The sequence below is a fragment of the Dethiosulfovibrio peptidovorans genome (genome assembly GCA_002748665.1).
In the GTDB taxonomy this organism is placed as follows: domain Bacteria; phylum Synergistota; class Synergistia; order Synergistales; family Dethiosulfovibrionaceae; genus Dethiosulfovibrio; species Dethiosulfovibrio peptidovorans_A.
Window position 1 is genome coordinate 1 of sequence record PDTB01000029.1, and the last position, 50,798, is coordinate 50,798.

Annotated in this window: 46 protein-coding genes, 3 tRNA genes and 1 other annotated feature; of the genes, 6 read left to right on the plus strand and 43 right to left on the minus strand. The window is 57.5% G+C overall.

All coding sequences use genetic code 11. The features are described 5' to 3' along the window. Positions 1-8 precede the first annotated feature (8 nt). Positions 9-100, minus strand: a sequence feature (possible 16S ribosomal RNA but 16S or 23S rRNA prediction is too short). A gap of 208 nt (positions 101-308) precedes the next feature. Continuing rightward, positions 309-2,528: a penicillin-binding protein gene (locus tag CSA35_08495; protein ID PIE53923.1), complete on the plus strand. Its 2,220-nt coding sequence runs from the start codon at positions 309-311 to the stop codon at positions 2,526-2,528. A 159-nt stretch (positions 2,529-2,687) separates the two neighbouring features. On the opposite strand, the gene CSA35_08500 is transcribed toward CSA35_08495, so the two are convergent. The 8 genes from CSA35_08500 to CSA35_08535 all read right to left on the minus strand — a co-directional run bounded on the left by CSA35_08500 (position 2,688) and on the right by CSA35_08535 (position 7,357). Further along, positions 2,688-2,773: transfer RNA gene (locus CSA35_08500), tRNA-Leu, on the minus strand. Positions 2,774-2,836: 63 nt separating this feature from the next. Beyond that, positions 2,837-3,184 carry a 50S ribosomal protein L19 gene (locus tag CSA35_08505; protein ID PIE53962.1) on the minus strand — a complete coding sequence of 116 codons (348 nt, stop codon included), beginning with the start codon at positions 3,182-3,184 and terminating at the stop codon, positions 2,837-2,839. Positions 3,185-3,222: 38 nt separating this feature from the next. Beyond that, positions 3,223-4,380, minus strand: coding sequence for a tRNA (guanosine(37)-N1)-methyltransferase TrmD (locus CSA35_08510; GenBank protein PIE53924.1), 1,158 nt, complete (start codon positions 4,378-4,380; stop codon positions 3,223-3,225). After that, complete coding sequence (rimM, locus tag CSA35_08515; protein ID PIE53925.1) at positions 4,377-4,910, minus strand: 16S rRNA processing protein RimM; 534 nt, start codon at positions 4,908-4,910, stop codon at positions 4,377-4,379. Before rimM ends, CSA35_08510 begins: the two co-directional genes overlap by 4 nt. A 2-nt stretch (positions 4,911-4,912) precedes the next feature. Next, the gene (locus CSA35_08520; GenBank protein PIE53926.1) at positions 4,913-5,164 is read right to left on the minus strand and encodes an RNA-binding protein; all 252 of its coding nucleotides are present in this window, start codon (positions 5,162-5,164) and stop codon (positions 4,913-4,915) included. Positions 5,165-5,166: 2 nt separating this feature from the next. Beyond that, complete coding sequence (locus tag CSA35_08525; GenBank protein ID PIE53927.1) at positions 5,167-5,436, minus strand: 30S ribosomal protein S16; 270 nt, start codon at positions 5,434-5,436, stop codon at positions 5,167-5,169. Positions 5,437-5,537: 101 nt separating this feature from the next. Beyond that, the gene (locus tag CSA35_08530) at positions 5,538-6,890 is read right to left on the minus strand and encodes a signal recognition particle protein (GenBank protein ID PIE53928.1); all 1,353 of its coding nucleotides are present in this window, start codon (positions 6,888-6,890) and stop codon (positions 5,538-5,540) included. Next, complete coding sequence (locus CSA35_08535; protein PIE53963.1) at positions 6,875-7,357, minus strand: DNA-binding protein; 483 nt, start codon at positions 7,355-7,357, stop codon at positions 6,875-6,877. The genes CSA35_08530 and CSA35_08535 overlap by 16 nt, the downstream gene beginning before the upstream one ends. Before the next feature lie 40 nt (positions 7,358-7,397). On the opposite strand from CSA35_08535, the gene CSA35_08540 reads away from it, so the two are divergent. Next, on the plus strand, positions 7,398-9,092 hold the full coding sequence (locus CSA35_08540) for a hypothetical protein (GenBank protein ID PIE53929.1): 1,695 nt from the start codon (positions 7,398-7,400) through the stop codon (positions 9,090-9,092). Here the strand turns inward: CSA35_08540 and CSA35_08545 are convergent. The 7 genes from CSA35_08545 to CSA35_08575 all read right to left on the minus strand — a co-directional run bounded on the left by CSA35_08545 (position 9,016) and on the right by CSA35_08575 (position 18,789). Beyond that, positions 9,016-10,032, minus strand: coding sequence for a pseudouridine synthase (locus tag CSA35_08545; protein PIE53964.1), 1,017 nt, complete (start codon positions 10,030-10,032; stop codon positions 9,016-9,018). The two genes, CSA35_08540 and CSA35_08545, sit on opposite strands and share 77 nt — an antisense overlap. Next, positions 10,008-12,779, minus strand: coding sequence for an isoleucine--tRNA ligase (locus tag CSA35_08550; protein ID PIE53930.1), 2,772 nt, complete (start codon positions 12,777-12,779; stop codon positions 10,008-10,010). The genes CSA35_08545 and CSA35_08550 overlap by 25 nt, the downstream gene beginning before the upstream one ends. Before the next feature lie 112 nt (positions 12,780-12,891). Then, positions 12,892-14,691: a DNA helicase RecQ gene (gene recQ / locus CSA35_08555; protein PIE53931.1), complete on the minus strand. Its 1,800-nt coding sequence runs from the start codon at positions 14,689-14,691 to the stop codon at positions 12,892-12,894. A 69-nt stretch (positions 14,692-14,760) separates the two neighbouring features. Beyond that, positions 14,761-14,837, minus strand: a tRNA-Arg gene (locus tag CSA35_08560). A 13-nt stretch (positions 14,838-14,850) separates the two neighbouring features. Continuing rightward, positions 14,851-14,939 (minus strand) — tRNA-Ser (locus CSA35_08565). A gap of 70 nt (positions 14,940-15,009) precedes the next feature. Next, positions 15,010-16,140 carry a hypothetical protein gene (locus CSA35_08570; protein PIE53932.1) on the minus strand — a complete coding sequence of 377 codons (1,131 nt, stop codon included), beginning with the start codon at positions 16,138-16,140 and terminating at the stop codon, positions 15,010-15,012. A 96-nt stretch (positions 16,141-16,236) separates the two neighbouring features. After that, complete coding sequence (locus CSA35_08575; protein PIE53933.1) at positions 16,237-18,789, minus strand: DNA polymerase I; 2,553 nt, start codon at positions 18,787-18,789, stop codon at positions 16,237-16,239. 82 nt (positions 18,790-18,871) lie between these two features. Here CSA35_08575 and gltX point away from each other — a divergent pair, with 82 nt between their 5' ends. Then, the gene (gene gltX / locus CSA35_08580; protein ID PIE53934.1) at positions 18,872-20,206 is read left to right on the plus strand and encodes a glutamate--tRNA ligase; all 1,335 of its coding nucleotides are present in this window, start codon (positions 18,872-18,874) and stop codon (positions 20,204-20,206) included. Positions 20,207-20,348: 142 nt separating this feature from the next. Here gltX and CSA35_08585 read toward each other — a convergent pair whose 3' ends face one another. The 14 genes from CSA35_08585 to CSA35_08650 are packed head-to-tail and all read right to left on the minus strand — an operon-like array spanning position 20,349 to position 28,565. Continuing rightward, the gene (locus tag CSA35_08585) at positions 20,349-20,939 is read right to left on the minus strand and encodes a 4Fe-4S ferredoxin (GenBank protein ID PIE53935.1); all 591 of its coding nucleotides are present in this window, start codon (positions 20,937-20,939) and stop codon (positions 20,349-20,351) included. 11 nt (positions 20,940-20,950) lie between these two features. Then, the gene (locus CSA35_08590; GenBank protein ID PIE53936.1) at positions 20,951-21,949 is read right to left on the minus strand and encodes a formate hydrogenlyase subunit 4; all 999 of its coding nucleotides are present in this window, start codon (positions 21,947-21,949) and stop codon (positions 20,951-20,953) included. Further along, complete coding sequence (locus CSA35_08595) at positions 21,946-23,187, minus strand: NADH dehydrogenase subunit (protein ID PIE53937.1); 1,242 nt, start codon at positions 23,185-23,187, stop codon at positions 21,946-21,948. The genes CSA35_08590 and CSA35_08595 overlap by 4 nt, the downstream gene beginning before the upstream one ends. Before the next feature lie 9 nt (positions 23,188-23,196). Beyond that, entirely contained in the window at positions 23,197-23,745 is a 549-nt protein-coding gene (locus CSA35_08600; GenBank protein ID PIE53965.1) for an NADH-quinone oxidoreductase subunit L, read from the minus strand. A 4-nt stretch (positions 23,746-23,749) separates the two neighbouring features. After that, entirely contained in the window at positions 23,750-24,205 is a 456-nt protein-coding gene (locus tag CSA35_08605; protein PIE53938.1) for a hydrogenase, read from the minus strand. After that, positions 24,202-24,555, minus strand: a complete 354-nt coding sequence (locus tag CSA35_08610; protein PIE53939.1) for a hydrogenase — start codon at positions 24,553-24,555, stop codon at positions 24,202-24,204. Before CSA35_08610 ends, CSA35_08605 begins: the two co-directional genes overlap by 4 nt. Next, complete coding sequence (locus CSA35_08615; GenBank protein PIE53940.1) at positions 24,555-26,126, minus strand: NADH:ubiquinone oxidoreductase; 1,572 nt, start codon at positions 26,124-26,126, stop codon at positions 24,555-24,557. The genes CSA35_08610 and CSA35_08615 overlap by 1 nt, the downstream gene beginning before the upstream one ends. Beyond that, the gene (locus CSA35_08620; GenBank protein PIE53941.1) at positions 26,123-26,470 is read right to left on the minus strand and encodes a cation:proton antiporter; all 348 of its coding nucleotides are present in this window, start codon (positions 26,468-26,470) and stop codon (positions 26,123-26,125) included. The genes CSA35_08615 and CSA35_08620 overlap by 4 nt, the downstream gene beginning before the upstream one ends. After that, positions 26,460-26,945, minus strand: a complete 486-nt coding sequence (locus CSA35_08625) for a sodium:proton antiporter (GenBank protein ID PIE53942.1) — start codon at positions 26,943-26,945, stop codon at positions 26,460-26,462. Before CSA35_08625 ends, CSA35_08620 begins: the two co-directional genes overlap by 11 nt. 2 nt (positions 26,946-26,947) lie before the next feature. Next, on the minus strand, positions 26,948-27,217 hold the full coding sequence (locus CSA35_08630) for a hypothetical protein (protein ID PIE53943.1): 270 nt from the start codon (positions 27,215-27,217) through the stop codon (positions 26,948-26,950). After that, positions 27,214-27,468 carry a hydrogenase gene (locus CSA35_08635; GenBank protein ID PIE53944.1) on the minus strand — a complete coding sequence of 85 codons (255 nt, stop codon included), beginning with the start codon at positions 27,466-27,468 and terminating at the stop codon, positions 27,214-27,216. The genes CSA35_08630 and CSA35_08635 overlap by 4 nt, the downstream gene beginning before the upstream one ends. Beyond that, the gene (locus CSA35_08640) at positions 27,465-27,842 is read right to left on the minus strand and encodes a cation:proton antiporter (GenBank protein ID PIE53945.1); all 378 of its coding nucleotides are present in this window, start codon (positions 27,840-27,842) and stop codon (positions 27,465-27,467) included. The genes CSA35_08635 and CSA35_08640 overlap by 4 nt, the downstream gene beginning before the upstream one ends. Before the next feature lie 4 nt (positions 27,843-27,846). After that, entirely contained in the window at positions 27,847-28,101 is a 255-nt protein-coding gene (locus CSA35_08645; protein PIE53946.1) for a cation:proton antiporter, read from the minus strand. A 2-nt stretch (positions 28,102-28,103) separates the two neighbouring features. Next, a complete protein-coding gene (locus CSA35_08650) occupies positions 28,104-28,565 on the minus strand; it encodes a cation transporter (protein PIE53966.1) in 462 nt (153 codons plus the stop codon). Between the two features lie 448 nt (positions 28,566-29,013). Between CSA35_08650 and CSA35_08655 the strand changes: the two genes are divergently transcribed. Continuing rightward, entirely contained in the window at positions 29,014-30,288 is a 1,275-nt protein-coding gene (locus tag CSA35_08655; protein PIE53967.1) for an MFS transporter, read from the plus strand. A gap of 514 nt (positions 30,289-30,802) precedes the next feature. On the opposite strand, the gene fusA is transcribed toward CSA35_08655, so the two are convergent. The 14 genes from fusA to CSA35_08725 all read right to left on the minus strand — a co-directional run bounded on the left by fusA (position 30,803) and on the right by CSA35_08725 (position 47,915). Continuing rightward, a complete protein-coding gene (gene fusA / locus CSA35_08660) occupies positions 30,803-32,881 on the minus strand; it encodes an elongation factor G (protein ID PIE53947.1) in 2,079 nt (692 codons plus the stop codon). Positions 32,882-33,037: 156 nt separating this feature from the next. Then, positions 33,038-34,507, minus strand: coding sequence for an Asp-tRNA(Asn)/Glu-tRNA(Gln) amidotransferase GatCAB subunit B (locus tag CSA35_08665; protein ID PIE53948.1), 1,470 nt, complete (start codon positions 34,505-34,507; stop codon positions 33,038-33,040). Then, positions 34,504-35,979, minus strand: a complete 1,476-nt coding sequence (locus tag CSA35_08670; GenBank protein ID PIE53949.1) for an Asp-tRNA(Asn)/Glu-tRNA(Gln) amidotransferase GatCAB subunit A — start codon at positions 35,977-35,979, stop codon at positions 34,504-34,506. Before CSA35_08670 ends, CSA35_08665 begins: the two co-directional genes overlap by 4 nt. Further along, the gene (locus tag CSA35_08675) at positions 35,979-36,272 is read right to left on the minus strand and encodes an Asp-tRNA(Asn)/Glu-tRNA(Gln) amidotransferase GatCAB subunit C (protein ID PIE53950.1); all 294 of its coding nucleotides are present in this window, start codon (positions 36,270-36,272) and stop codon (positions 35,979-35,981) included. Before CSA35_08675 ends, CSA35_08670 begins: the two co-directional genes overlap by 1 nt. Continuing rightward, on the minus strand, positions 36,269-38,308 hold the full coding sequence (locus tag CSA35_08680; protein PIE53951.1) for a DNA ligase (NAD(+)) LigA: 2,040 nt from the start codon (positions 38,306-38,308) through the stop codon (positions 36,269-36,271). Before CSA35_08680 ends, CSA35_08675 begins: the two co-directional genes overlap by 4 nt. Further along, complete coding sequence (lysS, locus tag CSA35_08685; protein PIE53952.1) at positions 38,308-39,819, minus strand: lysine--tRNA ligase; 1,512 nt, start codon at positions 39,817-39,819, stop codon at positions 38,308-38,310. Before lysS ends, CSA35_08680 begins: the two co-directional genes overlap by 1 nt. Continuing rightward, the gene (locus CSA35_08690) at positions 39,812-40,771 is read right to left on the minus strand and encodes a dihydrouridine synthase (protein PIE53968.1); all 960 of its coding nucleotides are present in this window, start codon (positions 40,769-40,771) and stop codon (positions 39,812-39,814) included. Before CSA35_08690 ends, lysS begins: the two co-directional genes overlap by 8 nt. A 47-nt stretch (positions 40,772-40,818) precedes the next feature. After that, positions 40,819-41,595 (minus strand): pantothenate kinase, encoded by a 777-nt coding sequence (locus tag CSA35_08695; protein ID PIE53953.1) that lies wholly within the window; start codon positions 41,593-41,595, stop codon positions 40,819-40,821. Between the two features lie 40 nt (positions 41,596-41,635). Then, positions 41,636-43,045, minus strand: coding sequence for a hypothetical protein (locus tag CSA35_08700; protein PIE53954.1), 1,410 nt, complete (start codon positions 43,043-43,045; stop codon positions 41,636-41,638). A gap of 1 nt (position 43,046) precedes the next feature. Beyond that, positions 43,047-43,742 (minus strand): competence protein ComEA, encoded by a 696-nt coding sequence (locus tag CSA35_08705; GenBank protein PIE53955.1) that lies wholly within the window; start codon positions 43,740-43,742, stop codon positions 43,047-43,049. Between the two features lie 31 nt (positions 43,743-43,773). Continuing rightward, complete coding sequence (gene miaB, locus CSA35_08710) at positions 43,774-45,090, minus strand: tRNA (N6-isopentenyl adenosine(37)-C2)-methylthiotransferase MiaB (protein ID PIE53956.1); 1,317 nt, start codon at positions 45,088-45,090, stop codon at positions 43,774-43,776. A gap of 253 nt (positions 45,091-45,343) precedes the next feature. Continuing rightward, on the minus strand, positions 45,344-46,141 hold the full coding sequence (locus CSA35_08715) for a methionine ABC transporter substrate-binding protein (GenBank protein ID PIE53957.1): 798 nt from the start codon (positions 46,139-46,141) through the stop codon (positions 45,344-45,346). A 102-nt stretch (positions 46,142-46,243) separates the two neighbouring features. Next, positions 46,244-46,906 carry a methionine ABC transporter permease gene (locus CSA35_08720; protein PIE53958.1) on the minus strand — a complete coding sequence of 221 codons (663 nt, stop codon included), beginning with the start codon at positions 46,904-46,906 and terminating at the stop codon, positions 46,244-46,246. Then, positions 46,899-47,915: a methionine ABC transporter ATP-binding protein gene (locus tag CSA35_08725; GenBank protein PIE53959.1), complete on the minus strand. Its 1,017-nt coding sequence runs from the start codon at positions 47,913-47,915 to the stop codon at positions 46,899-46,901. The genes CSA35_08720 and CSA35_08725 overlap by 8 nt, the downstream gene beginning before the upstream one ends. Positions 47,916-48,270: 355 nt before the next feature. Here CSA35_08725 and CSA35_08730 point away from each other — a divergent pair, with 355 nt between their 5' ends. Continuing rightward, a complete protein-coding gene (locus CSA35_08730) occupies positions 48,271-49,683 on the plus strand; it encodes a C4-dicarboxylate ABC transporter (GenBank protein PIE53960.1) in 1,413 nt (470 codons plus the stop codon). An 18-nt stretch (positions 49,684-49,701) separates the two neighbouring features. Beyond that, a partial coding sequence (locus tag CSA35_08735) for an amidohydrolase (protein ID PIE53961.1) occupies positions 49,702-50,798 on the plus strand: 1,097 nt, incomplete at its 3' end.

Below are 50,798 nucleotides of genomic sequence, written 5' to 3' on the forward strand. Positions count from 1 at the left end.
CCAAGCATAAGCCTTTCTACAGATACCTTCGTACCACTTGCATGTGTTAAGCACGCCGCCAGCGTTCGTCCTGAGCCAGGATCAAACTCTCCATTAATTTTATGAGCCTTGCTCTCGTCATACGCTGTATTCTCTTTTCAAGGTGCATGTCGTCTCTCGACGACCAGGACACTATACCATCACCAGTGAGGTGCCGCAACCCCCCCTGAAGAGTCCTTCTTCCACATCCGTACCATGGGCCGCTTCAACAAGGTGTTATAATTCTGTGGACCGTCTCGATTGACATCGTTTGTAAGGGAGTGTGATCCATGTTTCGACGGGGAAAAAAATCACCTCGCCCCCGCTTCTCCAAGTGGTCTTTCCTGGGATTGTTTCTTTTTTTATTCATAGTGGTCGTTATCGCTCTCGGTTCCATCGCTACAGCCGTTATGGTCTCAAAGCTCGCTCGGGATCTTCCAACCGACGATGAGATCCTGACCTACCGGGCCAACGAAGCCAGCGTCGTCTACGACCGAAACGGAAAGCTGATCACCAAGCTGTACCTTGAGAATCGCCGTCCAGTAGAGCTCAAGGACATATCCCGATGGATGATTATGTCCACCCTGGCAGCGGAGGATTCGTCCTTTTACACTCACCACGGCGTTCGTCCCCTCGCTATCCTGCGGTCTCTCTTTACCGGCGCTGGAGGACACGGTGCCAGCACCATCACCCAACAACTGGCTCGAAACCTGTTTCTCTCAAGGGAACAAACTCTGCTGCGAAAGGGTAAGGAGGCTATCCTCGCTTTTCGTATCGAGCAGCTCTACAGCAAGGATAAGATCCTGGAGACGTACCTGAACGCTATCTACTTCGGTCACGGTGCCTGGGGGATCGGTGCCGCCGCTCAAGCGTATTTTCAAAAAACTCCTGCGGAGCTCTCTTTATCCGAGGCGTCCGTTTTGGCGGGGCTTGTCGCAGCACCTGAACGGTACTCACCCATCAGAAGCATGGCAAAGGCGAAGGCCCGCCAGGGCTATGTCCTTCAACGTCTGGCAACTCTCGGCTGGATCACGGACACACAGTTGAAAGAGGCCCAAAATAAAAAACTCTCTCTGAACACCACGACGGTGAAAAACGTTCTGAACGTGAACAGGGCTCCATATTTCGTGAGCCACATTCTCTTCAAACGCCTTCTGCCCCGATACGGTCGAGATCGGGTGTATTCGTCGGGACTCCGTATCTACACGACCTTGGATCTGAACCTTCAGGAGGCCGCCGAGCAGGCAATTCAAGAGCTTAAACCCGAAGGGGCTATCGTCGCATTGGACCCTGAGACCGGAGAAATTCTCGCTCTGGTCGGCGGAAAGGATTTTGACGTAAGCAAGTTTAACAGGGCAACGCAAGCCCACCGTCAACCGGGGTCGTCGTTCAAGCCCATCCTCTACACAGCGGCTCTGGAGTCGGGCTACATGCCGACGGATCACATCCTCGATAAACCTCTGACCTACGAGATAAAAAACAGTCCCACCCCGATCTGGTCTCCAGGGAACTACAGCGGGAAATACGTCGGCGAAGAGCCTTTGTTCATGGCTCTGACTCACTCCCACAACACGCCGGCGGTTCGACTGACCGAGTTGGTCGGCCCGGAAGGGGTGCTGAACATGGCCCGACGAATGGGCATCACGTCGCCTCATATCACCGCGACGCTGTCTATCGGACTGGGCGTCGCGAGCGTCACTCCTCTGGAGATGGCAACCGTCTATTCGGTTTTCGCGAACAACGGCCGAAGAGTGATACCGTTCTCCATTCGCAAGGTAGAGGAAAAATCAGGGAAGGTTCTCGAGAGCCACTCTCCACGGACCCAGCAGGCTATAGAGCCAGACATCGCTGTGGTCGTGAGGTCCATGCTGATAGACGTTGTTCGTGCGGGTACGGGGCGTCGAGCTGCTATGAAGGGATACGAGGTCTTCGGCAAGACGGGGACCACCAACGAGTACAGTGACGCCTGGTTCGCCGGAGGAATCCCCGGGCTGGTGGCGGTGGTATACGCCGGAAATGACGACCATAAACCCCTGGGGCGCTCCGCTACAGGCAGTCGAATCGCTCTGCCGATATGGAGTGCTTTTATGAAAAAGGCAATTGCCCTCAGGACGTATTCATCATCCTTTCAGATTCCTCAGGAAGTCGATCTCGTCTCGGTGCAGGTCTGTCGAAAGTCTGGCTTTCTCAAAACGGGGGGGTGTAGCTCAGCGGCGTTGTACCTTCCTAAGAACCGAGCACCGGCGACCACCTGTCCACTTCACGGTGGTTCAGCGACCCTGGCCATGGAGGATCCCAACTGCCCCAGACTCCTTCTCCTGCCACAGGACGAGCAGCTTGCCGCTGGACAGTTCACCCTGCCGGGAGTTCCTCCCGCTCAGCCGGACATCCCGGTAGCTCCGCCGATCACGGCACCACCAGTTAATCCGTACGCCCATGTGGAGGAGACTCCCGAGGTCATTGAGGAGCGATACCAACAGTTGTTGAAACAATACGGCCTGTCCGATTGACGAAGGAATGACACAATAAGATGAGGATCAGGAGGAGCCGCCCCGAGTCGGAACGGCTCCTTTCTTTCTTGATCTTATGTGGTTCTTCAGCGCCTCAGAAAAACCAGAAAACCCGCCTCTCGGCGGGTTTTCAAGTCGATACACAATATTTTTGCTTGATGGTGCGGAGGGGGAGACTCGAACTCCCACAGGCTATGCCCACAAGATCCTTAGTCTTGCGCGTCTACCAGTTCCGCCACCCCCGCATCAAGACAAGGGGTATTATACCGAGGCAATGATCACCAGTCAACCCCTTGAACGAGAGTGGATCAGCGACGGCGTTCCCTGATTCGGGCAGATTTGCCGCTTCTCTTTCTGAGGTAGTACAACTTGGCCCGGCGAACACGGCCATGACGGAGGACCTCAATTTTCTCCACGCTGGGACAGTGCAGAGGAAAGATTCGCTCCACACCGATACCACTGGAGACTTTACGAATTGTGAAGGTCTCGCTCAGGCCACCGTGTTTCCTGGCGATAACCACGCCCTCAAACATCTGGATACGCTCACGGGCACCCTCCCGAACTCGAACGTGGACCTTCACCGTGTCCCCAGAACGAAAAGCGGGGACGTCCTGTTTCATGTATTTCTGTTCTACTAAATTTACTCTGGGATCCATCATGATATACCCTCCCTGTCATGCAGGTTCTACGAATTTCATCGCCATCCAAAGAAGCGATCCAGTACGACCGAAACGGCGTTCTGTATCGGAAGAGCGGATCGATCACGATCATCTCCCGAGACAGGGCACATGGTCACATCACACGCATATTCTCCTCCGTCGCCAAAGGCAAAGACCGGCGGGCGACGGAGATGTAATACCTGTCTTTTTGCCTCGAGCCAGGAAATCCAACGGGATTCGTCCTGATCCTCGAGGCCAACGACAAACGGTCTCTGCCCCTCCCGGGAGGTTATCCACTGGGTCGCTCGATGAATCGACGGGAACAATTTGACGACGTCATCCATCCCGTTGGGACGAACGAGTGCTCGGAGCCGCTCCCTATCGTCCCGATCGGATACCGGCATCAGAAGCCGATCAACGCCGTATGCCCGACAGGCATCAACCACCACCGCAAGCTCACAGCCCCTGGGATTTTCCCTGGGATACCAGAGCACGTACGCTCCGGTATCCAGATATCGCATCAGGCTAGCTCGACTGAGCAGGTCGGGACGACGACTCAGGGTCCGCTCTACAGACCGGTGGCGTCGCCATTGTTCGATCGATCCGTCATCGCCCGAGAGAAGGACCGGCGGAACGTCCTGATCTCTCCACCTGGCCGGCCGGGTGAAATGAGGAGTGTCCAGCATCCCGTGATAAAAGGAATCCTCCACCACAGAGCGCTCCTTACCCACGACACCAGGGATAAGCCGAGAGACGGCGTCAATCACCACCATGGCCGGCAGCTCACCACCCGTCAGGACGTAGTCACCGATGGAAAGCTCCAGATCCACCCTCGAGTGGATCAATCGCTCGTCCACGCCCTCATAGTGCCCACAGATCATCACAAGATGCTCTCTCGTAGAGAGGGACTCGACGATCTCCTGGGTCATGGTGACACCCTGAGGACTGGGATACACTACGTACAGCCCTTCTCCCAGGTCATCCAGAGCTTTCGCCAGGGGCTCGGCCATGAGGACCATGCCACCGCCACCAAAGGCGTAGTCGTCGATCTTACGGTAGTCTCCCTCGCCGTAGTTCCGAAGGTCGATCACCGAGACCTGAAGCAGCTTATTTTTTACCGCCCGTCCCACGATGCTCGTATCAAGGAACGCCCGAAAGAAATCAGGAAAGGCGGTGATGACCGTTATCTTCATAGATCCATAAGTTCCCGAATCTGGCTGACCGTGATGGTTTTTTCGTTCAGGTCTACCGACGACACGTACCGACGAACCGCCGGGATACCGAAGTCCGCACCTTCGGGACGACGAACCATGTAGACATCGGAGGCACCTGTTGCCAAGACATCCACGAGCTCGCCCACGACCAGCCCAGTCTCCTCCTCGACCACCGAAAGCCCGACGAGATCGTCGATCCAATAATCACCCGGAGGCAGTTGAGGTCGATCAGCCTTGGAGACCTTGACGATCATGCCCCGAAGAGCCTGAGCCTGATCCCGATCGGAGATGTCGCCCGAAATTACGAGGACATCCCCCTTATCGGGCCGAAAACGAACCGATAAAACGGAAACCCGACGGCAGTAATCCCCCGAAGAGTCGTACAGATCAAGACTGTCCATCGTCTTGAATCGATCAGGAAAATCGGTAAGAGGAATAACTCGAAATGCCCCCCTCACCCCATGAGCAGAAGCTATCCGGCCTACATCCACCAGGCCGTCGAGATCCATGACTAGGCTCGATCCTCCCGAACGTCGACGACTACCCGATCTCCCGACTTGACAGCCGAGGCCCGAACGACCTGCCGGATAGCGTTGATGGTCGCTCCACGCCGTCCAATCATTCGTCCGATGTCTCCATCGGCGACGTCTATCAGGATCTTGACGATGCCCTCCTGGTCCTCGCTGGAGGAAATCTGAACGGCTTCCGGATCGTTCACCAGAGCCTTTGCGACGTATCGAACCAGCTCAACGTAATCAGCCACAGCTACTGGTCCTTGCCCTTACTCTCAACGAACCGCTCCCATACACCGTCTTTCTTGAGCAATCCTTTAGCCGTATCCGAGGGAAGAGCGCCCTGCATCAACCATTTCACCGTTTTGTCTCCGTCGATCTGCAACGCTTTAGACATTGGGTTGTAGGTCCCCAACTGCTCGATAAAACGGCCGTCCCTGGGAGAGCGGGAGTCGGCCACGACCAGACGATAGAAGGGAGCCTTTTTCCGCCCGTGACGAGCGAGACGAATGCGTACTGCCATGTTTCGAAACACCTCCTGAATATATGCATATCTTATACAACGCTCACAGCCGGACATCGCCGGCAGCTTGCCCTTTTTGAGTTCCGCCTCAAAGACACATCTCAACGGAACATGTTGCCGAGACCCTTGAACTTGGGCATCTGGAATTTCTTACGCCCTTTACCTTTTCCCATCCGTTTCCAGAGATCGTTCATCTGACTCTGCTGTTTCAATAGCTGGTTCACCATCTGAACGGTGGTACCAGATCCCTGGGCGATTCGTCGACGCCGGCTTCCCTTGATGACCGACGGATTGCGACGCTCCTCGGCAGTCATGGATTGGATAATCGCTTTCATACGAACCAGACGCCCCGTGTCCACCTGACCATCCTGGAGTTCCTTGACCTTATCGGCACCGGGGATCATCTCCATGACTTTCTCCAGAGGCCCCATGCGCTCAATTTGCTCAAACTGGGCCAGGAGATCGTTGAAATCAAGCCGGTTCTTTTTGAGAGATGAGGAAAGACGCTCTACGTCGGCCTCGCTTGTGGCCTGCTCTATTTTTTCGACGAGCCCGACCACGTCACCCATTCCCATGATGCGCTCGGCCATTCGCTTGGCGTCGAAGACCTCAAGTGCATCGATACCTTCCCCGACTCCCACGAACTTGATGGGGACACCTGTCGTCGCCAAAACGGCCAGGGCAGCCCCACCACGGGCATCGCCATCCACCTTGCTCAGGATAACCCCGGTAAGCCCAAGTCGCTCGTGGAAGGCCTGAGAGACCGAGACCGCCTCCTGACCGGTCATCGCATCGACGATCAGCAGTATCTCGTGAGGAGCCGTTCGCTCTTTTATCTGATCGAGTTCGGCCATGAGTTCCTGATCCAGGGCCAGCCGTCCGGCGGTGTCGAAGAGGATCACGTCCATGAGCCGCTCTCTGGCGAAGGTCTTGGCCTGATCGATCACGGAAAAGACGTCGGTCTCACCAGGTTCGGGACCGTAGAATCCCACTCCGGCAGAATCGGCCAGAACCCGAAGCTGGTCCACCGCCGCAGGCCGTCGAAGGTCGCAGGCCACGACCAGGGGCTTGTGGCTCCGGCTCAACCTTTTGGCGAGCTTGACCGTGCTGGTGGTTTTACCACCTCCCTGAAGCCCGACCATGAGGATGATCGTCGGCGGCTTGGGGGAGATAACGAGAGGCCGAGCCTCGGTACCCATGAGCTTCATGAGCTCCTCGTAGACCACGGCCACCACCTGCTGCCCCGGGGTGATGGAGTCCAGAACGGATCGATCCAACGCTTTGAGGCGGATTCGATCCACCAGGTCTTTGACGACCTTGTAGTTGACGTCGGCCTCCAGGAGAGCCCGACGAACCTCACGCAGAGCCTCCTGAACGTCGACTTCCGTCAGTTTTCCCTTGCCTTTCAGGTTGTTGAATACACTGTCAAGCCTTTTTTTCAGAGCGTCGAACACGACACATCACTCCCTTCGTCAGCGGGATCGTCCTCGGAGAGAAGAGCAAGAACCGCCTGACGAACGATCGCAGGTATGCGATCAGCTTCTCTCTCGATTACCCCAATGGCCCTATGAATCCGCCCTTCCATCTCGTCCAGTCGACGAGCGAACCCCAAAGAGCTCTCCAGCTCCTCCAGTCGATCTCGAGCTCGTCGAAGCTGATCCGAGACCCCCTGACGGCTTATGTCCAGCTCCTGGGCGATCTCGAAGAGGGACAGGTCCTCAAGATCGTGCATCTCATAGACCAGCCGTTGTTTCTCGGTGAGAACGGGACCGTAGAGATCGTATAACCTGGTGAGCTCCAGCCGTCGTTCCAGGGAATCTGAGGTCACGCTCGGTCCCTCCTTTGCAAGACGACATAGTATAGACCGCACGACAGATGGTGTCAAGAGAAAAACCTTGACACAGATCACTATGGCGTACATACTGTCCATCAGCCATGATACAAAAGGAGCGTGATGCCTCATGGGATATGGTCCGGAGTTTGTCTCGGCTCTGGCCGATGACCTGTTCGCCAGACTGGCCGGTGCGTCCGTGTCAAAGGTGGAGGGAGGCGCTGATTGGGTCGTCTGCCACACAAGACAAGGAGATCTCTTTCTCTCGTGGAGTGCCGACTCCTTTGGCGCGACGGTGCTCCACCCATCGGAGAAAACGATTCCCAGGATTCTGGGAGCTACCAGGGGTGGCATCGCTCTGGCGCTGGCAAAACACCTGAACGGAGCAAGCATTCAGGAGATTCGTCAGGAACGGAACGACCGTGTGCTGAGTTTTCGGTTTCGGCGATTCGTCGGGGCCGGGGTTCAATCGGAACACACGCTGATCCTCGAGCTCACGGGACGCCTGAGCAACGCCGTTCTGATTGATGAAGAGGGGATCATCGTCGAACCAGCCCGTCACGTCCACCCCGACGTGAACCGATACAGGACGATCCTTCCAGGCCTGGCATACACGGGACCGCCCCCCCTGGACGGCCACCCCTGGGACGAGATCTCCCCCGACACGGTGAGAAAGTACCTCAGTCGTCCGTTGGGAATCGGCCGCCCACTGAGAGCACACCTCATGGCGTTGTTGGACGAGGCGATCCTGGACGAAGCAGCGATTATTCGTGGGCTCTCGGCTATTCGAGATGGGCACTCTCTCACAGTGTACGGTCTGGACGGGTACCTGACGGTCTGGCCAGAAGATCTGCCCAAAGGCACTCCCCTTGCGGGAACCCCTCTGGATGGGGGGAGAACCCAGAGCCTGGATCGGAAGCTGGCTCGGATCCGGGACGAGCTCGTCTCGTCGGGGCAAAAGGCGCTGCGCAGAAGCCTCAAGGGCATCGATCGCCACAGAGACGGATTGCTCCGTCAGCTGGCCATGATCGACGAGGCCGAAGCCCTCAAGCGTAAGGGGCAAGCTATCCTGGCCAACGTCCACGCCATCGCTCCTCGATCAACCGAGGCTCGGCTTCCTTTCTGGGACGAAGAAGGGAAGGAAGTCGCCGTTCAGGTTCACCTGAATCCCGACCTGAATCCAGCGGGTAACGCTGAGAGATATTTCAAGAAGTACAGAAAATACAGCGCCGACGAGTTCCAGGTCCGACGTAACCTCACTCGGGTTCAGGAGCGACGGGACGAGCTGGAGACACAGAGGGATAATCTGGAACGGATTCAGGATCTGACCGTGCTTCGCAAACTCGTTCGAGAGCTCTCCGGCGCTTCGGACCGTGAGCGTCCCAAGGCCAAGGGGAAAAGGCAGGAAGACGAGCCACCCCACGTTCGGTATGACGTGGACAGATCGGTCATCCTGGTGGGGCTCAACGAACGAGGAAACCGTCACGTGACGTTTCGACTCGCCGGACCGGACGATCTGTGGTTCCATGTCCACGAACTGCCGGGCTCCCACGTGATCCTGAAGCCAGAACCGGGTCGAAAGCCCGAGCCCTGGCTGATCGATACGTGCGCCTCCCTGGCTCTCTATTACTCCAAGGGTGCGTCTCTGCCCCGATGTTCGGTGGACTACACGACGCGAAAACACGTCCGGCACATACCCGGTGCCGGACCAGCTCAGGTTACCTATAAAAACAGCCTGTCTCGAACCGTTACCCCCGATCTCTGGCGAGAAGGGATCGAAGGACCTCACGAAGTTTCTCGGGAAGACGACTCCGAAAGCTCATGATCTCCCCTGTCTCGGGATGAGGGAGCGACAGCTTCCACGCATGAAGGAAAATTCGATCACCTAAAAGCCGCTCTGGCCCCCCCGAGACGACTTTTCGAAACCCGTAGAGCCGATCACCCACCAAGGGTGCTCCCAGATGCCGGAGGTGAACCCGGATCTGATGAGTTCGGCCCGTATGAAGTCCGCAGGCCACAAAGGAATATTCGCCCCGAGTCCACAGAGGGGTCACGTCCGTGACGGCGGGACGACCGAGATCGCTCACCGCCATGCGATACCGGTTTTTTTCGTCTCTTCCGATGGGCTCATCGACTCGCAAGGGTGCTTTGATGGGACGTCCACGAGCCAGCGCCAGGTAGGTTTTCCCTACCAGTCGATTCCTGAAAGCTTCCTGAAGAACCGTCAAAGCGGAGGCCGTCCGCGCGACCACCAACAGCCCAGAGGTCGTTCCGTCCAGCCTGTGGACGATCCCGGGACGCATGACGTCGTTGATAGTCCCGATATCGGGAAAACGGTGGAGGAGGCCGTGGACCAAGGTTCCTCGCCAGTGGCCCGGAGCGGGATGGACCACCACCCCAGCGGGTTTGTCCACAACCACCATACAGGAATCCTCGTAGACCACCGAGAAAGGCACGGGCTCAGGGACGATGTCGAGCCATCGAGGCGGCGGGATTTGGAGAAAGCAGATCTCCCCTCCTTGAAGGAGCCGTGAGCCCTTGACCGAACCGGGACCGTCGAATTGGAGATTCCCCTCCCGAATCAGCCGCTGCACGAAGGATCGAGAGAGGCCCAGGCGATCAGCCAGATAGCGATCCAACCGACGTCCTCGGGCCTCCAACTCAACCAGCAACCGCTCCTGGCGACCGAGAGCCTGCCCTTCGGGCAGGCTCTCGGCATCGCAGGACTCTACAGGAGAACTCAGGCGTTCATCACGGTCTGACATCGAGGACACAGACCTTCCTCGTTCCGATTCTGACTGTACTTCCAACATCGAGGACACTTCTCCCCCGCAACGGGATCAACCCGAAGACTGTAGCCCGTCTCATCGTCCTGGACAAACCCCTCATCGCTCTGATCGACCCACTGGAAGGAGGAGACGATGGTGACAGTCTCCCATTCCTCGATGCTCAGGGCATCGGCCAGACCGTCATCAGGCCGCAGGACGGAGAGAGCAGCCTCAAGGGATTGCCCAAGCTCTCCCCTGTTTCTTGAGGCCTCGAGGAGCCGGCTGACCGCCCCCTTGAGAGCGACGATCCGATCCCACCGAGCCTCAAGTTCATCGTTCAACTCCGCCTCTATAACCTGAGGCCAATCACAGAGGAAGACGCTCTGCTCAAGGGAATCGTCCATCTCACGAAGATATTGCCAAATCTCCTCTGCCGTGAAACTCAACACCGGAGCCAGCATGGTCGTCAGGGTGGTAGCCAAGCGCCACAAAACGGTCTGGATCGCCCGCCGTCCCGGAGCGTCAGGGTCATCGGCATACAGAGAATCTTTAGCAGCGTCCAGATAGAGGGAACTCAGTTCGTTGACGCAGAACTGATGGATGGACACCGATGGGATGTGGAACTCGTAGGATTCATACCCCCTGGTGACCTTTTGAACCAGACGGTTGAGCCTGGAGAGTACCCACCGGTCAAAGGACGAGAGCTTGTCGTAAGAGACCGAATGACGCCGAGGATCGAAGTCGCTCAGGTTTCCAAGGAGAAACCGGGCCGTGTTGCGAATCCGTCGGTATTCCTCGCTCAGATTTTTTATGATGGTATTCGAGATCCGAATATCGTTTTTGTAGTCGGTGGAGGCCACCCAAAGCCGAAGGATATCCGCCCCGCTGGTGTCGATGATCTTCTGAGGCGCCATGACGTTCCCCAGGGACTTCGACATTTTCCGTCCCTCACCGTCCACGATAAACCCGTGGGTCAGAACCGACCGATAGGGAGCCTCTCCCCGAACGGCCACAGAGGTGAGGAGAGATGTCTGGAACCAGCCTCGATGCTGGTCGCTTCCCTCAAGGTACAGGTCCGCCGGCCAGCGGAGTTCCGGACGGGTTTCCAACACGGAAAAGTGGCTCACCCCCGAGTCGAACCATACGTCCAAGATATCCTTTTCCTTCCTGAGCTTCCGGGACCCACATGAGGGGCAGCACGCCAGGTCACCGATAAGCTCCTCTGGGGATGCCTGCCACCAGATATCGCATCCGTGCTCCCGGACTTTCTCCTGAACACGACGGATAGACCGAGCTTCCAGGAGCATCTCTCCACACCCGTCACAGTAGAACGCGGGGATGGGTACGCCCCATATTCTCTGGCGGCTGATGCACCAGTCCGACCGATCCCGAACCATGTTGTAGATTCGACCCCGCCCCCAGCCAGGGATCCACTGAACCTGGTCGATGACCTCAAGGGCCTGCTCTCGAAATTGGGCCACGTTGACGAACCACTGCTCGGTAGCCCGAAAGATAACCGGATCCTTGCAGCGCCAGCAATGGGGATAGGAGTGAACGATGGGCAATTGAGCCAGAAGCCGGCCATTATCGGTGAGGGTCTGGATGACCAGCTTCGCCCCGTCGTCCAGGGTCATGCCACCAACCATGGGGGTCTCGGGGTAGAATCGCCCTGTGGGATCCACCGGGTTATAGATATCGATACCGTATCGAACGCCCGTCTCGTAGTCCTCAACCCCGTGGCCCGGAGCGGTATGGACACACCCCGTCCCCGAGTCCATGGCCACGTAGTCCGCCAGGACCAGCGGAGTGATACGATCACTGTAAAAGGGATGAACGGCGACGGCACCCTCAAGCTCAGCACCCTTAACCGAGGCCAGAGGTGAACCGAAGGTCAGCCCCGTGGCCTGAGCGACCTCATCAAGCAAGGGACCGGCAACTAAATAGACCTTCTCACCCGCTGGGACGAAAACGTACTCTGACACCGGATGGAGCGCCACAGCCATGCTGGCAGGCATCGTCCACGGCGTTGTCGTCCAGACGATGACGCTCACGTCCTTGTCCTTCAGGACATCTATGGTCTCGCCTACCTCCGGCATGGAATAGGCCACATAAATTGAGGGTGAGGTCTCGTCACCATACTCGATCTCGGCAGCGGCCAGGGCGGTCTGACAGTCGGTACACCAGTAGACAGGCTTCTGTCCTTTGTAGACCAGGCCCTTCTCCACCATCTCGGCGAACGCCCCTAATTGAGCCGCCTCGTATTCGGGGCGAAGGGTTATATACGGGTTCTCCCAGTCACCAACGCCACCCAGACGACGGAATTCTGTACGCTGAACGTCCAGGAAGGAAAGAGCATACTGGGCACAGCGCCGACGAAGCTCGACCGGTTCCATCGACTCCACGTCCAGGTTTTGGTCTTTCAGCACCTTGAGCTCGATGGGCAGACCGTGTGTGTCCCAGCCCGGCACGTACGGACACCGATACCCCCTCATGGACTTGTATTTGGGGATGAAGTCTTTGAGGATTTTGTTGAACGCCGTTCCTATGTGGATGTTTCCGTTGGCGTAGGGCGGCCCGTCATGAAGGATAAACGATTCGTGTCCCTCGTTTTTCTTCAACATCAGGTCATGAAGCCCTATTCGATTCCAGAACTCGATGAACTGGGGCTCCTTTTTCGCCAGTCCGGCCCTCATGGGGAACTCGGTCTTGGGAAGGCACAGGGTTTCCTTAAAATCTCTGGTCATAGACAGGTCACCTCTCAATACGGAAATGCCGCCCCGGAGGAGGCGGCGCAGGAAAACGACGAAATTGTACCACGAATTTCCCCGATGCGGGAGAGCATCTCATCCTCTCACATCAATCGAAACGTCTCAACACCTCCATAAAGGAGGAGCCGTACAGTTCTAATTTTCTGACGCCGACGCCCTGAATGGTCTCCAGTTCCTCCAGAGTTCGAGGACGGAGATCTCTCATCTGCCTCAGCGTGACGTCGTGAAAAATCACGTAGGCAGGCACGCCCTGTTTTTTGGCCAGTTCGAGCCGCTTGGCCCTGAGGGCCTCCCATAGGGCGTCGTCCTCTCTATCTCCCGGAGAGGCCTTGGCAGCCCGAGACGGTCTCGGTATCTTTTTTTTCGGTTCCTCTCGAAAAGAGACGGACCGTTCGCCCCTCAGGACGGGCCAGCTGTCCTGGGTCAGGCTGAAACCACCGTGCCCCTGAGGATCCAGACAAAGCATCCCTCCGGCCAAAAGCTGACGGTAGACGGACCTCCACTGCGACTGACCGAGCTCCGTACCGATGCCGAAGGTCGAGATCCGATGATGCCCAACAGAGAGGACCTTATCGGTCTCTCGTCCCAGAAGGACGTCGATGAGATGTCCAGCCCCGTAGATCTGTCCCGTTCTGTAAACGCAGGAAAGAGCTTTTTGAGCCTGGATGGTTCCCTCCCAGGTCGTCGGAGGATTCAGACAGGTGTCGCAGTTATCACAGGGGATCGTGCATTGGTCTCCAAAAAAGGAGAGGAGGGCGTGACGCCGACATCCGGTCGTCTCGCAGTAGCCCAGCATGACCTCCAGATTCTGACGGGCAATCCGCTTGAACCGCTCGTCTCCCTCAGACATCTCCAGAAGTCTGAGCTGTCCCGAAACATCAGCCATACCGTAGGTCATCCAGGCATCGGCCAGCTGACCATCTCTGCCGGCTCGTCCCGTCTCCTGGTAGTACGCCGCCAGGCTTTTGGGCATGTCGAGATGGGCCACAAATCTAACATCCGGTTTGTCGATGCCCATTCCAAAGGCGATGGTCGCGACAACGACGACCCCGTCCTCTTCCTGGAAACGGCGTTGCGTTGACCGGCGTTCTTCGGCGTCCATGCCGCCGTGATACGACAGGGCGTTGATTCCGTGTTCTCCAAGCCACGCGGCGATGGTCTCGGTTTTTTTTCTGGTCATGCAGTAGACGATACCAGCGTGGTTTTGGTGGTTGTCTTTGATGAAGTTCAGGAGCTGTCGTTTGGGGTTGTCCTTCATGACGACCTGATAGCGGATGTTGGGGCGGTCGAACCCCGAGACGAAAAGGCGTCCGTCGGCAAGGTCAAGCCGTTGGGCGATTTCCCGCCTCGTCATCTCGTCGGCTGTGGCTGTGACGGCGATGCGGGGTACGGAGGGGAAGAGCTGGCCAAGTTCGCCCAGTCGAAGATATTCGGGGCGAAAGTCGTGTCCCCATTGCGAGACGCAATGAGCCTCGTCGATGGCGATGACGGAGAGCTGAAGTTTGGAGAGAAAATCCAGAAAGCCGGGGTTCATGGCCCGTTCCGGCGCGACGTACAGCAGGTCGAGTTCGTCCCGAAAGGCGGCGCGGGAGACCTGAATAAATTCGTCGTATTCGAGGGTCGAGTTCATGAACGCCGCCCGTATACCGTTTTGCCGCAAGGCACCGACCTGATCTTCCATGAGGGCGATAAGGGGCGAGATGACGACGCCAAGCCCGGGACGGAGCATTGCCGGGATCTGATAACACAGGGATTTGCCGCCTCCTGTGGGCATGAGCACGAGGCAGTTGCCCCCGGACATGACGTGATCGATCACGTCACTCTGTTCCAGACGAAAGTCGTCGTATCCAAAGACTCGGCGAAGGAGTTGCCGGGGAGTGTCTTCCACTACAAGACCGCCTCTCATATAATCTCACATAAAGAAAGCGAGACCCTCACGGATCTCGCTTGATGACGATGGCGCGCCGGGCAGGATTCGAACCCACGACCTTCTGGTCCGTAGCCAGACGCTCTATCCAGCTGAGCTACCGGCGCACATAAATTATACTGGCGGAGAGAGAGGGATTCGAACCCTCGGACCCGATACGGATCACGCACTTAGCAGGCGCGCGCCTTCGACCACTCGGCCATCTCTCCACGCAACGGAGCATATTCTACCTAGCAGCATCAGTTCTGTCAAGCCGCTCCATGGAAAGCGGTTTTTTCGTCACGAATCGGAACTTGCAGGCTCCAAAGCCTTGTCGTTATCCCTTGAATCCTTATCGGCAGAGGCATCGCTGGTAGGCTGAGACTCGTTATCGGCAGAGATGACCTCCGGCGTTTTGTCCTGAGAGACAGGGGCCTTCTTCTCTGGAAAGAGAGCTGAATCCAGGATAGTGACAGAGATTTTATCGGAAAGCTTCTCGACGTATTGTCTCTGGAGCTCCTGTTTTTTCTGAGACAGAACCATGGATTGAAGCTGTTCCTTGGCCTGGTCAAAGGGAGTCACCTCTTTCTCCTTGACACCTTTTCGGTACAGCACGAGAAAGTCGTCACTGGAGATCTCCACGGGCTCGGCATACTGACCATCGTCCATGGAAACGACAAAGGCCAGGTTCCCTGTCAGAACCCCATCTCGAAGCAGAGCCGGAGCGTCGGAGCTCGTCTTCCCCTTCAGATCATCTGATGAGACTCGAGCCATAACGACATCCCAGGAGGTTCCAGAAATCAGGTCTTCGTATGCCTGTTCAGCAACGTCCTTAGTCGTGAACTCCGCCGCCAGAACCTGTACGCCGGCAGGTTTTGTGAAGACAAAGTCCTTGACGCTGTCGTACAGTTCGTGAAGCTCCTCATCGGTAACAACGGCCGAGGCCGAGGCCTCTTCCAAAAGCATCCGCTGGGCCAGCTGAGTACGGAGTTGTTTCTCTAACTCCTTCATACTCATCCCCGTCTGCTGGAGGTACTGTTGAAACGCCTCCTTTGTGGGGAATTGATCGGCTATCTCCGCTACAGCGTGGTCGAGGTCACTCTTGGCAGGAGTGATACCCAGTGCCTTCGCCTCTTTCTCAAGAGCCGTCCTTGTCACCATTTGATCGAGTACGGCTTGACGAATACCCGGAAGGTCGGTAGACGTCACCTCCCGTATCCCAGCCTGATCGACGTAATTTCGAACCATACGGACGAGGTGGCTTCGCATGAGTTTTGCCCCATCGATCTCGGCCACGGCGTAATCCCCCTGTCCAGCGTCTCCCTTGGATCCTCGACGTCCCACACCGTACATCAGAGGAATGGCCAGAACAAAACACAGCAGAAAGAACACCAGGATCCATTTCACCTGGGTTCGAAGAGTCCTCAACATCAACGTGAATCTTCCCCTTTCATCGTCTCTTTTTTTCAGAACTTCACAGCTGCATATTGTATCACAGTCGGGCACAGGATCGTCATAAAATCGCTATCAGACCTGAGCCAGGGTCGGTCCAAACGTCCCCTCGGTCTCCAGAGGCACCGACAACGTCGCCACGGACTTCATCGTGGTCTGAAGCCTTTCCAGTATCTCTTCGACCCTCTCCACCGGACACTCGCACACGATGGAATCGTGGACCTGAAGGACCATGTGAACAGCTTCACCCTGAAACTCCCGAGCCACGGCGATCATGGCCTTTTTCGCCAGGTCCGCAGCGGTGCCCTGGATAGGCGAGTTCACCGCCACCCTGCGAAGGTGTCCCCGATCCCGAGCGTTTCCAGTCTCTACCTCGTCCAGCTGGCGGATCCGACCGAACAGGGTCTCGGTGTAGCCTCGGCTCATGGAACGATCGGTGCTTGTGTTGACGTAGTCCTCCACCCCGGGCAGGGCCTTGAAATACCGAGTCATGATCCGATCAGCCTCTGATCTGCTCACCCCCAGGCGTTTGGCCAGTCCAAATGAGCTCATGCCGTAGAGAAGGCCGAAGGCCACCATCTTGGCTGAGCGACGAAGTTCCCTGGTCACCATGGACGGATCCACACCAAAGACCATGGCCGCGGTCTCGGTATGGATGTCCCGACGATCTCGAAAGATCTGAGCCAGACGATCCTCACCCGAGATGTGAGCTAACACCCGAAGCTCGATCTGGGAGTAGTCCGCCGCCACAAAACACCGACCGGGCTCCCGAGGAAGCAAGGTGTTCTTGATCCTGTCGGACCACTGACCATATGCCGGAAGGTTCTGAAGGTTTGGATCCCGGCTGCTGAGCCGCCCTGTCCCGGTGGTGTCTCCTTCGAAGGTGCTGTGAATGAGCCCGTCACCCTCGCTGGCGTTGAGGAGAGGAACGGCAAAACCCGAGAGCATCTTGGAGAGTTCCCTGTGTTCCAGAAGCATGGAGGGTACCGTCCCATGGGGTTGGGGAAGCTCTGAGAGCTGTTCCAGAACGGTCACGTCGGTGGAGAAACCCGTCTTGGTCTTTTTCACCGGAGGGAGCCCCAGACGATTGAAAAGGAGTTCGGCCACCTGTTTGGGGGAATTGAGGTTGACCGACTCCCCCGCCGTCTCGTCAACGGCCTGGACGATACGTCCAAGTCGATCCTTCAAATCGCTCACCACCTGAGCAAGCCCGACAGAGTCCACCCGAATGCCCCACCGTTCCATGGAGACCAGGACAGGAACGAGGGGCAGATCAAGTTCCCTGAGGAGCTCGTTGGCCCCCAGGCGCTCCAGATCAGGAACCATGGTTTTTTGCAGATTCCACAGAGCCATCGCCCGAGCTTCAGACGTCTCGGGTAATTCATCGCCCATGACGGACTTCAGGTCGTGGGACGAACGATCAGGGTGAAGAAGGTAGTCCGCGCTCCTGAGATCCCATACCCGAGGAATCGCCGACTCTTTTCCCATGGCTGCTAAAAACCGCTTGTAGTCGGACGTGACGAGTTTTCCTCCGTCCATCCATCGAACCAGTTCCTCCGGGATCCGATCCAGCAGGGTATAACGGCCATCTCTGGCAACCACCGCCAGAGGAGCGGGCCGGAGATCCATGGGATAGCCCCCCACCCACTCACCGTGAACCACGAGTTCGTCCTCCTTCAGGAGCTCCTCCAGGATCGAAGGGGTTGGGGTTTGAGCGACCGAGATCGTCGTCGACGAGGCACGAGGCATATCTACGGTATCGCCTCCGAGAAGTTCGGCCCCCTTAACGACCACGGTGTTCATCTCCAGAGCGCCACAGAGGGCTGTAAAGGCATCGAGATCAGGCGCACCCAGGCTCCAGTCCTCCTCCTCGGGCAGGGCCGTCGTGTCCAAGGTGGTAAGTTTGAGAGATCGTCTGGCGTCCTGCTCATGCTCACCCAGACGTTTAGCCTGGGACGATGACAGGGTATCTCGATGAGCCAGGATACCTTCCAGGTCTCCATACGCCGCCAGGAGGCGCCGAGCCGTCTTGTCACCGATGCCCGGCACGCCCGGAACGTTGTCCACGCTGTCACCCACCAGAGCCAGGTAATCGGCCATGTGAGCGGGATCAAAGCCGTACTCTTCTTTGAAAGTCTCCTCGTCCCATTGGGTAAAGCTGGATATCCCTTTACCGGGACGGATCACCGTGATCCCAGGCCCCAGGATCTGAAGCATGTCTTTATCGGACGTCAACAGCAGAACCGAGGAGCCCTGAGCTGCCTCGTGCCGGGCCAGAGCTCCCAGCACGTCGTCGGCCTCAACTCCAGCCAGGGAGACCGTCGGGATACCCAAAAGACGAAGCAGGTCCTTCAGGACGGGGATCTGTCGTTTCAACTCTTCAGGGGTGGGCTTTCGCCCCTCCTTGTAGTGCTCGTACAGCTCATGACGAAAAGTAGGGCCCGGTGCATCGAAGACGACCGTCATGGATCCGGGTGCCCATTTTTTTCTGACTTTCCACAACATGTTAAAGAACCCAACCAGGGCGTTCGTGGGCGTTCCGTCGGACGCCGAGAGCTCCGGAAGGGCGTAGAAGGCCCGGAATGCCAGGCCATGGCCGTCGACAAGCAGCGTTGGTCCCTTGATCATGGCTCTCCTCCTCTTTTAGGGTATAATATCCTCTCGACATTACATTGTACCAAGCATTCGACACCATAGGGAGGAACGGAAGATGTCAGATACCGTACGAGTCCGATTCGCCCCGAGTCCTACCGGGGCACTGCACATCGGCGGTGCCCACACAGCGCTGTTTAACTGGCTCTGGGCACGGCATACAGGAGGACGCTTCATCCTGCGCATTGAGGACACCGACCAGGTCCGATCTACGAAGGAATACGAGGACACCATCATGGCGGGAATGAAGTGGATGAATCTGGACTGGGACGAGGGTCCCGATATGGGAGGCGACCATGGCCCATATCGTCAGACCGAGCGCTTTGATCTGTACCGAACCTACGCCCAGAAACTTCTGGACCAGGGCCTGGCCTACAGGGATGGCGACGCCGTTATCTTCAAGGTCCCGATCGGTGAAGATATCGGCTTTCAGGACATGGTGTACGGCTCCATCGACGTGGTCAGCGATTCCCTCAAAGACGGTCGGACCGGCCAGATGAAGGATATCGTCCTGATGAAAAGCGACGGTACACCGACATACAATTACGCCGTTGTGGTGGACGATCACCTCATGGAGATATCCCACGTTATCCGGGGAGAGGATCACATCTCCAACACGCCCAAGCAGGTGCTTCTCTACAAGGCCCTTGGGTGGGAGTTGCCGACATTCGCTCATCTGCCCATGATCCTGGGCAAGGACAAGAAAAAGCTCTCCAAACGCCACGGGGCCACCAGCGTTTACGAGTATCGGGACATGGGGTACATGGCTGACTCGGTCTTCAACTTTCTGGCTCTGTTGGGATGGGCTCCCGACGGGGACCGGGAGATATTCGACCGGGATCTGGCCATTCAGGAATTTGAGCTGGCCGACGTAAACCGAAAGCCCTCGGTCTTCGATATGGATAAACTGAACTACGTCAACCAGGGACATCTCCACGCTCTCTCCACCGACGACAAGATAGCCCTTCTCTCTCCCTTCTGGAAAGAGGCCGGTGTCGATATCTCAAACCTGGATCGGGAGTACATGGACAGGGCTTTTGCCCTCATGGGAGGCAGGGGCCGGAACGTCAAGGATCTGGCTGAGTTTACCGACTATTTTCTTGACTTCGCTCCCGTCACCCGCCGATACGACGGAGCCGTGGACGAACAGGTGCGGGAGACCCTTCGGACGTTCTTCACCGCTTTGCTCGACTTGGATGATTGGACAGCTTCGTCCATGGAGGCCTTTGCCAGAGAGTGGACCAAGGACCATTCGGTCAAGCTCAAGGACGTAGCCATGCCCATGCGGTTCGCCATCACAGGACACAAGGTCAGCCCAGGTATTTTCGAGCTCGCCGAATTTCTCGGACGAGGCGAGGTTCGAAAGAGACTGGAGCACTATAAGTTCGTATAATACAATGGGGAGGGGCGACAATTTTGTCCCTCCCCGTTTCGTTTTTAAGCCACCCAATACGCCCGAGAGGGCGTGAACGGCTCACGTTTTTGATCCCTTATGCAGTCTGTCGGACTTACACCAGGAACTGTTAGAGGTTCACTTATTTCTCTACAGAGACCTTTTCGCTGGAGTCCCTGGGAGAGCTGGCGGCGCAAGCGCCACAGGCCGCACGGTCCTCTTCCCTAACCTGGTATACCTCCTTAGTTTGTTCCGAGGACAACTCAAGCTGAGGCTCCTCACCAAGTCGATAGGTCCATTCAGACTGAAAGGGTTTTCTTTCAGGCACCCCCGAGTCCACCGTGACGTGTCCCTGTCGGTCGTAGGAGGATATGGCAAAATCCCTGCTCATGCTCAGGGCGTCTACAGGGCAGATGTCGTTGCACTGGGCGCAGAAACAGCACCGGTCGTTGTGGACGATGATCTTCTTCGGCTCATTGGGCGACCGCTCAATCGCGTTGGCGGGACAGACTTTCATACACATCCCGCAGCCGATACATATGTCCTTCTGGTAGCTGATCTTCCCTCGAAATCGTCCCCAGGTCTCTACTGGTTCGTTCAGGGATATCTCGCCCCGAGCCGCAGCCTCCATGGCTCCGGTGAGATCGTCGGGCATGTGTTCCGCCAGGAAGGGGTTGGTGAAGGGGCGTTGGAACAACTGGCGCAGGAGCTGAACCGACATAACGTTAAACATGGTATTCCTCCTCAGTGCAGCCAGACATCAACGGTCATGAGGATCATTCCGGCCAAGGAGAGAGCTGCCACCTGTCCCCAATAGAACCTAGCAGCCTGCCAGATCTTGAGCCGACCAAATGCCGTTCGGAGAAAGGTTACTCCAAAGACCTCGACCAAAAAGAGCTTGAAGAAAAACCAGGGAAAATCGACCAGCGCTAAAGGAGTCCCCGTCAACCCCAGGGAAAGCCCCAGCGAAAAGGGGAAAAAGAGACAGACCACAAGGGCCGATATGGCAGCGGCTCTCAGGTTGAAGGCGACGTGAAGCAAGGCAAGGTTCACTCCGGAGTATTCCACTGTGACGCCCTCCAGGATCTCTGTTTTGGCCTCGGGGATATCCATAAGCCCCTTACCTGCCTCACCGGGTATCACCGCCAAGAGAGCGACAAACAGACAGGCCAGGCCCAACAGTCCGGCTTTGCCAGCCATACCCCACACAGGCGTGGCGACGTAGGTCTCCAGGGCAAAAGGATGCCCCGGTATCCCCAGACGATAGACAGCCCACGCCAAGGTCGCAACGACCACAGCCAGAGGAAGTTCGTAACTCATCATGAGGACGAGCTCCCTTTGAGCCCCTACGTTAGCGATGGGGGATCCACTGGCAAAACCTCCAACGGCGACAGCGACCCCCGAAAGGCTCAAAAGGTAGAGCACCAAAATCAGATCGCCGCGCCCGCTCAGTACAGGCGGCAGAGACCCTATGGGGATATACAGGAAGGTCATCATCCCGGCCACAGCAGCCACCCAGGGACCGCCGTGAAAGAGTACGGGAGAACTCAACCGGGGAACGATGTTCTCCTTTCCCAAAAGTTTGAGGATATCGTACAGGGGTTGCAGCATAGGCGGCCCTATGCGGCGCTGCATCAGGGCGTGAAGTTTCCTGTCGACACCCTCAAAGAGCACCGCCAAAACGGTGACCAGAAGCATAAGAGTCAGCCCGGCCAGTATTCTCATCACGATGTCGAGAATCATGCCATCTGCCTCCTCAGACTATCGGTCTTCTCCCTGCAGAGCTTCAGGAGATCGGCCTTGGTAACTACGGAGTTGGTACCGGTTCCTCGATCTGACAAAACCATCCGTTCCATACAGGAAATACAGGGATCGATGCTGTTGATGATCAGAGGAGCATCGGCCAGCTCGTTGTTCCGAAACATCAGAGGCCAGGAAACAGCGTTGCTGTAGGTAGGAGCTCGGACCTTCCACCAGAGCACGTTCTCCTGTTTCTCCTTGAGGCCCACCACGTGAGTGTCGTCGCCTCGGGGGGCTTCGATACAGCCATACCCAACTCCTCCGGCCTTTTTCAGGACAGAGAGCAACTTGTTCACCTTGGGCTCGAAGGCGATATCCCCTTCGGGAAGGCCATCCAGGATGTCCTCCAGGATATCCAGGGATTGATTGACCTCGAACACACGAACGACAAAACGGTCGAAAACATCGCCGTGGACCGGCTCACCCGTATAGTCCTGAGGCATGACAGGCTCCACAGGGATATCACAATACGCATCGTAGGGAGCCGACCAACGGATATCGCATCGGACACCACTTCCTCGAGCCGTCGGCCCAAGAGCACAGTATCGAATGGCCTCTTCGGTAGTGAGCACACCCACGTTCCGAAGCCTGGCCCGAATCACGGGATCGACTATGGCAGCCTCGTAGAACGAGGAGAACTCGTTTCTGTAATAACGGATCATCTCCCGGACGACTCTATCCACCTCGGGGGTCACGTCCCACCGAACCCCGCCCACCGTGGTGACAGCGTAGTTGACCCTGTTTCCCGTCAAGGCCTCAAGAACGTCCATGACCTTTTCCCGAAGCATCATGCCCAGATGAAAGGCGCTGTCGAACCCTATGGTGTAACAGGCGACACCAGACCAGAGAATGTGTGAGTGGATCCGCTCAAGCTCCAGCACCATCGACCGGATATACTGAGCCCTGGGTGGAACCGGAATCTGTGCAGCGTCCTCGACCGCCTTGACGAAGGCGATGGCGTGAGCAAAGGAACAGATACCGCAGACCCGCTCCGACAGGTAGATAACCTGGATCGGGTTCCGCTCGCGCGCCATGAACTCCACTCCTCGGTGAATGGCTCCGGGACGGATGACGGCGTTGGTTATAGACTCACCCTCCACGTCGAGCCACGCCGTGATGGGTTCCTTGAGTCCTACGTGAACTGGACCGACGGGAAGTTTGTAGGTTTTTTTCTCGCTCATGGTCGCCTCCTAGGAGAGCTCTTCAACCAGATCGTCCCCGGGAGCTGTCTCATCCCGGCGCCAGGGGAAGACCTCCCGGTTCCAATCCTCAGGAAGGAACACCAGGGCCTTGTTGGGCAAGCCCACGTGGTCCACCCCGAACATCTCCTGAATTTCCCTCTCGCTGTATTCAACACCAGGAATACGACTGAAGAGGGACGGAATGGAGAGATCTTCCTTGGAAAGGCGGACACAGACGGTGAGGGGAAGACGAGTCCCTCGGGAGAGGGCTCTGTAAAGGTCCAGATGGTAGTACAGAAGCACCTCGTCGCCCTGATCATCACCGGACGTCACGTGGAAGTGAGGAAAATCGAAGGTTCCTATCTCATCCACCACGTCGAGAAACCGATCCCGAACCACGGTAAACCAGAGATGATATCCTGTGACCTCTCCCGATGGTCCATGGGATAATTCCCGAAGCTCCAGGTCGGTAATAGCCTCCCCGAAGGTCGTCTGAAAATGCTCGGCGATCTCTTGAGGAGACCGCAGGATTTTCGGCCTCTCAATAAAGACCTCCATGGGATCACGCACCTGCCTTTCGAAGCTCCATGCGTTTGGCCTCCAGCTTGAGCACCGCCTTGGCAGCTCCCTCGATAATAGCCTCTGGCCGGGGCGGACAGCCATGAACGTACACGTCCACGGGAATCACCTTGTCTACCGGGCCAACCAGGTTGTAGGATTTGAAATACACGTCACCGGAACAAGCGCAGTTCCCCACAGCGAGAATAACCTTGGGATCGGGGATCTGAGCGTAGATTCGCTCCAGTTTTTCCTTCATGAACCGGGTAACAGGACCGGTTACCAACAGAACGTCGGCGTGACGAGGCGTCCCGATAAGCTTCATACCGAATCGCTCAATGTCGTATCGGGGACTCACCGTGGAGACGATCTCGATGTCGCATCCATTGCACGACCCCGAGTTGGTGGAAAAAACCCACAGCGATTTGGGCAGTACCTTTAACATCCTCTCCAGTTTCATAGACGCCCCTCCTGAACGAATATCAAGACAAGCAGGATCGCCGTGGTCACCACGAACCATCCCACATAGGCCACAGTGTACCCCGAATGAAAGGCAATGAGCCGATCATAATAAGGACGTAAGGCTTTTCGATATCCCCAATAGGACGAGCTGGCCGGGACGGTTATCTCCGTGGGGTTCTCGGGAAGCTCGTTCCCGGAAAAATAGATTTGATCCTGGTCTGTTCCCTTTTTGTAGTCCTGCCGCCCCTGAGAACGAATCCACGAGACAACTACGCCGGCAACCACAAAAAACAAGAGCCAAGTTCCTATATCCCAAAACCCAAAACCGGTGAACAGACAGCCTGTCATCACAGTCCACCTCCCAAAACGGCCCCCACGTAGGCCCCCTTGTCCAGCAAAGCTGTGGCTGCGGGCTCGACCAAATGGGACATGACCCAGGTCGGGAATAAACTGAGCCCCAAAATGACCACGACCAACACGGACATTCCGGCAAGCATGGCCCCGGGAACCTCCCGAACCTCGGTGAATTCAGGGCGCTCAGGTCCCAAAAAGGCCGCCTGAAAGACCTTCACAAATGACGCCAGCGTCAGAACGGAGGTCACAAGCGCCACCACAGCCAACAGAGGATGGACTGTGAAAGCCGATTCGTAGATCAGCAGTTTGGAGACAAAACCGTTACAGGGCGGGATCCCCGAGATCGCAGCCGCAGCCAGGACGAACATACCGCAGGTCAGAGGCATCTTTCGGACCAAGCCGCCCATTCGGTCCAGATCCCGGGTTCCGGTAACGTAATAGAGGGATCCTGCCGTCAGAAAGAGCAATCCCTTGTACATCATGTAGTTGACCATATGAAATATTCCGCCCTGGATGGACATCTTCCCGAACTCGACGGTCTGCCGAGGATCACCGATGACCAGCAATCCGACTCCGAAAGCCATAAGCATGTATCCCACCTGGGAGACTGAGTGATACCCCATGAGGCGCTTCACCTCGTGCTGTACGACAGCCATGGAGACGCCAAAGAACATGGAAAACACGCCAAGACAGATCAGTGTCCAGGGGATTACGTCGGTCCCGATAGCCGTACCAAACACGGAGAAGAGCAGACGACACAGACCGACGAGAGACGCCTGACTGACGACCACCAGAAGCACAGTCACCGATGCCGGAGCCTCGGCGTACGAATCGGGCATCCACATGTGCATGGGGAAAGCCCCACACTTCATAGCCAGCGCCGTCACAAGAAAGACCAGGGCGATCTTCTCGGCTATCCCAGGACGAACAACCGACCCCAAAGCCGCCATGTTCAACAGGTTATACCTGCCATAGAGAAAGCCGATGGCCAGTAACACCGTCATGGCCGCTACCTGAGAGACCAGCATGTATTTGAAGGAGGCCTCGATGGCCTCGGATCGATCCCTCCAATAGGCAATTAAGCCGAAGGATGCGACCGATGCGATCTCCAGAAAAACGAAGAAATTAAACAAATCCCCCGTGAGGACCAGTCCCAACATACCGGCGGTCAGGAGAAAATACAGGGCCGTATACCAGTTCCGACCTGAAAAACGGTTCAGGAATCGAAGACCGAACAACGTTCCCGCCAGGGAGGCGAAACAGCCGATCACCGCCACAAAGGCGTTGAAAGAATCCACCTCAAGGATGATCCGAACCGGATAGACGAGCCCCGACGGCAGAGTGAAGTTCCACGCCTCACCTCCCATGACGTACACGGCCGTCCCGTTCACGGAGACATACCGAAGGAGACAGAAGGACAGGAACAGCAACACACAAGAGACCAGGACAGACCACGCTCCCCGAAGCAACCGCCCGCCCAAGACTCCCATAACCGGCGAGAGGAAAGCCCCTAACAGGGGGATCGCCAACATAAGAGCAGGAAGGTGAACGCTCCAGCCAGTCATCCTCTAAGCCTCCTGATCTCCCGAACATCCAGAGTACCATAGTGGCGGTAGAGCATCGCCACCAGAGAGAGCATCAGAGCCGACGTCGCCATGGCGATGACGATAGCCGTCAGGGTCAGGGCCTGAGGCGTTGGTAAAACAAAGATATCGCCGGAACCAGCCAGAAACTTGATAGGGATCGTTCCGCCGTATCGATAACCCAAGGTCACCAAGAACATGTTCACAGCCGACTCCATGACACCTATGGCAACGGTTATCTTCAGGAGATTATTCTCGACGATCACCCCTATCAGGCCCATGAGGAACAGCAGCCCCGCCACGATAAAAGGCATGTTAGGCTCCATGACCTGCCTCCTTTTGATCATCGGAAAAATCCTGAAGAAGGATCCCCCGAAACATGGCTATAAGGATGATCGTCAGTCCACCAGCCACCTCAATACCCACAGCGATGTCCATCAAGCCGATGGTCCCTGAAAAAGGGACGAGGCCATGGGACATGGATGCTGCCACATGGTGAGGCACCGCAAGATAGTTCAGGAAAAACGCACCGTGTCCCAGCCCCCAGAACCCCAGGCCGATGAACAGGAGCAAGCCAAAAAACAGCAGGACCCAATAGACGGACATATGAACCCATTTGAGAATCCGTTTCCCGCCGTGAGAGACCAAAAGCAGGGCCATGAACGATGCCACAACGGCACCGCCCTGAAAGCCACCGCCGGGTGACATGTCACCGTGTATGATGATATACACACCAAAGATGATCAAAAACCACGCGAACAGGTTACAGACCGTCCGGGCCGCCAAAGAAAGCGGATTCATCGTTATCTCCCCCTCTTTCGGAACAGCATCACCACAGAACACAGGGCGGTGAAAAGCACGGAGGACTCGCCGATGGTGTCGAAGCCTCTATAGTCGAACACGATGGAGGTCACCACGTTCTCCGACGAGCGATCTGGAACGGCATGCTCCAGAAAATACCGATCCATGGCGGTCTCTCCAGGCTCGCCAAAGGGATGAATTCGGTCCAACCCGGCGAGAAGCATACCGCCCAAGACCAAGGCTGCGACGACAAACAGGACCTTGAGCCTCATGAACGTCCCCCCCGTTTTTTCAAACGTCCAGTCCCCATCAACGCGATGATGAAAATGGCCGTTTCCAGAGCAGCTCCGATGCCCGCCTCCGCGATAGCCACGTCGGGAGCATGAAGGATATAGAACTCCAGGGCCAGAAGGAGACTAAACGCTCCAAGGCTGATGACCGAGTACAGGAGATTCCGGAACCACAAGGCGTAGAAGCCCGTCAGCAAGAGTAAAAGCAGGTTCACGTTGTGAAAGAAAGTCATCGGTTTTCCCCCTTTCTGATGCCCTGATCTCTGTCGAACAGATGATCGACAACGGCCTCCTTGGGGAATACCTTGCTTCGATGAGCCGCTCGAGCTAGCACGTGGGCTCCGGTGGCATTGCTGATGAGGAGCGCCATCACCACGACAACCAGGTGAACAACGAGTACCAGGTACCGGACGTCACCGGAGGAAAGCCGCTTGGTCACAGCGTACAGAATAACGCCCAAGGATATGGAGATGGTACCGAAGGTCGTACACTTGGTCGAACCGTGCATTCTGGTGTAGACGTCGGGAAAACGATAGAGAGAGAGAGTCCCCAGAGCATCCACCAGAAGCCCCAGGACAACGAAAAACCCGGGAATAATGAACTCCATGCCCTCACCTCCCCTGGAGATATCGGGCAATAAACATGGTGCTCACGAAGGACAGAGCAGCGTACACGATGGCCACGTCCACCATCACGACGGAATCGAAGCGTGCAGCCAGCAGGATCATGACACCGATGACCAAGGTATTCATCGCATCCAGGGCCACAGCCCGATCCGCCCCCGTAGGGCCCATCACGAGCCTAACCGTCATGAGCAGGAGGAGAAACAGAAGGAAACCCGTCGAATACTGGAGGAAAATATCCATAATTACTGAGCCACCTTTTTTGCCCATTCGCCAAAGGAGCCGTACACGGCCTCTCCAGTCGGCTCCAGGTCGGTCACGTTAATCCAGTGGATGTAGAAAACGCCGCTGTCTTCCTCTAAATCCACAGTCAGGGTTCCGGGAGTAAGGGTGATAGCGTTGGCCAAGACGGTCTTGGCCAACGTTCCAGAGAGACCGGTGTCCACCCGGACGATGCCCGGACGAATTTTGCCGGTGATGATACGAATGGCTACGTCGATATTTGCCTTGATCAGGGCTATGAGAAAGGGACCAAAAAGGAAGGATATAAAACGAACCCACCGAAACGGGTTGAGACTGGAGATACCAAAATACCTGGCGTGACTGAGACTTCGAACCGCAAGAGCTACAACCAAAGCCAACACGAGACCGATACCTATCTCCACTGGCGGCACCTTCTCCCCAGACCAGACCAGAAGTTCGTACATGAGAAAGGAAAGGACAAAGATGAACACGGACAACACCCCCTCAAAATGCGTACCTCTTTGCCAGCTTACACACCTTACATGACATGTAGGGCATCACCACTACCCTATACACCGTGAGAACTCACCTCATCTGAAAGTTCCCGGCAAAAACTTCCCAAGCACATATCAGACAGTTTCACTCCCGGATTTTCTCTCCCCAAGAAAGTTGCCACACAAAACCACCGACCGGATATAGTCCAAGCAACACAAAGGAGGAGAACCTCACCGGACAGCTGATCGCCGATGACAGCCCCCACCGAGAGATGGTTTTATGGAAGGCTCTTCCCAAGAAAATACGAAAGTATGTAGACATTATACTTTTAGGACAAAAAAAATGCAAAGAAACCACTTATTTGATATGCTTCTCGCCAAATAAAGAACTCGAAGGAGGTATCGAGACGTGACGGATATGATGCGAGGTCTGAGATATCGGTGGTTTGTCTGGAGTTCCATGGTTCTGGCCTACATGGTGGTGTTCTTTCATCGTCTGGCGGCGGGAGTGGTCCGGTCACAGCTGACCGATACGTTCGATCTCAGTCCCTCGAGCTTCGCTTCCATCTCAGCGGCCTATTTTTTCGCGTACATGATCATGCAGATCCCCGTAGGCCTTCTGGCCGACTCCCTCGGAGCCCGCTTCACCGTCTCGGTGGGAATGGTCCTGGCCGGTGCCGGTTCAATTCTTTTCGGCCTGGCTCCCAGCCCATCCTGGCTGTTTTTAGGGCGGTTTATCGTAGGGGTCGGTGTTTCCACCGTGTTCGTCTCCATCCTCAAGATACAATCACAGTGGTTTCGAGAACGGGAGTTCGGCACCATGTCGGGACTGACGGCCCTTGTGGGCAACCTGGGCGGAGTTCTGGCACAGACTCCCCTGGCCATCCTGGTTGGGCTGTTCAGTTGGCGGGCTTCCTTTATGAGCATCGGAACAGCAACCGGACTCATCGCCGTCATGTGCTGGACGGTGATCCGAAACACCCCCCAAGACAAGGGATTCCCTCCCATCAACGAAGCCCTTTCGTCCTCTTCCCCGCTGCCCCCGGTTCCCCTGAGAACATCTCTCAAGCGAGTGGCCTTCAACTGGCGGATCTGGCCCTTGTTCGTCTTCTCCGGATGCTTCAGCGGTGTTTACCTGACCATCTCAGGGACATGGGGAACCCCGTATCTTCAGGATGTATACGCCATGACCATCGAAGAGGCTGCCTCCGTCGTCTCCTATACGATCTACGGGACCATTATGGGCAGTCTGATCATGGGCAATCTCTCGGATCGGATCGGTCTCAGGAAGACCCCCCTGGTAATCATGAACGTTCTGGCCACGATGGTCTGGTCAGCAACAGTACTTCTCTGGAAGAGCGCTCCTCCAGTCTCCATACTCCGTCCCCTGTTCTTCCTGTTGGGTTTTCTGACAACATCCTATGTCCTGTCATGGGGGGTTATCAAGGAGATCAACGACCCACGATCCACCGGAGTCGCCATCGCCCTGGCGAACACGGGATCCTTCCTCGGCAGTGCCATGATCACGTCCCTGATGGGAACAGCGGTCGAACGATTGGCCCATCTTCCCGCCCAGGTCAGGTTCCACGGTGCCCTGAGCATCTGTCTGGCAGCAACCGTTCTGGGGCTTGCCTGCTCGTTGCTCTTCCCGGAAACCCAGTGTCGAAACATCTGGTGCGATCCCGATGAGTGACCTGAACAATACCCTCATCCCAGCAACCTCATGGACACGGATCCATCTTGTCCATCAAGGCTCTCGGGTGGGAACTCTACCGCACCTATTCGACCGTCGGATAAATCCCCAAAAAGGTCATCGCCGCTCACGGGACATGTAGGTGTTCAATACATCCGTTACACAGATGAAACAAAGACACCTCGTTCTTAAAGTTGGTTCAACACAGGGTCGGATTTTTGGGGAAACAAAATGGCGAACTTGAACGTTCTCTGAGTCCTGTAGTGAGTCGGCAAAACTTATGAGCAGACGCGCTTTTCAGGGGAACGTGTGCAGATCGATGTAAAGACCGTCGCCTTGAAGGGCACCTCCTGTGCCCTCTCGGCTTGACTCGAATGGGCTCCGTCGAAACAACCTGAGACGAGTTTCTAAGTTTTTAGAGGTTCCCTCAAGATCACGTATACGAGAAAAAGAGGCCACCCCTCTCATGGGGACAGCCTCTAATCGTCGGTCGTTCCACTATACGATGGCTTGCCTACTCCTCCTCCAACTCGGCCTGGCGGCGAGCGATGACTTTTTTGGAGATCTCCTCCGGTACCGGGTCATAATGGGAATACTCCATGGTGAAGTTCCCCCGACCGGAGGTCATGGACCGAAGCTGAATGGCGTACTGGAACATCTCAGACAGGGGAGCCTGAGCCTTGACCACCTGGAGGCGCCCCATGGAGTCCACGCCCATGATCCGTCCCCGGCGGGTGTTCATGTCACCCATGACGTCGCCAAGATACTCGTCAGCCACGGTCACCTCGACGTCCATGATGGGCTCCAGGAGGACCGGAGAGGCCTCGGACATGCCCTTCTTAAAGGCCAAATGGGCCGCCGTCTTAAAAGCCATCTCCGAGCTGTCGACATCGTGGTAGGATCCGAAGACCAGAGTAGCCTTGAAGTCCACCGTCCGGAAGCCAGCTAAGACCCCCTTGTTGAGGGCCTCCTTCAGCCCCTTTTCCACGGCGGGTATATACTGTTTAGGCACGGCCCCGCCGACGATCTTATCCTCAAAGACAAAACCCTCTCCGGTCGGCAACGGTGAGAACTCCACGTGAACATCGCCATACTGACCGTGGCCGCCGGTCTGTTTCTTGTGCTTTCCCTGAGCCTTGGCAGTCTTTCGAATCGTCTCCCGATAAGGCACTTCAGGGGTTCTGACGTCGAGATCCACGCCGTAGCGCTCCTTGATTCGGGCCAGGACGATATCCAGATGCAGGTTACCCATGCCAGAGAGGACATTGTCCCCGGTCTCGGGATTTTTCTCAAAACGAAGGATAGGGTCCTCCTCCAACATCTTGTGCATAGCCGTTGAGAGCTTATCCTCGTCGGATCGGCTTTTAGCGTCCACCGCTACGCTATAGACCGGCCTGGGGAACTTGATGGGAGGAAAAATAGCCGTCGCACCCTTGACTCCGAGGGTATCGCCCACCCGAGTGCTCTGGAGCTTCGGAATGGCCACGATCATCCCCACGGTGATCTCCTTCACCTCTTTGCCGTCCTTGCCCTGCATGACCTTGAAAGCGCTGATCCGCTCCTCCTCCTGACGATTCACGTTGAAGAGGGTCTGGTCGGACGTCAGGGAACCCGAGTTCACCCGGATGAAACTGAGTTTGCCGACGTAGGGGTCGACCATGACCTTGAAACACAGGGCTGAGAAATCTCCCTCCGGGTCGGGAGCGATCTCCATGGAATTCTTCTCGGACTTTGCCGTTCGGGAACGGGTCTCCCGAGGGGAAGGAAGCTCGTCGGCGATGACGCTCAGGAGCTGAAGAACACCGACGTTGGCCGTGGCAGATCCTGGAAGCACCGGGTAGATCTTTCGAGCAGCGATGGCCTGCCTGAGCAGGGGCCACATCTCCTCAAGGGGGATCTCCTCGCCGTCCAGATACCGCATCATCATATCGTCATCTTCCTCGACGATGTTCTCCACCAACTGCCCTCTCTGGACGTTCATGGCGTCCTTCAAGTCGTCGGGGACGGGGACCTCCTCGAAGTCCCTGGAGCCATCGGCCTTGTAGACATACGCCTTCTCACGAAGGACGTCTACCAAGCCCTTGAAGCCGGATTCCTGACCAATGGGCAGGAAGAAGCTGTGGGCCTTCTTGCTGAGCTGATCCCGGATATCGTCCACGGTTCGTTGATAGTCGCCGTTATCCCGATCCATCTTGTTGACGAAGAAAACCACAGGGGTGCTGAACTCCTCGGCAAACTCCCAGGCTTTCCCGGTCTGGACCTCGACACCGTCAACGGCGCTGACCACGACTACCGACGAGTCTGCAACCCTCATGGCGGAGCGCATATCCCCTAAAAAGTCGGCATAGCCTGGGGCGTCCATGACGAAAATGGTCTTGCCGCCGTGTTCAACATTGGCCAGCGCTGTGCTTATGGAGATCTGGCGCTTCTGTTCTTCCGCACCGAAATCGGTCACGGTGTTGCCGTTCTCCACGGTACCCAGTCGAGTGGTCACACCCGTGTCGTAGAGCATGGCCTCGACCAGGGAGGTCTTCCCCGCTCCACCGTGAGCGACGACGGCGACTGATCGAATATCCTCTGGCTTGTATCCCATCTTCGTACCTCCTTGAGATTCAGCGTATCTGCTGATGTCGTGCGGATGGCGCTTCGACGGAAAGAAACGCGACTCCTTCACGAAAAAACGAGGCGCCCCGACGCCCAAGGCGAGGGCAAACGCCGTTGTTATTGTATCAGATTCAGAGCCGGTAAATCACCGAGGCAGTTCCTCGTCTAAAAGGCGAGAGACCTCCCGGGGATCGGCCTGCCCCCGGGCCTCCTTCATCACCTGCCCCTGAAGGAACTTTCGCTTCTTGCCCTTTTTATCCTCGCCGGATCGGATCACCTGCACCACGTCGTCGTTGGCAGAGAGGACCGATCGAATCAGGTCAACCAAGCCACCGCCGGAAAGGTTCCCCGCCGTGGCTCCGCATCGCTCCATGGCCCGATCCAACGAGACCTTCTCAGTGACCATGACGTCGAAGACCTCTCTGGCCACGGTGGTGGAAAGTTCCTTATCCTCGACCATGGAGAGGAGCCGAGCCAGCACCGACGGATCCAGAGCAAGATCCGACAGGGAACGCCCTCCCTCGTTCATGGTTCGCAAGACCTCGGTCCGAATCCAGTTAGAGGCCCGAGAGGGCGAAGCCCCCTGGGAGACCACAGCCTCGAAGAAATCCGCCATCTCCCGGTGCTCGGTCACAACGGCGATGTCCTCGGGGGGAAGACCAAATGACCGTTCGTACCGGGCCCTCTTGTCCCATGGCAGTTCAGGCAGACTGCGGAGAGCGTTCTCAACGTACCGGTCCGGCAGGACCAATGGCGGCAGGTCGGGCTCCGTAAAATACCGATAGTCGTTGGACTCCTCCTTGCTTCTGGAGGAACTCGTGGAGTTCGTCCCGTCGTCCCAGTTTCGGGTCTCCTGACGGATCGTCCCCCCCTCAAGGAGGATACCCCTCTGTCGCTCGATCTCGTATTCCAGGGCCCGTTCCAGGGCACGGAGGGAGTTCATATTCTTCACCTCAACCCGATCACCCCATCGACCGTCGGAGACCTTGAGGGAGACGTTCGCATCGACCCTCATGGACCCTTTCTCCATATCTCCGTCTGAAACGCCCAGATATCGAACCAGCTGACGGAGAGCCGCCACGTACTCCCTAGCCATTCTGGAGGACGTGATATCCGGGTCCGAGACGATCTCCGCCAGAGGGACCCCCGACCGATTGTAGTCGACAAAGGACTGGGTGGAGCCCACGATCCGACCGTCGGAGGCCCCGTGGACTAATTTCCCGGCGTCCTCCTCCAGATGAAGCCTGGTAATTCCCACTCGATGAGGAGCGCCGTCGTCGCCGGTCATGATGACCGAGCCCTTCTCCGCCAGGGGGACGTAGAACTCGGATATCTGGTACGCTTTGGGAAGATCCGGGTAAAAGTAATTTTTACGGTCAAACCGGGTCACCGGATTGATTCGGCATCCCAGAGCAAGACCGGCTCGAACCCCCAACTCCACCACCCTCTCGTTGAGCACTGGCAGGGTACCGGGCTGACCGGTACACAGCGGACATATATTGGTGTTGGGAGTGGCACCTATATAGTCGGTGGAACAGCCGCAGAAAAGTTTTGTCTTGGTGGCCAGCTGGACATGAATCTCCAGACCGATCACAGGGGTGAACGAAAGCGTCATCGAGATACACCTCCTTCGGCGATGGACGCCTCTCCGAACCGACGCTCCAGGACCGACGCCATCCCCACAATCTCGGTCTCTCCCCACCTGGGACCGATGAGCTGGACCCCCAGGGGAAGGCCACCGTCCGTGTACCCCACGTTCATGGAAAGGCCGGGCAGCCCGGCCATGTTCACCGGTAGGGTGAAGACATCGGCCATATACATGGCCAACGGGTCATCTATGAGCTCGCCCACTGTAAAGGCCGGAGTCGGAGAGACAGGCAATACGATGGAGTCCACCCGAGAGAAGGCCTGGGCGAACTCCCGACGAATCACCTGTCGGACCTTCTGGGCCTTGAGGTAGTAGGCATCGTAGAATCCGGCACTCAACACGTACGTTCCGGTGAGGATCCGCCGTTTCACCTCGGTCCCGAAGCCCTCCTTACGAGTGGTCAGGTACAGATCCATGATGGACTCAGCTTGAGCGGCGGATCTGCCGTAGCGAACTCCGTCGTATCGAGCGAGGTTTGAGCTGGCCTCGGCAGGGGCGAGGATATAATAACAGGCCATGCCGTACTCAATGGCGGTCGTCAGTGAGATGGGGACGATCCGGGCTCCAGCCTCCTCACAGGCACTCACCGTCTCCTGAAAGGCACGACGAACCGACTCGTCGTAGTCGTAGCCTTCGATCTCCCGGATCACGCCCACGGACTTACCTTTCAGGTCCTTCCTGGCCAACGTTTCTCCGTAGAGATCCCGATCCCGAACGGCGCTGGTGGAGTCCAGAGGATCGTGCTCCCCCAAGGTCTCCATGACCAGGGCCAGATCCTGAGCGGTTCGGGCAAAGGGACCGATCTGGTCCAGGGACGAGGCAAAGGCAACCAGGCCGTACCGGCTGACCCGACCGTAGGTCGGTTTGAGACCGTAGGTCCCACAGAAGGACGCTGGCTGACGAATGGATCCTCCGGTATCGCTCCCCAGAGCGAGGGGAGCGTACCCTGCCGAGACGGCGGCGGCGCTGCCGCCGGAGCTACCGCCGGGGACCCTGTCGATATCCCAGGGATTACGCGTCACACCGTAGGCAGAGTTTTCCGTGGAGCCCCCCATGGCAAACTCGTCCATGTTCGCCTTGCCCAGAATCACAGCTCCGGCCTGGTGAAGCAGCCGGACAACCGTGGCATCGTACGGCGGCAACCAGCCATCGAGAATGGAGCTGCCGCAGGTGGTCGCAACACCGGCGGTGCACATGTTGTCCTTCAGGATAACCGGCACACCGCCCAGGGAGCCCAGATCCTCCCCTCCAGCACGACGGTCGTCCAGGGAGCGTGCCCGGCGCTCAGCCTCCTCCCGAAGGACCAGGAGCATAGCGTGAATTCTGGGCTCCATGGCGTCGATCCGATCCAGACAGGAACGGGTCACGTCCAAGGCGCTGAATTTGCCGTCCCGGACCCCTTGGGCCATCTCGACGGCTGAAAGTCGAAACAGGTCCATCAGGCATCACCGCCGATCCGTGGAACCCTGATAAAGTCCCCGTCCCGAGAGGGTGACTGCTTCAGAATGGCCTCCCTGTCAGGCCAGGTCGTGACGGAATCTTTCCGAAGCCTGAGGGGGACCCCCTCCTCCAGCGCCAGAGGATCCACATCGCTCAGGTCCAGCTCGTCCAACTTTCCGAAATGCTCGAGTATGGAATTAAAGTGATCCGTCAAGCCATCGACCTCCTCATCGCCAACATCCAGGCGGGCCAAAAGGCCAACCTTTCGCACGTCATCCGGAGTGATTTTCATGAATCGTCCTCCCTTTCTCCTTGATCCAATCCATCCAGCAGGGCGTAAAACCCCGCTTCGTCCAGAACAGGAACTCCCAGTTTCTGAGCCTTCTCAAGCTTACTGCCCGGCGCATCGCCGACGACCAGGTAGCTTGTCTTGCCGCTCACGGCAGCCGTGGTCGCACCTCCCAGGGACTTCACCAAAGCCTGAGCGTCCGAACGAGTGGATCGGTCGAGCTCTCCGGTAAAGACGAAGGTGAGCCCGGCCAGGCTCTCTCCTCTCACAGTTTTTTCCTCTTGAGCCTTCGACACGCCCAGGTTTTTCAGCCGCTCCAGGGTTCGCCGGTTCTCATCATCGGCGAAAAAGGCCATCAGCGACGCGGCGATAGTCGGTCCGATGCCATCGATGGCAGCAAGATCCTGGGCATCGGCCAGTGCCAGCATGTCCATGGAGCCAAAACGCTTCGCCAGTATCTCGGCCACGGAGATCCCCACGTTTCGTATCCCAAGACCGGCCAGCAGGGCGGCCATGGGGCGATCTTTCGAGACCTTGATGGCCCGGACGAGGTTGGACGCCGATGTAGGCCCCATACGGTCCAGAGAGATAAGCTGCTCCTCTCTGAGCTCGTACACATCAGCCAGACTCCGAACCAGTCCAGTCTCGACCAGCTGCGCCGCAACCCGTTCTCCCAGCCCCCGAATGTCCATACACCCTCTGGAGGCAAAGTGCCGAAGCCCCTCGTTCATCTGAGCCGGACAGGAGCGGTTCGGACACCGCCAGGCGACCTCATCGGGCAACCGGACCGCTGTGGCACCGCACACCGGGCACTGTCGGGGCATCTCAAAAGGCGCCTCGCTGCCGGTCCGGACATCGGTCACAGCCTGGACGATCTCGGGGATGATCTCTCCAGCTTTTCGGACCACGACCGTATCACCAATGCGGACGTCCTTCCGGCGAATTTCGTCCTCGTTATGCAGACTGGCCCGACGGACCACGGACCCTGCCAACGAGACCGGATCCAGTTGGGCCACGGGCGTCATTGTACCCGTCCTGCCCACGGAGATCACTATATCCCGAAGGATCGTGGTTCGCTCCTCCGGGGGATATTTGTACGCCACAGCCCATCGGGGAGCGCGAGCCGTCTGGCCCAGACGATCCCATTGAGACACGGGATCAGCCTTGACGACGACCCCATCGGTGACGTAGTTCAGGGAAAAACGCCCCTCGTGCCATTTCTCCACGAAAGCCGTCACCCCATCAAAATCGGAACAGGCCGCCCAGGCATCCTGGACAGGAAACCCGGCCTCACGAAGCCATCGAAGAAGCTCTGCCTGACCGTGGATACCGTGCGCTGGAGGGTCTACAACAGAATAGACGAATAGATCAAGCCCTCGAGCGGCAGCGATCTCAGGATCCAGCTGTCTCAAACTGCCAGCAGCGACGTTTCTCGGGTTGGCAAAGGGTGGTTCGCCACGGTCATCCCGATCCTCGTTCAGCGTGGCAAAACGGCTCTTGGGCATGTACACCTCTCCACGCACCTCCAGCCTTCCTGGCACGGAGAGAGCCAGGCGAAGTGGCAGGGAGCGAATCGTGAGGAGATTGGACGTGACGTCCTCGCCGACAGTGCCGTTGCCCCTGGTGGAGCCGCTCTGAAACACCCCGTCTCGGTAGATCAGAGACACAGCCAACCCGTCTATCTTGAGCTCACAGATCCACGGAAAAAGTTCCTGGGCCCCCTGAGCTCTCTGGAGAAAAGCCCGAAGAGCCTGAAGGTCAAAGACGTCCTCCAGACTCAGCATAGGGGGGGAGAGCTCCACTTTTTGAAAGGCATCCAACGGCTGGCCTCCCACCCGTCGAGAGGGAGAATCTTGAGCTATCATGGACGGATAGGCAGCCTCCAGCTTCAACAATTCCTCCATGAGGCGGTCGTACCGATCGTCGGACAGTTCCGGGGCATCCAGAACGTAGTACAGATGAGCATGACGGGCAAGAGCTGCCCGAAGCTCCTCGTACCGCCTCAAAACATCCTGGGAAATGGCCGGTTTTGAAGGCATCAGTCCTTAGGCTTCATCGTCGGGAAGAGGATGACGTCTCGAATGGATCGACTGTCGGTGAGGAACATGACTATCCGATCGATGCCGACTCCCAGACCTCCTGTTGGGGGCAAGCCCTGCTCCAGGGCGTTCACGAAATCCTCGTCAAAGGGGTGACTCTCATCGTCTCCGGCCTCCTTGAGCCGGGCCTGATCCTCGAAACGGGCTCTCTGGTCGATGGGATCGTTGAGCTCGCTGAAGCCGTTGGCTACCTCGCTGCCACAGATGAAGAGCTCAAATCGATGGGTGTAGTCAGGCCTCTCAGGATCCCGTTTGGACAGGGGGGATATCTCAGTAGGATGCCCCATGACGAAGGTGGGCTGGACGAGGTGACTTTCGACGAAGGTCTCGATCATCATGGTCAGAATCTTGAACCGACTCTCGGTGCCATCCAGCTCCAGTCCCTTATCCCTGGCGATATGCCGAGCTTCCTCGTCGGAGTCAATCTCATCGAAGTCCACGGAGCAAATCTCTCGAACCAGCTCGACCATCGTCGCCCTACGAAAAGGGGCACCGAGGTCCAGTTCGGTACCCTGCCACGTCACGGTAGTGGTTCCCATGGCGTCCCGAGCTGCGTTGCGGACGATCTCCTCGGTGAGGTTCATCATGTCCACGTAGTCGCAGTAGGGCCAATAGACCTCCATGGCCGTGAACTCCGGGTTGTGCATCGCGTCCATGCCCTCGTTACGGAAGTTCTTGCCCATCTCGTACACCCGCCCCATCATCCCGACGACAAGCCGCTTCAGGTGGAGCTCGGTGGCGATTCGGAGGTACATGTCCAGATCGAGAGCGTTGTGATGGGTGACAAAGGGACGGGCGTTGGCTCCCCCTGCGAGGTAGGAAAGGATCGGCGTCTCCACCTCCATGGTCCCGTGAGCTTCAAGTGTGGAGCGAACCGACGAAATGATCCTGGCCCTCTGACGGAAGACGTCCCGAACGTCGGGATTGACCATGAGGTCGACGTACCTCTTCCGATACCGAACCTCCATGTCGGTCAGACCATGCCACTTCTCCGGTAGAGGACGGAGGGCCTTACTCAGGAGAACACACCGTTCCACCGCCACGGTCAACTCTCCCCGTTTGGTCCTGAAGGGATGGCCCTGAACACCGATAATATCGCCGGCGTCGATCCATTTCTTGAAAAACCCGTAGTCCTCCTCGCCCATGGTGTCCAAGCGGAAATAGAGCTGCATCGATCCGGTCTCGTCCTGCATGTTGGCAAAGGCCGCCTTGCCCTGCTTCCGAACCGTCATGAGCCGACCTGCCACGGAGAGGTGAACGTCCTTCCGGGACTGATCAACATCTATACAGTCGTACTCCTCACGAACCTGGGCCAGAACATGTTCCACGTCCCAGTTTTCGTGAACATAGGGGTCGTATCCCTCGTTTTCCCGAAGCCTCCGAAGTTTATCCAATCTCTGCCGGAGGATCTCATCCTCGGGCGCTACGGTGCCTCGTTCCTTCTCACTCATCGAACAGTCCCCTTTCAAAAAATTGCCGCCAGCGGCGGGTCAGATCGTGTACAGCAGCCCAACCGGAGACAGCTCCAATCGCCCGTTTATAGGGAGCACACCCCGGCACCCCGCAAAACATCCCGGACATCATCCGTTTCAGAAGAACAAGGGCCACTTTTTCCCCATGCAGGGAGACCAGATCGTCCGCCAGGGCAGCGAAGAGCTCCGCCCGATCCTCCAGAGACGCCCGAAGGAACGGGGAATCCTGGACATTATAGCCTAAGTAAGCCAGGATACGAGGGATAACGAAGGGATCGGCAACAGCGCCTCGGGCGAGGAACACCGAGACACATCCACCATCCAGGGCTTTGGTCACCGATTCAGGCCCCGTCATATCCCCTGAGGCCGAGATGAACCCCGGGAAAGCCCGAGCGACTCTAAAGACCTCGTTCAGATCCGAACATCCCTCATACCTCTGAGAGGCGGTTCTACCGTGGATGCCCACGTTATCCGCACCAGCCTCGATGAGGGCGGAGGCAAAAGTCAGGGTATCAGGCCCTCCGTCCCTGGAGACGATCTTGCGGATTTTAGGCCACACGGGCAACCCAAAAGTCTTAAGCCCCTGAACCATCGAGACGGCAATATCCAGCCGATCCAGAAGCCGAGCCCCAGCCCCCTTCTTCAGGACCTTGGGCATAGGACAGGCCATGTTGATGCCGATGCCGTCAAAAGGACCGCCAAGCTCCAGAGCCCTCTGGGCTCCCCGGAGCAAGGTATCCCGATCACCGGCAAAAAGCTGCAGGATCAGAGGGCCTTCATCAGGAGCCCGGGCCAGCATGCCAGCGGTCTTTTTGTTCTCTCGAATGAGCCCGGCACAGCTTACCATCTCGGTGTGAGCCAGCCCCACCCCCAGACGCCAGAACAGGCACCGGATTCCCGGAACCGTCACTCCGGCCAGAGGCGACAGCATGACAGGATTCCTCAGACTCACCCCCCCAACGGTCACGGGGCCGACAGTCACCGTTTTTGATCCCCCTGAACCCGATCGTAGATCAGGCGAAGCCCCTCCAGGGTCAGCCAGGGATCAACCGAATCTATGGTCTCGGAGACCTCGGCCATGGTTGAGGCATGGCCACCGGTAGCCACCACAGGGGTGACTGTTCCCAACTCCCTCCAGATATGGCGCACCAGGGCATCCACGGAACCAGCCGTTCCATAGACAACCCCGGACTGAATGGCCGTCTTGGTGGACACCCCGATAACGCTTTCGGGGACCTCCAGAGCCACTTGAGGAAGCTTGGATGTCTTGCCGAAGAGCGCGTCCATGCTCGTCACCAGCCCCGGCGAGATGGTCCCTCCCAGGTACGCCCCTTTCGGAGAGATCACGTCCAGGGTAATGGCCGTACCGAAGTCCACCACGATCAGAGGAGCTCCGTATTGAGCGACCCCGGCCACCGAGTTGACCAGACGGTCGGCCCCCACCTCCCACCTGTTAGCATAGGCGATCTCGATCCCCAGGTCCATCTCCGCCGATATCGACAGACACGTGGTGTTCAGGTACAACGAGACCGCCTCGACAAAGTTCTTGTCCAGGGCCGGGACCACACTGGATATGGCGGCCCCCGATATCTCCGAGGGAAGAACCGACGACACGTTCAGGAGATTGAGCAACAAAAGGCCAAGCTCATCGGAGGTCTTTCTCTCCGAGACGAGCCTCCAGTGGCAAACAATACGGTCATCGTCAAGAAGTCCGACCACGGTCGTGGTGTTCCCCACGTCAATACCAAGAAACATGGACAAGCCTCCTTTGACACACGGGGGCACATCGGCCCCATCAAAAAAGAACGATAGATCCCACCAAAACGACGATGACCCCAAAGGTCAGACAGGCCCGAAAAGGCGATATCCGAAACCGAAGGGCCAAAAGGGCAGCTAAAACCGACGCCGACAGGGCCGAAAGCCAGGGAGAGCAGCCTATGGACGGCCACCGCCACACGATCCAGGCACCCAGATCCCACAGAGCGAAGGCCTTCTCGGGAACGGCGGCCAAGACCCACCCTCCGGGCAGCCCAAGGACTGCCGGGATCGAGAGAAACACCGCAAGAGGGAGGAGAACCGCGAAAACTGGAACGGCGACGAGGTTCAAGAGCAACCCCGCAAGAGGCACAGAACCAAACGCTCCTGCTATAAGAGGAGCCGTCACGAACCAGAGAGCCGGACTTACCAGGACACATCTCACCCTCCCGGACAGAGTGGAAACCTTTGCCAGAGCAGTTATCGTCGTGGCACACAGCATAGAGAGCTGCCATCCGAGATCCCAGAGCCACCAGGGACGCCACACAAGAAGGGCTGTCCCCGCCGCCGCCACCGAGTTCACCCCGGAGGCTGGACGACCGTGCGCCACCCCCAGGAGCACCAACTGGATCATGACCGCAGCACGAAGGGCGCTGGCGGCCCCTCCTGCCAGAAGGACGTAGCCCCACACGATCAGCGATACCAGCCCCCATCCCAGGCGACGTCTGCCTAAAAAGAACCACGCCCAGGCAGCGACGACCCCCACGTGAAACCCCGAGACAGCCAGAAGGTGAGCCGTCCCCCACCGGGAGTGATCCCGAATCAGGTCGGGGTCCTTGACACCCAGGAGCATCGCCAGGAGATATCCCCTCGTACGGGGAGGCAGCCGTAAAAGAATCCTGCGGCGAAGCTCCCACCTGAGGACGTTCAGACTCCATCGAGATCGTAAAGGCGTCAAGGAACGGGGAATAACCTCGGCGGTCACGCCCCGGGCCAGCCAATACATCCGTTGGTCAAAACCACCCTTACGGGATGGCCGAAAAGGAAACGTCGGGCCGACGAGCCTCACGGCACTCCCTTCGGGAAGAGAGCGAAAAGCAGGCACCGTGACGAGAAACCGTCCCATATCGGTCTGAACGACCATCGCTCGCCGTCCACCCCAGGCCCGTTCCAGAACGACCGTCCCGGAACAATTGACCGTCTCCGGAGGCGAGGGAACCGTCAAACCCCGTGAGCAAAGCCATCCCACGATACCGCTCAGACAGACGACGAGAAGGGCACTCAGTCCCCGGCGGAGATCCCACCGTGAACAGAGACTCACCACGAAACCGAGGCACAGAGCCATAACCACGGCAGCCACAACCCAGTGAGGCGATCCATGAGCCAGGCATACGCCAAGAACCAGGGCCCCAAAGACAGGAAGCAGAGGTGCCTCGGCCAGGATATCCACGTCAGCGAACCGTCACCAGAGGACGCAGGACTTCCAGCTTGCGGGGACCGATACCCCGAACCTTCAGGAGTTCATCCACGGATCGAAAAGCCCCTTCTTTTCGACGGTAGTCCAGGATCCGGCCGGCAGTAACCGGCCCCACCCCGGGCAAGGCCATCAGATCAGTTTTGTCGGCTTGATTCAGGTTTACTGGTCGTGACGTGATCGGCTGTTCGGACGGGGCACGCCCTTTCGAAGAAGCCCTCTCCCCGGCACTTCTTCCGACACCGACGACTCCGGGCAAAGCTTCCTTAGCAGGGACGTGAAGATGGATCCCATCTGCCAGAGGAGCCGCCAAGTTCACCGCCACCGGATCAGCCCGAGGAGTGAGCCCACCCGCTGATTCCACCAGATGGTACGCCCGACTGTCGGGAGGCAGATGGTAGACCCCGGGGGACCGGACAGCCCCTGTGACATAGACCACCCACTGGGCTGGAGGCTTAGGCGTCGTTGTTGAGACGGGAACAGTCGAGGAGGAATCCCCTTCCGACACCTCGGAGACGGAAAGGTGCTCTGATGGAGCCGGCCCTGCCACGGTCGTCGGGAGACCACTCTCCCAGCGACCAGCGAAATGTCGAATCAGGCTCCCAGCCAGGACGAAACAGAGGAGCCCCACGAGGGGCAGGAGCAGTATCCTCTTTCCTTTACTTACCGCCAATCACAGCACCTCCCGATACGACAGTTTCTCATCACTCGACCGAGATCACACGTCCGTGCAGACACCAATTTTCGGCACGAAGAATCTCCACCTGGGCAAAGCGTCCGAGCCAGGACGACTCCCCGGGACAGAGAATCACTTTATCGGTTCCGGTCCGGCCCTGGATCAGGCCATCGCCCTTGGGAGCTACGCTGTCGAGCAGTATGCGATATCGTCGCCCCACCAGGGCCCGGTTGATTTCCATGGCGATGGAGGCCTGAAGCCGGTTGATCTCACCCAATCTACGCTGTTTTTCCTCCCTGCTCAGTTGATCCTTCATGGACGCCGCCGGCGTCCCCGATCGGGGCGAATACGCAGCGGTGTGGACCAGATCGAACCGAAACCGTCGAATCGCCGCCATCGACGCCTGAAACTCCTCCTCCGTCTCGCCGGGGAATCCCACGATCAGGTCGGAGGTCAATCCAACCTCGGGAAGCCCCGATCGGATCATCTCCACCGTCCGGGCGTATTCCTCAAGGGAATACCGGCGGTTCATCCTCTTGAGAATTCTGTCGCTTCCGGCCTGGATGGGCAGGTTTATCCCGGGACAGATGCTGGGGTGGGACGCCATAACCTCGACCACGTCACTGGTGAGGTCGTTGGGGTAGGACGTGAGAAATCGAACCAGCTCCACCCCGTCGGTCTCGGCCACCTCCCTGAGGAGGTCGGAAAAACGATAGTTCTCCAGATCCGATCCGTAGGTATCCACGTTCTGCCCCAAGAGGGAGATCTCCTGAACCCCCTCGCCCACGAGTTCCCGAACCTCTCGCATGATATCCCCGGGAGGACGGGACTGAAACCGCCCCCGAACGTGCGGAACGATACAGTACGTGCAGAAATTATCGCATCCGTAGGCTATCGTCACCGATGCCCGCCACGGGTTGATCCGATACACGGGCGTCACGTCCAGATCGTGAACCGACCGGGGATCCTGGTCGATCAGGTCTACCGTCTCCCCGGCCATGATCCGCTCCACCCCAGATGGCACGCCGCCCAGGCTCCGGGGACCGGCCACCAGCCGAAGCCAGGGGAAACGGCTCATCATCTCTCGCCCCACGTTCTGAGCGATACATCCCACCAGACAGACCAAGGGCCCCCGGCGAGACTCCCAGGACAGACGATGGCGGCCCAGCTCGCTCCAGACCTTATGTTCGGCCTTATCCCGTATACTACACCCGACGTAGAGGACGACGTCGGCGCTCTCCTCTGGAACCTCACGCCACCCCCGAAGGATCAGGGCCGTCCGAAGCCGGTCCCCATCGTAGGCGTTCATCTGACATCCGTATATCTTTATAGCAAAACTCCCCACCGATTCCCCTCCAGTTCGTATGGACAGCCCCTCGTCCATGGACCATCACAACTCAAGGTATCTTACCGTAAAAATCACGGTAAAAAAAGGAGACCATAGCCCCCGACCGCTAAAAAAGGAGGAGCTACCCTGGGGATCGAGGCAGCTCCTCACGTCGTCGCGCTGTCAACTGTCACTTGTCCTCTGTCAGCTATTCATTCTCCATTGTCCATCATCACGCTCCGGCTTCGTACATCGCCTTTAGGGAGAAAGCTCAAAAGGCGGGGACAACCCCTCCGCCGTAGCTCTCAAGAATGAAGCGTCGCACCTTGTCGCTCTGAAGGATCGCGACCAGGGCTTTGACAGCCTGACCGTTCTGCTCCCCTGACCGGACGGCCACGATGTTGGCGTAGGGGGATTCCTCCCCCTCCAGGACGAGGGCGTCCTCGGTCGGTTTGAGCCCCGCCTCAATGGCGTAGTTGCCGTTGATGACCGCTCCGTCCACGTCCTGAAGCACCCGCGGCAACTGGGCCGCCTCGATGGATTTGAAGCGGATCTTTTTAGGGTTTTCCACCACGTCCAGCTCGGTGGCCTCCAGTCCCGCCGAGTCTGAGAGCCTGATGAGCCCCCGGGCCTGAAGGAGCAAAAGGGCACGCCCTCCGTTCACGCTGTCGCTCGGGATGGCGATGGTCGCCTCCTGAGGGATGTCCTCGAGGCGGGCGTGTCGTTTGGAGTAGAGCCCCAGGGGCTCCACATGGATAGCCCCGGCCGAGACCAGATCCAGCTTGTGGTCCCTGACAAAGCTCTTCAGATAGGGCAGATGCTGAAAGAAATTTGCGTCCAGCTCGCCTTCCTGAAGGGCCAGGTTTGGTTTCACGTAGTCGGTGAACTCCACGATCCTGAGCTCGATTCCCTGATCGTGCAGATCGTCCCTGACCAGATCGAGGAGCTGGGCGTGAGGCACAGGGCTGGCCCCCACGACCAGAGCCTGGGACGCCCAGGCTCCACTCACCGTCAACAGAACGAGGACAGCTCCCAGGATCGTTCTTCCGTATGCCAGTGTCTTCTTCATCTTCTCATTCCTCTCTGACGTCTCATCACGTCCATCGAAATTATGTATATGGCACATCCGAGAGGGGCCGCAGATCCCCCCTTGAGATCACCCCAACGCCCATCAGAGATTTCGACTGAGATAGGCCGCCAGACGGTTCCCCAGGGCCTGAATCCCCTGGACCATGACGACGATCACCAGTACCGCTGCGATGAGCACGTCGGTCTGAAATCTGTGAAAACCGTATCGAATAGCCAGATCCCCCAGTCCTCCCCCACCGATGGCTCCCGCCATGGCCGAGTAGCCGATGATGTTGATCACCGTGAGGGTACCGCCCAGGACAAGCCCGGGAAGCGCCTCGGGGATCATGACCTTCAGGACCACGTCACGAACCCGTGAGCCCATGGCTAGTGCCGCCTCGATCACTCCGGGATCGACCTCCTTGAGAGCGCCCTCCACGATCCGGCCCACAAAGGGTGCGGCACCGATGGACAGCGGAACCACCGTTGCCGTGGTTCCTATGGTGGTTCCCACCACAAGCCGAGAGAGGGGAAAGAGCACGATCATCAGGATGATGAAGGGAAAGGAGCGAAGGACGTTGACCGCTCCATCCATAATCTGATAAAGTCGGGGACTCTCCAGAAGCCCCCCTTCCCCGGTCAGGATGAGAGTAATTCCCACGGGAAAGCCGAGAACCACCGCAAAAAAGGACGAGAGAGCCACCATGTACAGGGTCTCGCCTGTAGGAGCCACAAGCATCTCGCCTATTCGAAGCCATCTATCCATTCCAGACCACCTCCAGAGCCAGTCCCTGTTCCCTGAAAAAACTCAGGGCCTCGTCTATCGCGCCGGATTTTCCCGAGAGCTGTACCGTCAGATTACCTACCTGGCTCGCGTACAGTCTGTCGATCTCGCCAGCCAGGATATTCACGTCAACGCCGGAGTGCCAAATCGCCCTGGAGACCACGGGCAAGCTCGCCGAAGCGCCCTCGAAACGCAGGATATACACGGGGCATCCTGCCATTCGGGGGAGATCGTCCCAATCAGGTCCCCTTCTGGGAAGTTCCGTGAGGAGCTCCCTGGCCGCGTCGGTTCGGGGATGGAGAAAGACCTCCCGCACTGGCCCCTCCTCCACCACGCATCCAGCGTCCAGAATGGCGACACGATGGCAGATCTCCCGTATGACGTCCATCTCGTGGGTGATGAGGACGACGGTCAACCCCATGCATCGGTTTACGTCCTCCAGAAGATGAAGGATGGATCGGGTCGTCCTGGGATCCAGAGCGCTGGTGGCCTCGTCGCACAGAAGGACCTTGGGTCTGGGCGCCAACGCCCGAGCGATGGCGACCCTCTGTTTCTGACCTCCGCTGAGCTGAGCTGGCCAGGCACCGGTTTTGTCGTCCAACCCCACCAGAGACAGCATCTCTTTCACCCGTTCGTTCACGGCATCCTGACGCCATCCGGCGATCTCTAGAGGGTAGGCCACGTTCTGCCAGACGGTTCGGGATTTCAGGAGATTGAAGTGCTGAAAGATCATGCCGATGCTCCGCCGGGTCAGGAGAAGTTCCGCAGGAGCAAGGCATCCCAGATCGACACCGTCCACCAGAACCCGTCCAGATGTCGGCCTCTCCAGACGGTTGAGCAGCCGAAGCAGGGTCGATTTTCCAGCGCCGGAGAGGCCGATGATCCCGAAGAGCTCCCCGGTGCGAACCTGGAGAGAGACATCCCGGAGAGCCTCCACGACCAGGCCATCCGGCGACTCATATCGCTTCGTCACGTCATACAGGTCTATCACCGACAACACCCCTTCACATCACAAAAAGGCCCTCCGACAGGAGGGCCGTTCAGGATCATCGCTCCTCATCGATGTTAGCAGGACCACCTTACCCCCTTGGGCAGGTTGGCGCAGGATCAACGAGCTAACTCTCTCCCCTGACTCTGGATAAACAGCTTATTCAGTTGCTGGAGACCATACCACATTTTCGGCATAAACGCAAGCTGCAGGTGTTTAATACATCCGTTACATCGAGACCGTACCCATAGTCTCACATCCATTGGATTTGAACGACGGACTCTAGTTGACGTCACAGAACTAAAGCGATAAAATTCGGAGAACCGATTTAAATCCACAAGCTTAAGGAGGTCTTTTCATGGTCACACAAGGAAAGAAACGCTCTTCATTTCCACACGTATTTGTCATACTTCTTTCCATAATGGTCGTCGCGATGGTAGCTACCTGGTTCGTTCCCGCCGGAGAGTTCAACAGGCAGTTGGACCCGAAAAGCAACAGGACCGTCATCGTCCCCGACAGCTTTCACTCGGTCGAACAAGCGCCGGTCGACCCGTTCCAGATGTTTGTGGCGGTCCAAAAGGGGATGACCCAGGCAGGATCGATCGTCTTTTTTATATTCATCGTCTTCTCCTCCATTTACGTGGTGATGTCGACAGGCGCGATAGACGCCTTCATAGCATGGATGGTTCGTAAGGCCAGCTCCAAGCCGGGCTCGGTGAACGTCACCTTTACTGTGCTTATGGCGGTGTTCATGATATGGGGCTCCACCGGTACCCTCTCGTATGAGGAGATGATCGCCTTCGTCCCGATATTCTCCAGCCTCGCCCTCGCTCTCGGGTACGACCCCATAGTGGGACTGGCCGTCTCCTTCGTCTCGGTGGGAATCGGATTCGCATCCGCCACGATCAACCCTTTCACCATCGGGGTGGCGCAGAAGATATCAGAACTTCCGTTATTTTCGGGGTTGATCTACAGATTATTGATACTGGTGGTCATGGGAGGCATCACCATAGCCTGGACGCTCAGATATGCAAAAAAAATCAAGGCTGATCCGTCTAAAAGCGTGGTGATCGACCTTGACTTTGGAGACCTGGCTTTCGACGAGTCGAAGATCAACCTCCAGTTTACAAAAACCCACCAAATAGTCCTCATGGTGTTTTTGATCACCATACTGATCGCAGGGTTCGGGCTTTTGAAACTTCACTGGTACATCAACCAGCTCGCCGGTTTGTTCCTCATCATGGGGATAGTGGTCGGCATAGTGAACAGGAAGACCCCCAACCGAATCGCTGAGCTTTTTGTTGAGGGCATGAGTAAAGGGGTTCTCTCAGCCATGGTGGTCGGCGTAGCTCGCGGGATACTCGTCGTACTCTCGGAAGGCAAGATCGTCGACTCCATAATAAACGGCATGGCAAATCTTTTAGGGCAGGGATCGGCGTACCTGAGCTCCGTCGGGATGCTGCTGTTCCAGACCCTTATGAACTTCCTGATACCGTCGGGCTCTGGACAGGCTGCCACGACCATGCCCATCATGGCCCCTCTTGCCGATCTGTTGGAGGTCAAAAGACAGGTGGCCGTACTGGCTTTCCAGTTTGGCGACGGATTCTCAAACCTTCTCTGGCCAACCGGTTTCATACTCATAGGATGCATACTGGCCAGAGTTCCACTCAGCCGATATCTGCGCTGGTTCCTCCCCCTTTTCGCAGTCCTGTTCGCAGTCCAGGTATTGTTCCTCTGGGGAGCCATAGCCATAGGGTACGGCCCGTTTTAACCCTGAGGGCTCAATAGAATGGCTGAAGATAACTCGATGAATACCCTCCTGAACAGGCTGAAGGAGATCTCCCCCGTAGCAGAGAGGTTGGCTCTTGACCTCTGGAACAACCCTGAGCTGGGCCTGGAAGAAAGATACGCCGCCGACAGATACGAGGAGATTCTGTCCCGAGAGGGTTTCAACGTTCAAAGAGGAATAGGAGACCTGGATACGGCTATCTCGGCGAAATGGGGCTACGGCTCCCCTTGTATAGGGTTTCTGGGAGAATACGACGCCCTTCCGGGGATGACGAAAGATGGCGGCCCGGGACACGGATGCGGACACAACCTTTTGGGTGCCGCATCTCTGGGAGCTGCCATGGTACTGAAGAGACACATGGAAGATCTGAAACTGAGAGGAACGGTCGTTTTCTACGGCTGCCCGGCTGAGGAGAACAACGGAGGAAAGGTCTACATGGCAAGAGACGGCTGTTTCTCCGAGCTGGACGCAGCCCTGACCTGGCATCCTGCGGACGTAAACGCCGTGTGGGAAGCCGGAACTCTCGCCCTGAACGCCTGTAACTTCATCTTTAAAGGACTGACCTCTCACGCGGCCAAATCGCCAGAGGCCGGTCGAAGCGCCTTGGACGGAGCCATTCTGATGGACGTCGGGGTCAACTACCTGAGAGAGCATATGATACAGGAGGCCCGTATCCACAGCGTTATATCGTCCGGCGGAAAGACTCCCAACGTAGTGCCGGCCGAGGCGACCATATGTTACTACGTCAGGGCACCGAGACGAGATCAGGTGGAGCCCCTTTTCGAGAGGGTGATCAACTGCGCTAAAGGAGCGGCTCTGATGACCGGCACGTCCTTCGAGATAGACATGATAGACGGGCTGTACAATTATCTGTCCAACCCGGTACTGAACGGCATCGCCTCGGAGATCATGGCGAAGCTTGGAGGACCGGACTTCGACGAGGAGGACCGAAAGAAAGCCGCTACGCTGCAATCCAGCCTGCCAGAGAAAACGGTACAGGAAGTCCTCAGAAACTACGGAACCACCGCCGATGTTCTGGGGCAGCCACTGAGCGACGTCTATCTTGCAGGAGGAGGCCCCATGGCAAAGGGGAAAAC

Coding starts and splice junctions, on each gene's coding strand:
- CSA35_08495 (PIE53923.1), top strand. CDS start 309: ATGTTTCGACGGGGAAAAAAATCACCTCGCCCCCGCTTCTCCAAGTGG.
- CSA35_08505 (PIE53962.1), bottom strand. CDS start 3,184: ATGGATCCCAGAGTAAATTTAGTAGAACAGAAATACATGAAACAGGAC.
- CSA35_08510 (PIE53924.1), bottom strand. CDS start 4,380: ATGAAGATAACGGTCATCACCGCCTTTCCTGATTTCTTTCGGGCGTTC.
- rimM (PIE53925.1), bottom strand. CDS start 4,910: ATGGATCTCGACGGCCTGGTGGATGTAGGCCGGATAGCTTCTGCTCAT.
- CSA35_08525 (PIE53927.1), bottom strand. CDS start 5,436: ATGGCAGTACGCATTCGTCTCGCTCGTCACGGGCGGAAAAAGGCTCCC.
- CSA35_08535 (PIE53963.1), bottom strand. CDS start 7,357: ATGTACGCCATAGTGATCTGTGTCAAGGTTTTTCTCTTGACACCATCT.
- CSA35_08540 (PIE53929.1), top strand. CDS start 7,398: ATGGGATATGGTCCGGAGTTTGTCTCGGCTCTGGCCGATGACCTGTTC.
- CSA35_08545 (PIE53964.1), bottom strand. CDS start 10,032: ATGTCAGACCGTGATGAACGCCTGAGTTCTCCTGTAGAGTCCTGCGAT.
- CSA35_08550 (PIE53930.1), bottom strand. CDS start 12,779: ATGACCAGAGATTTTAAGGAAACCCTGTGCCTTCCCAAGACCGAGTTC.
- CSA35_08570 (PIE53932.1), bottom strand. CDS start 16,140: ATGTTGAGGACTCTTCGAACCCAGGTGAAATGGATCCTGGTGTTCTTT.
- CSA35_08575 (PIE53933.1), bottom strand. CDS start 18,789: ATGATCAAGGGACCAACGCTGCTTGTCGACGGCCATGGCCTGGCATTC.
- gltX (PIE53934.1), top strand. CDS start 18,872: ATGTCAGATACCGTACGAGTCCGATTCGCCCCGAGTCCTACCGGGGCA.
- CSA35_08585 (PIE53935.1), bottom strand. CDS start 20,939: ATGTTTAACGTTATGTCGGTTCAGCTCCTGCGCCAGTTGTTCCAACGC.
- CSA35_08590 (PIE53936.1), bottom strand. CDS start 21,949: ATGATTCTCGACATCGTGATGAGAATACTGGCCGGGCTGACTCTTATG.
- CSA35_08595 (PIE53937.1), bottom strand. CDS start 23,187: ATGAGCGAGAAAAAAACCTACAAACTTCCCGTCGGTCCAGTTCACGTA.
- CSA35_08600 (PIE53965.1), bottom strand. CDS start 23,745: ATGGAGGTCTTTATTGAGAGGCCGAAAATCCTGCGGTCTCCTCAAGAG.
- CSA35_08605 (PIE53938.1), bottom strand. CDS start 24,205: ATGAAACTGGAGAGGATGTTAAAGGTACTGCCCAAATCGCTGTGGGTT.
- CSA35_08610 (PIE53939.1), bottom strand. CDS start 24,555: ATGACAGGCTGTCTGTTCACCGGTTTTGGGTTTTGGGATATAGGAACT.
- CSA35_08615 (PIE53940.1), bottom strand. CDS start 26,126: ATGACTGGCTGGAGCGTTCACCTTCCTGCTCTTATGTTGGCGATCCCC.
- CSA35_08620 (PIE53941.1), bottom strand. CDS start 26,470: ATGGAGCCTAACATGCCTTTTATCGTGGCGGGGCTGCTGTTCCTCATG.
- CSA35_08625 (PIE53942.1), bottom strand. CDS start 26,945: ATGAATCCGCTTTCTTTGGCGGCCCGGACGGTCTGTAACCTGTTCGCG.
- CSA35_08630 (PIE53943.1), bottom strand. CDS start 27,217: ATGAGGCTCAAGGTCCTGTTTGTCGTCGCAGCCTTGGTCTTGGGCGGT.
- CSA35_08635 (PIE53944.1), bottom strand. CDS start 27,468: ATGACTTTCTTTCACAACGTGAACCTGCTTTTACTCTTGCTGACGGGC.
- CSA35_08640 (PIE53945.1), bottom strand. CDS start 27,842: ATGGAGTTCATTATTCCCGGGTTTTTCGTTGTCCTGGGGCTTCTGGTG.
- CSA35_08645 (PIE53946.1), bottom strand. CDS start 28,101: ATGGATATTTTCCTCCAGTATTCGACGGGTTTCCTTCTGTTTCTCCTC.
- CSA35_08650 (PIE53966.1), bottom strand. CDS start 28,565: ATGTACGAACTTCTGGTCTGGTCTGGGGAGAAGGTGCCGCCAGTGGAG.
- CSA35_08655 (PIE53967.1), top strand. CDS start 29,014: ATGATGCGAGGTCTGAGATATCGGTGGTTTGTCTGGAGTTCCATGGTT.
- fusA (PIE53947.1), bottom strand. CDS start 32,881: ATGGGATACAAGCCAGAGGATATTCGATCAGTCGCCGTCGTCGCTCAC.
- CSA35_08665 (PIE53948.1), bottom strand. CDS start 34,507: ATGACGCTTTCGTTCACCCCTGTGATCGGTCTGGAGATTCATGTCCAG.
- CSA35_08670 (PIE53949.1), bottom strand. CDS start 35,979: ATGGACCTGTTTCGACTTTCAGCCGTCGAGATGGCCCAAGGGGTCCGG.
- CSA35_08675 (PIE53950.1), bottom strand. CDS start 36,272: ATGAAAATCACTCCGGATGACGTGCGAAAGGTTGGCCTTTTGGCCCGC.
- CSA35_08680 (PIE53951.1), bottom strand. CDS start 38,308: ATGCCTTCAAAACCGGCCATTTCCCAGGATGTTTTGAGGCGGTACGAG.
- lysS (PIE53952.1), bottom strand. CDS start 39,819: ATGAGTGAGAAGGAACGAGGCACCGTAGCGCCCGAGGATGAGATCCTC.
- CSA35_08690 (PIE53968.1), bottom strand. CDS start 40,771: ATGCTGTCGCCTCTGGCCGGAGTGACGGTTCCGGGAATCCGGTGCCTG.
- CSA35_08695 (PIE53953.1), bottom strand. CDS start 41,595: ATGTTTCTTGGTATTGACGTGGGGAACACCACGACCGTGGTCGGACTT.
- CSA35_08715 (PIE53957.1), bottom strand. CDS start 46,141: ATGAAGAAGACACTGGCATACGGAAGAACGATCCTGGGAGCTGTCCTC.
- CSA35_08720 (PIE53958.1), bottom strand. CDS start 46,906: ATGGATAGATGGCTTCGAATAGGCGAGATGCTTGTGGCTCCTACAGGC.
- CSA35_08730 (PIE53960.1), top strand. CDS start 48,271: ATGGTCACACAAGGAAAGAAACGCTCTTCATTTCCACACGTATTTGTC.